Genomic DNA, 57,671 nt, shown 5'->3' with positions numbered 1-57,671 from the left:
TGGCCGCCACCGGCCACCAGCCGGTGGCGGCGGTCTCCACCGGCGCGGCCGGGTCGTCGCCCTCGGCGGGCGGCGGGTCCGGGGACGCCCCGCCGCCGGACGGCGGCGGGGGAGCGGGACTCGGCGCCGGGGCCGCGGGCTGCTGCTGTGCGGGCTCGCCGCCCTGCTGCTCGCGGGCCTGCTGCACGTAGCCGGGCTCGATCGTCCGGCCGTCGGCCAGCGGCGTCGGGTCGAAGGTCTGCCAGCCGTAGCCCGGGAACCAGGCCTCGACCCAGGCGTGCGCGTCCTCGGTGCTGACCAGCCGGCCGTCCGGACCGGGGTCGCCCGCGGTGAACCCGACCGCGACCCGGGCCGGGACGTCGACCGACCGCAGCATCGCCGCCATCGCCGACGCGTACTGCTCGCAGTAGCCGGTCCGGCCCCGGGTCAGGAAGTCCACCAGCGCGTCGCCGCCCCCGCCCGGGGCGGTGGACAGGCTGTAGGTGAACGGCGAGCCCGGCCCGCTGAAGTGGTTCTCCAGTGCCATCGCCCGGTCGAACGGGGTCGACGCGCCCGCCGTCACGTCCCGGGCGATCGCGGCGACCCGCGGGTCCACCCCCGAGGTGTCCAGGTAGCCGCGGTCCACCGTGACCGGTCCGGTGGCCGCCCGCAGCTGCTCGGCCGAGGGCTCGGGCAGCCGCATCGCCTGCGTCCAGCCGTCCTCCTCGTGCGGCCGCTCGCTGTAGGCGATGCCGCCCGCGGCGTCGTAGGACCAGTCGGTTTCCGACGGCCCGGTGATCGAGGTCGGGTCGCCGAACACCGGCAGCCAGTAGTCCCGGAACCCGAGGTTCTCCACCTGCACGGTCTGCTCACCGGCCGGCCCGGACGTCGACGCCGGCAGCGGGCCCGCCAGCGGCACCCCGGGCAGCGGCCGGCCCGCCTGCCAGCCCTCCTGCGGGACGTAGGACTGCAGGGTGAGCGCCCGCAGGTAGGTCGGGGTCTGCAGGCCCTGCACCCGGAACAGGTCCCGGGGCTCGTCGCGGGTCAGCTGCCCGCGCAACGACGTGAACGGGTTCAGCCCGATCGAGCCGTCCGCGCCCCCGCCGGACCCGGCGGCGCCGGCGTCGAACCGGCCGGCGGTACCGACCGCGGTCGCCGCCGATCCCAGCAGCAACGCCCCCACCACCGCGACGCCGACGACCGCGACCCCGCCCGGCGCCTGCCGGAGCCGGTCCGGGCGCAGGAGCAGCAGCAGGCCGTACCCGGCGCCCGCGGCGACCAGCGACCACCACGGCAGCAGCTCGGGCGCCACCGCCGTCGGGACCGCGAACACCACGAGCAGCGGCACCCCGGCCGCGGCCGGTGCCGCGACGGTGACCGCGAGGCCGAACACCGCGATCGCCAGCGTCCCGAACCCGAGGGTGACCAGCAGCAGGATCTCCGGCGTCGGGTCGACCGGCGGCAGGCCGGTGTCGATCTGCTGCCCGGCGGCGCGGAGCAGCGTGCCGAGCTCGCCGAGCGCCGCCGGGCCGGGCAGCACACCGAGGACGCCCTCGTCGGTGAACCAGCCGGTGACCAGAGCGGCCAGCGCGACCAGCTGCCCGGGTGCGGCCAGCCAGGCCCGCACCGCAACCAGCAGCGCGCCGACCAGGACGACCATGGCGACGGCCACCGCGGCGTGCGCGAACCAGGCACCGCCGCCGACCACCGCCCCGGTCGCGGAGCCGGCCAGCAGCACCGCCAGACCGGACGCCAGCGGTGCCGCCGCCGCGGACCAGCGCGGCGGCCGGGGCCCCCCGGACGGGGCGGCCGGCGGCGTCGTCGCGGGTGGGGCGGTGGTGGTCACCGGGCACCTCCGTCGTCGTGGCCGGCCGGACGGGCGAGGCGGGACGCCGGCGTGCGGGGTGCGGGCGTCACCATGCGCCCCCGGCCGGGGACGGGTCACCGCACGCGTCGGCCCAGGCCTGCTGCACGGCCGTCCCGGCGGGGACGACGGTGGCCTGCCACCCGGCCCGGCGCAGCGCGGCCGCGGCGGTCGTCGCTGCGCGTCCCGGGGCGGTGCCGCCCGGCCCGGTCCCGGACCCGGCCCAGCCCTCCACGTCGAGCAGCACCGCGTGTCCGCCCCGCGGCCACGCCGCGACCAGCGCCGTCACGTCCTGTGGGCCGGCCGCCCCGAGCACCGCGAGCACCCCGTCCGACGGCGCCGTCCCCGGCTCGGGCGCGCCGCCCTCGCCCAGTCCGGCGGTCGCGGACGGCCGCAGCACGGCCAGCGACTCCAGCCGGCGCGGCACGTCGTCCTCGCCGCCGGCGCCGAGGTGCAGGTCGCCGAGCTGCTCGCCGGACTCGTCCACCAGCGTCACCGCCTCCCCGCGGCGGAGCAGGTGCACGGCGACGCTGGCGGTGAAGGCGACCGCCCACTCCAGGCTCGACGACGCGCCGTGCCCGCGGTGTGCGGCGTCCCGCCGGTCGAGCAGGAGCGTCACAGCGGTCGGGTCCGGGCGGTCGTCGAGGCGGACCATCAGCTCGTCGCGCCGCGCGCTGGAACGCCAGTGCACCCGGCGCAGCTCGTCGCCCTCCCGGTAGGGGCGGATCAGCACGTCCGGGGCACCGGGTCCGGGCCGGCTGCCGCCCTCGGCGCCGCGACCGGCGACGGTCGAGGCCAGCGACGGGCGTCCGATGAGCGGGGTGACCCGGGGCAGCACCAGCCAGCGGTCGGCGGGCAGCAGGTCGTGCCGGAACTCGGCCAGGCCCAGCGGGTCGGTGCCGCGCCCGCGCAGCGGCCCGATCCGGTACGCGCCGCGGGTCGCCGGCCGCAGCGGGTACCCGACCCGGGCCCCGCGCCGGCCCAGCCGGTGCACGGTGAACCGTGGCGGGTAGCGGTCCGACGGGCCGGCCGAGTCCGGGACGACGTCGGCGATCCGCAACGCCCCGAGCAGCGACCCGCCCGCGATCCGCAGGAACGCGGTGCCGGCGGAGCCGGCCTCGATCCGCGCCGGGTCGAGGGTGCGCGTCACCTGCAGGGTCCGCCGGGAGCGCAGCGCGACGAGGAGGGCCAGCAGCGGCAGCAGCATCGCGAAGATCCCGATCCGGACCAGGTCCCGCTCGTCCAGCGCGATCGCCGACACGACCATCGCGGCACCGCCGGCGAGCAGGCAGCGGCCCCGCACGGTCAGCGCGGCGCGGCGTCCCCGGCGCGGGGCTGCGGTCGGCGCCGAGCCGCCCGGGCCGGGATCGCCCGGATCGGGACCGGTCGACGAGCCCGCCGCCGAGCCGGTCGTGGCGGGCCCGGTCGCGGAGCCGGTTGCCGGCACGTCAGCCCCGGGGCGGGGACGGCACCGCGACCCGGCCGACGACGCCCCGGACCAGGTCCGCGGCCGAGCGGCGGGCGGCGACGCCCTCCGGGCCCAGCACCAGGCGGTGCGCGAGGACGGGGACGGCGACGGCCTGCACGTCGTCCGGGACGACGTAGCCGCGGCCGGAGGTGACGGCCCAGGCGCGCGCCGCGCGCAGCAGGTGCAGCGTCGCCCGGGGCGAGGCGCCGAGCCGCACCTCGGACAGCCGCCGGGTGCCGGAGACGATGTCCACGCAGTACCGGCGCACCTCGGCTGCGGTGTGCAGCCCGCGGGTGGTCGCGATCATCGAGCGCAGCGTCCGCAGGTCGGTGACGGGGCGGAGCCGGTCCAGCGGCTCGGCGGTGCCGTGCTCGTCGAGCATCGCCAGCTCGGCGGTCGGGTCCGGGTAGCCGACACTGATCCGGACCGTGAACCGGTCCCGCTGCGCCTCGGGCAGCGGGTAGGTGCCGTCCATCTCCACCGGGTTCTGGGTGGCCACGACCATGAACGGGTCGCCGAGCGGGTAGGTGCCGCCGTCCACCGTGACCTGGTACTCGGCCATGCACTCGAGCAGCGCGGACTGGGTCTTCGGCGACGCCCGGTTGATCTCGTCGGCGATCACCACGTTGGCGAACACCGGCCCCGGCCGGAACTCGAACTCCGCGTTCTGCCGGTGGTAGACCGAGGTCCCGGTGATGTCGCCGGGCATCAGGTCCGGGGTGAACTGGATCCGGCTCACGGCCCCGTCCACCGCCCGGGCCATCGCCTTGGCCAGCGAGGTCTTGCCGACCCCGGGGACGTCCTCGACCAGCAGGTGCCCCTCGGCGAGCATCGCGACCAGGGCCAGTCGCACGGCGTCCGGCTTGCCGACGATCACCCGCTGCACCGCGCCGGCGATCCGCCCCACGACGTCGGCGACGCCGGCCGCGTCCAGCGGTTCGGCCCCGTAGGCGGCGGCCCCGGTCGACTCCGGGCGGCGGCCGGACTCGCGGGGACCGGGGGACGGCACGGACGGCGCAGAGGGTGCGCTCGACGACAACGGGCCTCCTCGGATGGATACGCGGGCGGACCCAGTCTGCCAAACCTCCCCCGATCGAGATCGGGTGCCGCCATCCGGTCGTACCGCTGCGGCCGGCCGGTGCAGCGACCGCATGCCCGGCGGGTGCGGCACCCGCCTTCCCGGAGCCACCCCACATCCACCCACCGCGGTCTCCCACGACGCCCCACCGGTGTCCCCACCACCGTCCATCCGGCGCCCCACCGGTTCCCCGGCACGGCCGGCCGGAGCCCGGATAACCGCTCCTGAACTGCGACGACGCTGGGTTCGGTGGGACGGGGGAGCCCGGTGTGGGCGTGGCTCCGCCCTGGGGCGGACGGTCGCGCTACCGGGTGGCGCGGACCGCCCCCCACTGCTCCCCACCGCCTCCGACCTGCGGGAACCTGTTGTGGGTGGGTGCGACCCCGGCCGGGTCGGGTTGACGGTGGGGCGTTGTGGGGTAGTGTGGTGATCGCTGGGGCGAACAGGTGCCCCAGGTGGAGGTGGGGTCGGTGTTCCTCGGCACCTACACCCCGAGGCTGGACGACAAGGGGCGGCTCACGCTGCCTGCGAAATTCCGCGACGAGTTGCGAGGCGGCTGCATGATCACGAAAGGGCAGGACCACTGCCTCTACGTGTTCACCCGTGACGCCTTCACCGAGATGGCGAGCAAGGTCGCCGCGGCCCCGCTGACGAACGAGTCGGCGCGGGTGTTCCAGCGAAACCTCTTCTCGGGCACCGACGAGCAGAACCCCGACGGACAGGGTCGGATCGCGATCACCTCCGAGCTGCGCCGGTACGCCGGACTGTCCAAGGACTGCGTAGTGATCGGCGCGTTCACCCGCGCCGAGATCTGGGACGCGCAGGCCTGGGCGGAGTACCAGGAACAGCACGAGGACGAGTTCGCGAAGGCCCAGGACGAGGTCCTGCCCGGAATGTTCTAGGTCCCGCTGGCGGGCGGGACCGCGAACGGCGGCATGACAGACAGGACGACCACCTCACCGTCGTCGTCCCGACCCGGGTGCCGTGATCGCCCGGCCCTGGCACACCTTCCCCGGTGCCAGGTCCGGCCGGCACGGCCCCCGGGTGGGGACGACGCCGGGTCACCACCCCGACTGGGGAGTTCGGGTGGGGGGTGGACCTGCACGCCCACGGACGTGTGGCGGAGCCGGCTGTGGGAGCCGGTCCGGTGCTCGTCCAGGGGCCGGTCTGCCCGGTCCCGGCCCGCACCGGCCGGGAACCGGGACCGGACGGGGACCGACACGGCCTCCCGGCCGGAGCAGCACGACGGCACCACCGGAGTACGACCGCAGGGCACGACAGCAGCACCGACCAGAGCACGACCGCAGGACACGACCGGGGACGGACGGGGCACCAGTGAGGCCCGCCGAGCGGGTATCGGCACCGGGGGGTGGACGTGGACGGCGAGCACGACGCCCGGGACCCTGCGGCCCCGGCCCCCGAGGCGGCCCCGGACCCCGACGCCGTGCCCGGCGACCGGCACATCCCGGTATTCCTCGACCGGGTCTCGGAACTCCTCGCCCCGGCCCTCGAGAGCCGGCCCGACGAGCCGGGCCGCGTGTACGTCGATGCCACCCTCGGGATGGGCGGCCACGCCGCCGCGCTGCTCGCCGCGCACCCGCGGCTCACCGCCGTCGGACTCGACCGCGATCCGCAGGCCCTGGAGCTGGCCGGGCGCCGGCTGGCGGCGTACGGCGACCGGCTGCACCGGGTGCACGCCGTCTACGACCGGATCGCCGAGGCCCTCGACGAGACCGGGGTCGGCCCGGCCGACGGCATCCTGTTCGACCTCGGCGTCTCCTCGCTGCAGCTCGACGAGACCGCCCGCGGCTTCTCCTACTCCCGCGACGCCGACCTGGACATGCGGATGGACCCGACGACCGGGCCGACCGCCGCCGACGTGCTCAACACCTACCCGGTCGGCGACCTGCGCCGGATCCTGCGCGAGTACGGCGAGGAGCGGTTCGCCGGGCCGATCGCCAAGGCGATCGGGCGGGCCCGGGAACGGCGGCCCTTCACCCGCAGCGCCGAGCTGGTCGAGCTGCTCTACGCGACCGTGCCTGCGGCGTCCCGGCGCACCGGCGGGCATCCGGCGAAGCGAACGTTCCAGGCGTTGCGGATCGAGGTCAACGCCGAGCTGGAGGCGCTGCGCGACGCCCTGCCCGCGGCGTTCGACGCGCTGGCCCCCAGCGGCCGGATCGTGGTGCTGGCCTACCACTCGCTGGAGGACCGGATCGTGAAGCGGGCGCTGGCCGAGCGGACCCGCTCGCGCACCCCGGTGGACCTCCCGGTCGAGCTGCCCGGGCACGAGCCGGAGTTCCGGCTGCTGACCCGGGGTTCCGAGACCGCCTCCGACGAGGAGTCCGCACGCAACCCGCGGGCCGCCCCGGTGCGGCTGCGCGCGGCCGAGAGAAGCGCCGGCGGAACGAGCATCAGCGCCGAGAGGAGCCCGGCGGAATGAGCACGAGCGACACCGGGAGCGACACCCGCAGGACAGGTACGGCGGAGAGGCAGGAACGGCGATGAGCACACCCGTCATCGAGCGCCCCGGGACCCCGGGCACCCGGCCCCGACCGCAGACCCGGCGGACCGGGCCGGTCACGCCCCGGATCCCCGCCCAGCGGGGGCCGGGCGAGACCCGCCGCGGGCACGACACCCGGCGCGCCCGGATCGCCCGGGAGAACACCGGCCGGGCGAAGTTCGTGCTGGTCGTCATGGTGCTGCTGGCCGTCGGACTGATCGCGACGCTGTGGCTGTCGACCGCGGCCGCGGTCGACAGCTACGCCCTGCAGGAGGCCCGCCAGCGGTCCGGTGTGCTCACCGAGCAGTCCGAGGCGTTGCGCAAGCAGGTCGCCGTGCTGGAGAGCCCGGCGTCGCTGTCCCAGCGGGCCACCGAGCAGGGACTGGTCCCGATCAGCGACCCGGCCCGCCTGGTCGTCGGCCCGGACGGGCAGGTGGACCTGGTCGGGGAGCCGACGGCCGCCACCGGGTCCGCCCCGGTCGTCCCGGTGCCGGAGACCCCGGTGCCGCCCGCGCCGCCCACCGCGGCGAACGGCGGCCCGAGCGTGTCCGCCGATGCCCCGGGCCGGTCCGCGCCCGGAGAGTCCGACCCGCAACAGGCCGCGCTCGCGCAGACCGAGCCCGGCCGGACCGCGCCCGAGCAGCCCGGATCCGGGCAGCCCGACCCGCAGCAGGCCGGGCCCGGGCAGGCCGGCGCCGGGCCGGAAGCGCAGGAAGGCGCCGAGCGCGAGGTCCCGGCGGAGAGCCGGGCCGCCGGCGGGCAGGGCTGATGCCGACGGCCGCCCCGCCTCGTTCCGGCGGCCGGCGGCCCGGGACCGGCGGGGGGCCGCCCGGGAAGGGACCCCGCCGCCCGGGCGGACGCCGTTCCCCGGCCGACGAGCCGCGCTTCCGGCTGCGGCTGGCCTGGGTGCTGCTGGCCGGCCTGCTGCTCGTCTCCGGCGCGAAGCTCGTCGTCGTGCAGACCGTGCAGGCCGGCTCGCTCACCGCGGACGCCGAGAAGCAGCGCGCCAGCCGGATCGCGATCCCCGCCGAACGGGGCGCGATCACCGACAAGGACGGCGCGATGCTGGCGTTCAGCACGGCGTCGAAGGCGCTGGTCACCAACCCGCGACTGATCAACTCCACCAAGGGCGCCGAGGCGGGCGCCTACAAGGACGCGATGGCCCGGGCCGTCGCGGAGGTCACCGGTAGCGACCTCGGCGAGCTGCAGCGCGGCCTGGCCACCGACCGCGGCTACGTCGTGCTGGCCACGGCCGTCGACCCGGCCCCGGCCCGGGCGCTGCGCGAGCAGTTCCCGGAGATCGCCGAGGAGCCCCGGGAGGCCCGCCAGTACCCGGGCGGCACGCTGGCGTCGAACATCATCGGCGCCGCCACCTGGAGCGCCGACGCGCAGAAGCTGGTCGGCCGGATCGGCATGGAGTCCTCCGACGACGAGCTGCTGGCCGGCCGGGACGGGTTCCAGATCGCCGACACCGCCGAGGGCAGCAAGACCGTGATCCCGGGCAGCGTGCGCTCCGAGAAGCCCGCCGTCCCGGGGTCCGACGTGCAGCTGACCATCGACTCCGACCTGCAGTTCCAGGTGCAGCGGATGCTCGCCGACTACACGGCGAAGACCGGGGCGCGCGGCGGCTCGGCGGTCGTGCTGGACCGGGAGACCGGTGAGGTCCGGGCGCTGGCCGACGACTCGTCGTTCGACCCGGCGAGCCTGCTCTCGGCGGACCCGAAGTCGCTCGGCAACAAGGCGGTCACCACGCCGTTCGAACCCGGGTCGGTGAACAAGGTGGTCACCATGGCCGCCGCGCTGGACGCCGGGGTCATCCGGCCCGAGGACGTCCTGGAGGTCCCGGGGTCGATCAAGGTCGCGGACCGGACGATCAAGGATGCCTGGGACCACGGCCTCGATCGCTACACGATGACCGGGGTGCTGGCGAAGTCGTCGAACGTCGGCACCCTGATGACCGCGCAGAAGGTCGGCCCGGACGCGTTCTCCGCCATGCTCGAGAAGATGGGGATCGGGAAGAAGACCGGGATCGGGCTGCCCGGCGAGAGCGCCGGGTCCGTCCCCGCCCGGGCGACCTGGTCCGGCTCGACCTTCGGGAACCTGCCGATCGGGCAGGGGCTGTCGATGACCGTGCTGCAGATGGCCGGGATGTACCAGGCCGTGGCCAACGACGGTGTCCGGGTCCCGCCACGGATCGTCTCGGCCACCACCGGCCCGGACGGCGTCCGGGTGCCGGCCGAGGCGGCCGAGCCGGTGCGGACGATGTCTCCGGAGGCCGCGCAGACCCTGCGCACCATGCTCACCGCGGTCACCCAGGACGAGCGCGGCCAGTCCGGCACCGGCCCGGAGGCCGCCGTGCCGGGTTTCGAGGTGGCCGGTAAGACCGGCACCGCGCAGCAGGTGGACCCGGAGACCGGGGCCTACTCCCGGTCGTCGTACTGGATCACCTTCGCCGGGATGCTCCCGGCCCAGGACCCGCGGTTCGTGGTCGGGCTCATGCTCGACGCCCCGCGCGGCGGGAGCAGCGCGGCACCGCTGTTCCACGACATCGCCAGCTACCTGGCCCAGCGCGACGGCCTGCCGGTGCAGACCACCCCGCCGCCGGTGCAGACCCTGCAGCTCGATTGAGCCCGCGGACCCGGACCGGCGACCGGGCGACGGGACGCCCGTTCCGTGCGTCGGCCGGTCCCGGTGCCCGCTCACCCGTCCGGGACCCCGCGCCGGTCGGGGCCGGACGCGGTCGGCGGGCCGCTCACCGGCCTCCGACCTGCGCCGGATGGCCGTATCCCGGCAGACGGAAGGACACACGGTGACACCCGTCCCACCCCGTTGCGACGACCGGCGAGCGTCCCGCCGCGCGGGCCGGTGCCGGGCCCGGGGCGGGCACCATCGGTCGGTAATCTCCCGCATCGTGACGGCCCGAGCCTCGACCCCGAAGCGTGGAGCTCCGGCGGAACGCGCATCTACGCAGCGTGGAGCTCCGGCGGAACGCGCATCTACGCAGCGTGGAGCTCCGGCGGAACGCGCATCTACGCAGCGTGGAGCTCCGGCGGAACGCGCATCTACGCAGCGTGGAGCTCCGGCGGAACGCGCGTCCACGCAGCGTGGAGCTCCGGCGGAACGCGCGTCCGGCGCATCGCCGGTGACCGGGCGGTATCGGACCCGGCCGGGCGACACCGGTCGCCCGGCTCCGGAACCGCTGCCCGACCGGCCGACCGCGGTACGCCCGGTCGACGTGGCGCTGCTCGGCAGGCTGGCCGGCGCGGAGCTGAACCCGAGGACCGCGGGCGCCGGACCCGGCCCGCTGCTCGACGACGCGCTGGCCCCGGCGAGCCCGAGCGACCCGTACACGGTCACCGGGGCCACCCTGCGGGCCGGCGCGGTGCGCCCCGGCGACCTGTTCGCCGCGCTGCCCGGTGCCCACACGCACGGCGCCGACTACGCGGGCCAGGCGATCGCCGCCGGCGCGGCGGCGATCCTCACCGACCCGGACGGCGCCGACCGTGCCGAGATCCGGGACTCCCGGCTCCCGGTGCTGGTGCACCCGTCGCCGCGCGAGGTGCTGGGCCCGGTCTCGGCCGCGATCTACGGCGAGCCGACCGCCCGGCTGCGGATCCTCGGTGTCACCGGGACCAGCGGCAAGACCACGGTCGGGCACCTGCTGGAGGCCGGGCTGGCGGCCGCCGGGCGGGCCACCGGGCTGCTCGGCACGGTCCGCACCCGGGTCCAGGTACCCGGCGCCGAACCGCGGGCGCTGCCCAGCGCGTTCACCACCCCGGAGGCGCCGGACCTGCAGGCGCTGTTCGCGGTGATGGTCGAGGCGGGCGTCACCGACGTGGCGATGGAGGTCTCCAGCCACGCGCTCGCGCTGGGCCGGGTCGGTGGGTCCCGGTTCGCGGTCGGGGCGTTCACCAACCTGTCCCAGGACCACCTGGACTTCCATCCGACGATGGACGACTACTTCGAGGCCAAGGCCCGGCTGATCGACAGCGCCGACCCCGGGGCCGGCCCGACTTCGCGCTATGCCGATGCGCGTTCCGCTGGCGCTGCACGCTATGCCGATGCGCGTTCCGCTGGCGCTGCACGCTATGCCGATGCGCGTTCCGCTGGCGCTGCACGCTATGCCGATGCGCGTTCCGCTGGCGCTGCACGCTATGGCGTCGAGGCCGCCCGGCACGGCGTCATCTGCGTGGACGACGAGTGGGGCCGCCGGATGGCGCAGCGCCGGCCCGACGCCGTGACCGTCTGCTCCGACCCGGCCGGTCCGGCCGCGACCTGGACGGTGCGCGACCTGCAGGCGCACCCGGATGGCACCCAGACCTTCACCGCTCTCGGCCCCGGCGGGCTGGCCCAGCCGGTGACCCTGTCCCTGCCCGGCCGCTACAACGTGGCGAACGCGCTGGTCGCGCTGGCCTGCCTGGACGCCGACGGAATCTCCCCGGACGTCGCCGCGGAGGGGTTCGCGCGGGCGTCGGTGCCGGGGCGGATGCAGCGGGTGGAGGCCGGGCAGCCCTGGCTGGGGGTGGTCGACTACGCGCACAAGCCGGCCGCCGTCGTCGCGCTGCTGGACGCGCTGCGCGCGCAGATCGACCCGGCCGCCCGGGTGATCACCGTGCTGGGCTGCGGCGGGGACCGGGACACCGGCAAGCGGCCGCTGATGGGCGCCGCCGCGGCGGTCCGCTCGGACCTGCTCGTGGTCACCGACGACAACCCGCGCGGCGAGGACCCGGCCGCGATCCGGACCGCGATGCTGGACGGCGCGTGGGGCGAACCGGCCCGCGGCGACGTGCTCGAGGTCGGGGACCGGCGGGCGGCGATCGCGTACGCGGTCGCCCAGGCCCGGCCCGGGGACGCCGTCGTCGTCGCGGGGAAGGGGCACGAGACCGGCCAGGAGGTGCACGGCGTCAAGCACCCGTTCGACGACGCGGACGAGCTGGTCGCCGCGATCGGCGCCGGGGCATGACCGGCCGGGCAGGGAACGACGGCGCGACGAGCTGGGGAGGGCGAACCGAGCAGGTGGACAGGTGCACGGGGACGGCGGAGGGGTCATCATGATCGAGATGACGCTCTCCGAGGTCGCGACGGTGACCGGTGGCCGGCTGCACCGGGTCGGTGACGACGACGCCGCACGGCCGGTGACGACGGTGGAGTTCGACTCCCGCACGGTGGGCCCGGGCGGGCTGTTCCTGGCACTGCCCGGCGAGCGCGCCGACGGGCACGACTTCGCGTCCCGCGCCGTCACCCGTGGCGCCGTCGGGGTGCTGGCCGGCCGCGAGGTCGACGCCCCCGCGGTGATCGCGCCGCCGCCCCGGCACCGGGACGGCCACACCTACCTGGGCGCGACCGACCCGGACGGGCACGGCGCCGCCGTCCTGGAGGCGCTGGCCCGGCTGGCCCGGCACGTGCTGGGCGCGCTGCCCGGCCTCGCCGTCGTCGGGGTGACCGGCAGTGCCGGCAAGACCTCGACCAAGGACCTGCTGGCCGCCGTGCTCGCCCCGCTGGGCCGCACGGTCGCGCCGCCGGAGTCGTTCAACAACGAGCTCGGCACCCCCTACACCGCGCTGCGCGCCGACGCCGCGACCCGGCACCTGGTGCTGGAGTTCTCCGCCCGCGGGCCGGGCCACATCGCGTCGCTGTGCGCGGTGGCGCCGCCCCGGATCGGGGTCGTGCTCAACGTCGGCTCGGCGCACCTGGGCGAGTTCGGATCGCGGGCCGGGATCGCCGCCGCGAAGGGCGAGCTGGTCGAGGCGCTGCCGCCGGGCGACCTGCCGGGCGGCCGGGGCGGGGTCGCGGTGCTCAACGCCGACGACGACGCCGTCGCCGCCATGGCGTTCCGCACCCCGGCCCGGGTGGTGACCTTCGGCACCGCCGCGGGCGCCGACGTCCGCGCCGAGGACGTCGTGCTGCACGCGGGCCGGCCATCGTTCCGGCTGGTCACCCCCTCCGGCGCGGCAGACGTGACGCTGCGCCTGGTCGGCGGGCACCAGGTGTCGAACGCGCTGGCCGCGGCCGCGGTCGCGCTCGAGCTGGGCGGTACCCTCGAGCAGGTCGCGGCGGCGCTGTCCGCGGCGACCCCGGCGTCGCGTTGGCGGATGGAGGTCACCGACCGCGCGGACGGGGTGACCGTCGTCAACGACGCCTACAACGCCAATCCGGAGGCGATGCAGGCCGCGCTGTCCGCGGTGTCCTCGCTGGCCGGAGGCACCCGCCGGGCCTGGGCGGTGCTGGGCCCGATGGCCGAGATCGGAGACGGCGCCGCCGCCGCGCACGCCGCGAGCACCGCACGGGCCCGGACCGCCGGGATCGAGCGGGTGCTGGCCGTCGGCACCCCGGACTACGGGCCGGATGCCGAGCACGTCGCCGACGTCGACGCCGCGCTGGCGCTGCTGCGCGCCGAGGTCGCACCGGACGACGTGGTGCTGGTGAAGGCGTCCCGCAGCGCGGGGCTGGAACGGGTGGCCGCCGGGCTGCTCGAGGCCGGTGGCCGATCGACCGCCCCGGCGGCGGAGCGACCGGAGGGGCGGGTCGGCCGGTGAGGGGCCTGTTCCTGGCGTCGGGCCTCGCGCTCGCGGTCTCGATCCTGCTCACGCCGTACCTGATCCGGTTCTTCGCCCGGCAGGGCTTCGGGCAGGAGATCCGCGAGGAGGGCCCGCAGAGCCACCAGTCCAAGCGCGGCACGCCGACGATGGGCGGCGTCGCGATCCTGATCGCCGTCTGGGTCGGCTACCTGGGCTCGCACGCCTTCACCCGGGAGCCGGTCACCGCCTCGGCGCTGCTGGTGCTGTTCCTGACCACCGCCCTGGGCCTGGTCGGGTTCCTGGACGACTTCCTCAAGATCCGCCGCCAGCGCAACCTGGGCCTGAACAAGACTTCCAAGATCGTCGGCCAGGTGCTGACCGCGACGACCTTCGGCGTGCTCGCGGTCCGGTTCGCCAACGACCGGAACCTGACCCCGGCCTCGGACAGCCTGTCGTTCGTCCGGGACATCACCGTGCTGAGCTTCGGCGTGATCGGGTTCGTGCTGCTCTGCAACCTGATCGTCGCGGCCTGGTCGAACGCGGTGAACCTCACCGACGGCCTGGACGGGCTGGCCGCCGGCACCGCGGCGATGGTGCTCGGCACCTACGTGATCATCGGGTTCTGGCAGTTCCGCAACAGCTGCGCGGCCGTCGCGAGCGCGGGCTGCTACGAGGTCCGCGACCCGCTCGACGTCGGCCTGGTCGCGGCGGCCGCGATGGGCGGCTGCATCGGCTTCCTCTGGTGGAACGCCGCCCCGGCCCGGATCTTCATGGGGGACACCGGCTCGCTGGCGCTGGGCGGGTTGCTCGCCGGGCTGTCCATGGTCACCCGCACCGAGCTGCTGCTGGTCATCGTCGGTGGCGTGTTCGTGGTCGAGGCGCTGTCGGTGTCGCTGCAGATCGTGGTGTTCCGCACCGCCCGGCGGCGGCTGTTCCGGATGGCGCCGTTCCACCACCACTTCGAGCTGGCGGGCTGGGCCGAGACCACGGTCATCATCCGGTTCTGGCTGCTCGCGGCGATCTGTGCGGCGATGGGGCTGGGCATCTTCTACAGCGAGTGGCTCGCGGCCTCTGGTTCGGCGTGACGGGATCCGGCATGACGGGATCCGGGCCGGCGGGGGCGTTCGCCGGCCGGCGGGTGCTGGTGGCCGGGGCCGGGGTCTCCGGCCTGGCCGCCGCCGCGGTGCTGCGCGACGAGGGCGCGGTCGTCCTGGTGTCCGACGACTCGCCGGCCGCGCTGGCCGCGCTGCCGGACGGGACCGAGGCGTGGACCGGCGGCGGGATCCCGGACGGCGTCGGCACCGTCGTCACCTCGCCGGGCCGGCGCCCGGATCACGCGCTGGTCGCGGCTGCGACCGCCGCCGGGGCCGAGGTGATCGGCGAGCCGGAGCTGGCCTGGCGGCTCGGGGTGGCCCGCGAGCGGGCCGGTGGCGCGCCGGCGCCGGCCTGGCTGGTCGTCACCGGCACCAACGGCAAGACCACCACCACCGAGATGCTCGCCGCGATCCTGCAGGGCGCCGGCGCGTCCGCGGTGGCGTGCGGCAACATCGGATACCCGGTCGTCAGCGCGGTGGCCGAGGGCTTCTCGGTGCTCGCGGTGGAGCTGTCCAGCTTCCAGCTGCACTGGTCGCCGTCGGTGCGCCCGGCCGCCGGCGTGGTGCTCAACGTCGCCGAGGACCACCTGGACTGGCACGGCGGGATGGACGGCTACGCGGCCGCGAAGGCCCGCGCACTGGTCGGCGACGTCGCCCTCGGCGGGATCGACGACCCGGTCGCCGCCCGGCTGCTGGCCGCGGCCCCCGCGCCGCGCCGGGTCGGGGTGACCCTCGGCGAGCCGGGGCCGGACCAGCTCGGCGTCTCCGGCGGGGTGCTGACCGACCGCGCGTTCGGCGGCGGCGAGCTGCTGGCGGCGGCCGCGGTCGTCCCGCCGGGGCCGCCCGGGATCACCGACGCGCTGGCCGCGTCCGCGCTGGCCCGGGCGCACGGGGTGCCGGCCGCGGAGATCGGGAAGGCGCTGTCGTCGTTCACCCCGGGCCCGCACCGCAGCGCCCCCGTGGGCGAGCACGGTGGCGTCCGGTACCTGGACGACTCGAAGGCCACCAACCCGCACGCCGCGGACGCCGCGCTGGCCGCCGTGGCCGCCCGCAGCCCGGGCGCGCGGGCGGTCTGGGTGGTCGGCGGGCTGCTGAAGGGGGTCTCGCCGGACGTGCTCGGCGGCCTGGCCGCCCGGCACGCGGACCGGATCGCCGGCGTCGTCGTGATCGGGGTGGACCGTGCGCCGATCGCCGAGGCGCTCGCGCGACACGCCCCCGGCCTCCCGGTGGAGGAGGTCGGTGGGGGTCACGATAGGGGGATGGTGCCCTCCCACCAGCAGGATCCCGGGTCCGACCCGATGCCCGACGCGGTCCGCCGGGCGGCCGTGCTGGCCCGCCCCGGCGACGTCGTGCTGCTCGCGCCAGCGGCCGCGTCGATGGACCAGTTCCGCGACTACGCGCACCGCGGTGACGCCTTCGCCGCCGCCGTCGCGGGTCTCGGCACCGAGTGCAGCGGCAGCGGAACGAGCATCGGCACCGAGTGCAGCGGCAGCGGAACGAGCATCGATACCGGGGCCGGACGATGAGCCCGGACGAGCGGACCGCGCGGCGCAGCCCGGCGCGGATCGCCGCGGTGGCCGCCGGAACCGGTGCCCGGTCCGGGGCGCGGCGGCTGCGGCGCTGGCTGCGCCGCCCGCTCACCTCGCTGCACCTGACCCTCGGCGTGTTCGGCCTGCTCACGCTGTTCGGCCTGGTCATGGTGCTGTCGGCGTCGTCGGTGCAGTCGCTGTCCACCGGCGGGGCGTACTCGGTGTTCACCCGGCAGCTGATGTTCTGCGGCGTCGGGCTGGTGCTGTTCTACATCGGGTTGCGGATCCCACCCCGCACGCTGCGCGCGGCCGCCCCGTTCCTGCTGATCGTCGGGGTGCTCGCGTTGGTCGCGGTGCTGATCCCGGGGATCGGTGCGGAGCGCGGCGGCTCCCGCTCCTGGTTCGTCCTCGGGCCGCTGTCGTTGCAGCCCTCGGAGGCCGTCAAGATCGCGCTGACGCTGTGGGGCGCGCACGTGCTGGCCGCCCGGCGCGCGGTGATGCACCGCTGGAAGCACGCACTGAACCCGGTCGTCCCGGTCACCCTGGTGATCTTCACGCTGCTGGTGCTGGAGCCGGACCTCGGCATGACGGTCTCGTTCGGGATCGTGATGCTCGCGCTGCTGTACTTCGGCGGCGCCTCGATACGCCTGCTCGCCCTGATCGCCGGTGGCGGGCTGGCCGGGGCGGTGATCCTGGGCCTGACCGCCGGGTACCGGGCCAGCCGGATCTCGGCGTTCCTGTCCCCGGACACGGCCGACCCGCTCGGTCCGTCCTACCAGGCCACCCAGGCGCTCTACTCGCTCGCCGACGGCGGGCTGTTCGGCGTCGGGCTGGGCCAGGGCCGGGCGAAGTGGGACTACCTGCCCAACGCGCACAACGACTTCATCTTCGCGATCATCGGCGAGGAGCTCGGCCTGGTCGGGGCGTTCGCGGTGCTGGCGCTGTTCGCGACGCTGGCCTACACCGGCATGCGGATCGCGGCCCGCAACACCGACCCGTGGCTGCGGATCGTGGTGGCGACGTTGACGACCGGCCTGGTCGTCCAGGCCTCGATCAACATCGGCTACGTGGTGGGGCTGCTCCCGGTGACCGGGCTGCAGCTGCCGCTGATCTCCTCCGGCGGCACGTCGCTGGTGGTGACCATGTTCGTGTTCGGTGTGCTGACCAACGCGGCGCGGCACGAGCCGGAGGCGGTCGCGGCGCTGCGCAAGGACGGCCAGGGCCGGGTGGCGCGGCTGCTGCGGCTGCCGTTGCCGCAGCCCTACCGGGCTTCCGGGCCGCCGTCGAGGTGGGCGGCGCGGTGAGCCGGCCGGAGCGGATCGGCTGACCGGCTCGACGGCGGAGGACGCGGCGATCAGGGCGACGAGGACCAGGCTAGAACGATCACGGCGGCAGCGCCGGATCTCCGACGACGCGAGGGGCACGAGAGCGTGACGGGCACGGAGCAGGACGGCAACGCGGACCGGGACGGCGGCGGGGCCGGCGGCACCGGCGGCCAGGCCTCCCGGCGGCCCACGATGGGTGGCGGGCAGCCGAAGGACGGCGCCGCCGACCGGTCGGACGGCACGCGTCCGGCCGGCGGCGTGGTGCCGGACGGGGTGGTGTTCGGGGCCGCGGCGCCCGGGCCCCGTTTCCCGGCGACCGGCTGGAACCCCGGCCTGCACGACCTCACCCGGCAGATCGGCACCGGGCGCAACGGGATCTCCCGCGACCCGGGTGCCGACGGGCCGGAGGGCGCCGACCGTCCGGCCGCCCCGGAGGCTCCACCGGCGCGCCCGGACGCGTCCGGGGATCTGTTCACCCCGGGCGCCCCGCCGAACGGGGCGGGTACCTCCGGCGCGCCGGACGGATCGCCCGCACCGCACGCCGGGCCCCCGACGGGACCGCAGAACGCGCAGGGCACGACGCCGGAGTCGACCGGCGGGAACGGTGCTCGCGGCACCGCGACCGGCCCGCAGCCCCCCGCCGGTGCCGCCGGTGCCACCGGGCCTGCTGCCGGTCCGGGCGCCGCGGCGCAGTCCGACACCGGTCCGCAGCGGCAGGTCCCGGGGGCCCGGCCCGGAGCCGCCCCGGGTGGCGCGCCGGCCGCCGGACCCGGTGGTCCGGGGGGTCCGGGGGCGCCGGGGAACGTGCCCGGTCCGGGGCACCCGGCCGGGTGGGCTCCACAGGGGACGCCACCTGCGCGGCCCGGCGGGCCCGTGCCCGGTGTCGCCGGTCGGCAGCCGGGCGCGCCCGGGCACCCCGGACCCGGACCCTGGCCGCGGGGACCCGCAGGCGGGTACCCCGGCCCGTGGCAGCCGGCGCCGTGGCAGCCCGGCCCGGGGCAGCCTGGACCGATCCAGCCCGGCCCGGGGCAGCCCGGCCAGACGCAGCCCGGCGCGCAGGGCCCCGCTTCACCGGGCCCCGGCCGTCCCGGGCCCGGGCCGACCGGCCCGGGCCGGCCGGGTCCCGGTGGACCGGGACTGCCCGGACCCCGGGGCTTCCACCCCGGCGGCCCCGGTGGACCGGCAAACCTCGCAGGCCCCGGTGGCCCCGCAGGCCCCGGTGTACCCCCAGGTCCGGACGGACCCGGAGGTCCGGCTGGCCCCGCAGGCCCCGGCGCGCGGGGAGCGCCGGGCCCGTACGGCGCACCGGCCCCCGGCCGTCCCGAGCACGGCGGCCAGGTCCCGGGCGGCCCGCCCGCCGGACCCGGCGCACCCGGATTCCCGCCCGCGGCCACCCGGCCGGCCGGTGAGCAGGTCCCGGCGCCCGCGCCGGGGGCGCTGTCGGTCGTCGTCGCCGGGGGCGGATCGGCGGGACACATCGAGCCCGCCCTCGCCCTCGCCGACGCGATCCGCAGGCTCGTCCCGGGCGCCCGGGTCACCGCGCTCGGTACCGAGAAGGGCCTGGACACCCAGCTGATCCCGGCCCGCGGCTACCCGCTCGAGCTGATCCCGCCGGTGCCGCTGCCCCGCAAGCCCTCCGCCGACCTGCTCAAGCTGCCCGGCAACGTCCGCGGCGCCGTCAAGCGGGTCCGCGAGGTGCTCGAGTCGGTGCAGGCCGACGTCGTCATCGGGTTCGGCGGGTTCGTGTCGCTGCCCGCCTACCTCGGCGCCCGCGGCCGGGTGCCGATCGTGGTGCACGAGGCGAACGCCCGGGCCGGGCTGGCGAACAAGGTCGGTGCGCGGTTCGCCGCGGCCGTGGCCGCCGCCGTCCCCGGCACCGGGCTGGCCAACGAGGAGGTGGTCGGGATGCCGCTGCGCCGCTCGATCACCACCCTGGACCGGGCCGCGCTGCGCCCGGAGGCGCGCACCCACTTCGGGCTGCCCTCACACGGCCCGGTGCTGCTGGTGTTCGGCGGTTCGCAGGGCTCGCGGACGTTGAACACCGCGGTCGCCGAGTCGGTGCAGGCGTTCACCGAGCGCGGCATCGCGGTGCTGCACGCGCACGGCCGTACCGGTGAGCCAGCCCCGCCGCGGCCCGGGTACTTCCCGATGCCCTACATCGAGCGGATGGACCTGGCCTACGCCGCGTCCGACGTCGTCCTCGCCCGGTCCGGGATGACCACCGTCGCCGAGCTCACCGCCGTCGGCCTTCCCGCGGTGTACGTGCCGCTGCCGCACGGCAACGGCGAGCAGGCGCTGAACGCCCGCCCGGTCGTCCAGGCCGGTGGCGGCAAGCTCGTCGCCGACGAGGACATGAACGGCGAGCGCGCGATCGACGACCTGATGCCGATGCTCACCGACCCGGACCTGGCCCTGGCGATGGGCCGTCGCGCCCGGGCCGCCGGGCACGGCGAGGCCGACGAGAAGCTCGCCCGGATCGTCATGGAGGTCGCCCGCCGTGAGTGACGAGCCCAGCGTGCCCGGCCTGGGCCGGCACGTGCACCTGATCGGGATCGGCGGGGCCGGGATGAGCGGTATCGCCCGGATCCTGCTGGCCCGTGGCGTGAGGGTGTCCGGCTCGGACGCCCGCGAGTCGCGTACCGCCACCGCGCTGCGCGCGCTCGGCGCCCGGGTCGAGCTCGGCCACGACGCCGCGCACCTGCAGCACCCGGGGGAGGACCCGCCGACCGTGGTGGTGTCCACCGCGATCCGGGAGACCAACCCGGAGCTGGCGCGGGCCCGCGCGGACGGGCTCCACGTCGTCCACCGGGCGACCGCACTGGCCGCCCTGACCGAGGGCCGCCGGCTCGTCGCCGTCGCCGGGACGCACGGCAAGACCTCGACGACGTCGATGGTCACCGTCGCCCTGCAGCACGCCGGTGCGGACCCGTCGTTCGCGATCGGTGGCGACCTGTCGGTGTCGGGTAGCGGCGCCCACCACGGCACCGGCGACGTGTTCGTCGTCGAGGCCGACGAGAGCGACGGCTCCTTCACCGCGTTCACGCCGTCGGTCGCGGTCGTCACCAACGTCGAGCCCGACCACCTCGACCACCACGGCGACGCCGACACCTACCACGCCGTCTTCCGCCGGTTCCTGGACCGGCTGGCCCTCGGTGCCACGCTGATCACCTGCGCCGACGACCAGGGGGCCGAGGACGTCGCGGTCGTCGCCGAGCGGGCCGGGGTCACCGTGCTCCGCTACGGCCATTCGGCCGTCGGCGCCGCCGACGCCCGGTTGCTCGACTTCGTCCCGGACGGCACCGGCTCGCGCAGCACGTTCCGGCACGACGGCGTCGAGCACGAGTTGGAGCTGGCCGTCCCGGGCGAGCACATGGCGCTGAACGCGCTGGGGGCGTTCCTGGCCGGCATCGTCGTCGGCCAGGACACCGAGGCGCTGCTGACCGGCCTGGCCGGGTTCGGCGGGGTGCAGCGGCGGTTCGAGTTCAAGGGCCGGGTGCGCGGCGTCGCGGTCTACGACGACTACGCCCACCACCCCACAGAGGTCGCCGCCACCCTGCGCGCCGCCCGGGAGGCCACCGTGACCGGGCACGGTCACCGCGGACGGGTGCTGGTCGCCTTCCAGCCGCACCTCTACTCCCGGACCCGGCTCTTCGCGGCCGAGTTCGGCGAGGCGCTGTCGCTGGCCGACGAGGTCATGGTGCTGGAGGTCTACGGCGCGCGGGAGGACCCGGAGCCCGGCGTCGGTCCCACGCTGATCACCGACTCGGTGCGGCTGCCGGCCGAGCGGGTGCACCGGGCGCCGTCCTGGGAGGCGGTGCCGGCCGCGCTCGCCGCGCTCGCCGCCGAGGGCGACACGGTGATCACCATGGGGGCCGGGGACGTCACCGTCCTCGGGCCGGAGATCCTGCGCGAGCTCGCGGACGGAGCCTGACCCGATGGCCACCGACGGCGACCCGGACCGAGCCGACCGGCACGACCGCGGTGCGAGCGGTGCCGGGCGCACCCCGGAGCAGCAGCGCCGCGCGGCCGAGCGGGCCCGGCGGATCCGGGAGCGCCGGGCCGCGGAGCGGGCCGGTGACACCGCGACCGCCGATCGGACCGGGCACTCCGGGCCGGGCCGGACCCGGTCCGGCCCGGACCGCTCCACCGGTGGCCGCGGCGGACCCGACCGGCCGGGCGACCCGCGGCGCCGCCGGCGGCGCACCCTGGCCGTCCTGGCGACCGTGCTGGTTCTGCTGATCGGGCTGTCCGCCGGTGCCTGGTGGGCGCTGGGCCGGTTCGGGCCCGCGGTGCACGACGTCGAGGTCACCGGCACCCGGCAGATCCCGGCTCGGGACGTGTCCGACGCCGCCGGTGTCGAGCCCGGGACCCCGCTGGCCGCCGTCGACACCGACGCGGTCACCGCCCGGGTCGCAGCGATCCCCGGTGTCGCGTCCGTCGAGGTCGGCCGGTCCTGGCCGCACACCCTGACCGTCACCGTCGCCGAACGCACCCCGGTCGCCCTCGTCGAGGGCCCCGGGGGGCGCCGGATCGTCGACGTCACCGGCTACCCCTACCGCCCGGCACCCCCGGACGCGGCGTTCCCGGTCCTGGCGCTGCCCCGGGTCGCCCCGGACGACCCCGCGACGGCGGCCGCGGTCGGGATGCTGCAGGCGCTGCCGCAGCCGGTCCGGGACCAGGTCCGGTCGGTCGGGTTCGGGCCGGGCGGCACGACGTTCGAGCTCGTCCTCACCGACGACCGCCGGGTCCTCTGGGGCCCGTGGTCCGACGCGGCCGCGGTGCAACGGCGGGCCGCGGTGCTCGGGCCGCTGCTGACCCGGGAGGGCACCGTCTACGACGTGTCCAGCCCGGAGCTGGCCACCGTCCGCCAGGACTGAGCCGGCCCCGAGCGGCTCGTCCGTCCCGCCGGCAGTCGGCACCGCCGGCAGTCGGCACCTGCCGGCAGTCGGCACCTCCGGAAGTGGCACCGCCGGCGGGCCCCGATCGTGGCCGGGTGCCCGACCCGATCGGCGGTACCCGGCCGGCGCGGCGCCGCGGTCGCGATGACGGCACGGTGGTGGACCAGGGTGCGCTCCGTACCGTGACCGGGCGATGACGGTGTGCGGTTCATGCCGACCGGGAACGGAACCACCCGGGCGGGGTGTTGCCGCCGCGCGGCGCGCCTGCTGGACCCGGGCCCCGCGTGCGACCTAGCGTTCGAGCCTGAAGGCCCGGGGCACCCGGAGCTGGACCGGACCCCCCGAGCGACTGGAAGGTGCCGCATGACGCCCCCGCACAACTACCTGGCCGTGATCAAGGTCGTCGGCATCGGTGGCGGCGGCGTGAACGCCGTCAACCGCATGATCGAGGTCGGCCTCAAGGGTGTCGAGTTCATCGCGGTGAACACCGACGCCCAGGCCCTCCTGATGTCCGACGCCGACGTCAAGCTCGACATCGGCCGCGAGCTCACCCGCGGGCTCGGCGCCGGCGCCGACCCGGACGTCGGGGGGAAGGCCGCCGAGGACCACGCGGAGGAGATCGAGGAGGTCCTCAAGGGGGCCGACATGGTCTTCGTGACCGCCGGCGAGGGCGGCGGGACCGGCACCGGCGGTGCGCCGGTCGTCGCGTCCATCGCCCGCAAGCTCGGCGCGCTCACCATCGGCGTCGTCACCCGGCCGTTCACCTTCGAGGGCCGTCGCCGTGCCGGTCAGGCCGAGGACGGCATCCAGGGCCTGCGCAACGAGTGCGACACCCTGATCGTCATCCCGAACGACCGGTTGCTGCAGCTCGGGGACGTGGGCGTCTCCCTGATGGACGCCTTCCGCTCCGCCGACGAGGTGCTGCTCTCCGGCGTCCAGGGCATCACCAACCTGATCACCACCCCCGGCCTGATCAACCTGGACTTCGCGGACGTCAAGTCGGTGATGTCCGGAGCGGGTTCGGCCCTGATGGGGATCGGGTCCGCCCGCGGCGAGGGACGTGCCGTGCAGGCCGCCGAGAGTGCGATCAACTCGCCGCTGCTCGAGGCCTCGATGGACGGCGCGCAGGGCGTGCTGCTCTCCATCGCGGGCGGTTCGGACCTGGGCCTGTTCGAGATCCACGAGGCGGCCTCGCTGGTCCAGGAGGCCGCGCACCCCGAGGCGAACATCATCTTCGGGACGGTCATCGACGACTCGCTGGGCGACGAGGTCCGGATCACCGTCATAGCAGCCGGTTTCGAGGGCGGCACGCCGACCCACAAGAAGCTCGAGCCCGCGGTGTTCCGCTCCGGCACCCAGCGCGCGTCCGAGCCGGCCACGGCCGACGACGCGTCGACGGCCCCGCAGCAGCAGGCCCCGCAGCAGCAGCCGGCCACCGCAACGCAGGCACCGGCCCAGGAGAACGGCACCGCGCGGTTCACCGCGACCCCGCCGGCCGACCGCGCCACCCCGGACCTGCCGGCCGCGGTGCCGGCGCCGGAGACCACGCACCGTGCCGGCGTGCTGCCGCCCGCCCAGACCACCGCTCCGGCGCCGCGCCAGGGCGGGATCGGCGCCGACGGCGGCGCGGCTCCGGCCGGGCAGGGGAGCGTCGCTCCGTCCGCGCCGGCGGCCCCGGCCCCGGCAGCCCAGGGCGGGGTGTCCGGCCCGCACGGTGCCCCCGCCTCCCGCCCGGCGCCGGAGCCGGACGAGGACGAGGTGGACGTCCCGCCGTTCATGCGGCGGTGAGCCCGGCCCCCGGAGCCGACAGCCCGGTGCGGGTCCGCCGGGTCACCACGACCCGGGCGGGTGGCCGGTCGACCGGCCCGTTCGCCCGGTTCAACCTCTCGCTCGGCGTCGGCGACGACCCGGCCGCGGTCACCGCGAACCGAGCCCGGGTGGTCCGCGAGCTCGGCCTGTCCGGCCTGGTGTTCCTCAGGCAGGTGCACGGCCGTGAGGTGGCCGTGCTGCGCGAGCCGCCCCGGGCCCGGCCCGGCACCGGCGGGGTCGCCCCCGACATCCCGGACGTCGACGCCGTCGTCACCGACGTCCCGCTGCTCGGCATCGCGGTGCTCGCCGCCGACTGCGTGCCGGTGCTGCTCGGCGACCCGCAGGCCGGGGTCGTGGGCGCCGCGCACGCCGGCCGGGCCGGCGCCGCGGCCGGCGTGCTGGACGCCGTCCTCGACGAGATGACCGGCCTCGGCGCCGTGCCGGAGCGGACCGAGGTGCTGCTCGGCCCCGCCGTCTGCGGGGCCTGCTACGAGGTGCCCGCCGCGCTGCGCGACGAGGTGGAGGCGGCCCTGCCGGGCAGCGCCTCCAGGACCCGCACCGGTACCGCCGGGCTGGACCTGCGGACCGGCCTGACCCGCCGGCTGGCCGACCTCGGCGTGCGCCGGGTCGGCACCGACCCGCGCTGCACCATCGAGGATCCGGACCTGTTCAGCCACCGGCGCGACGGCCGCTGCGGCCGCCAGGCCGCGATCACCTGGCTGGACCCCGGCGGCGCCCCGGACGCTCGCGGCAGCACGGCCCGCCCGGCACGATGACCGGCGTGGCCCCGCCGAACGTCCCCGACCCGGACACCACCCCCGAGCCGAGCGCTCCCGAACCGAGCGATCCCGAGCCCGCCCCCGCCGCGGAGCGGGACGGGCGCACCGCGGAGCTGGCGGAGCGGCTGGGAGCCGTCCGCGAGCGCCTCGCGGCGGCCTGCCGGGCCGCCGGCCGGGACCCGGACGAGGTGTCCCTGCTCGCCGTCACCAAGACGATCCCGGCCGCCGACGTCGCCACCCTGCTCGATCTCGGGCTGACCGCGTTCGCCGAGAACCGGGCCCAGGAGGCCGCGGCGAAGGTGGCGGAGGTCGCCCGGCTCCGCCCGGACGCCAAGCCCCGCTGGCACTTCGTCGGCGGCCTGCAACGCAACAAGGTGCGGCTGGTGACCCCGTGGGTGACCCGGATCGAGTCGGTGGACTCGCCGCGGCTGGCCCGGGCGATCGACGCCGAGATCGGCAGGGCCCGCGAGCGCGGCGAGCGCGACCGGCCGCTGCCGGTGCTCGTCCAGTACAGCGTGGACGGTGACCCGGGCCGCGGTGGCGTCCCGGACGACGGCCTGGACACCCTGGTCGATCTGGTCGCGGAGCTGCCCGGGCTGGAACCGGCCGGTCTGATGGCCGTCGCCCCGCTGGACCGGGAACCGGAGCGGGCGTTCGCCGAGATCGCGGCCGCCGCCCGGCGGATCCGTGCGCGGCACCCGGGGGCGTCCGAACTGTCGGCCGGGATGAGCGGCGACCTGGAGACCGCGATCGATCACGGTTCGACGGTGGTGCGTGTCGGTACGGCTCTTGTGGGGGACCGGCGGCTAACCTCCGAGTAATCGCTGGTCGGTGCGGGTACCGGGTCGTCGGGCGAGACCGTCGCCAGAGCGCGGCGTGCCCCATCGGCGACGGGGCACGCGATGTCGAGCAGTACTGCGAGGGGACAGCGGATGAGCGCGATGTACCGGCTGAAGGCGTACTTCGGCATGGTCCCGGCCGATGAGATGGACTACGTGGACGAGCCGGACCAGTACCGCGGCGGCCACGACCACGGCCCGCGTTCCGACCGCTGGTCGGGTGCTGCGGGCCGGTTCGCCGACCCGGACGGCTTCTCCGACGAGCGTTACGACGCGCCGGGGACCTATGACGACGGGTGGGGCCCCCGCCCGGCGCGGGAACCGGTCCGTCCGGCGCGCGCCGTCCGGCAGGATTCGCGCGGTGAGCGGGAGTTCGACCCCGGGCCGGGCGACCGCTCCGGGCTTCCGGCACCCATCGGAGGCGGCTCCGGTCCGGCCGTCCGGGGTGCGCTGGCGATGGATCCGGAGAGCCTGCGCGGGCCCTCCCGGGAGCCGGTGCGCGAGGAGCGCCCGGCCGTCGCGGCGGTGCCACCGGCGCCCGCGCCGGTGCCCGAACAGCGCGACCGCACGGCCGCCGCGCCCGCCTCGATCACCACGCTGCACCCGCGCAGCTACACCGAGGCGCGGACGATCGGGGAGCGCTACCGGGAGGGCGTGCCGGTCATCATGAACCTCACCGACCTGGACGACGCGACGGCGAAACGCCTGGTCGACTTCGCCGCCGGCCTGGTGTTCGCGCTCCACGGCGGATTCGACAAGGTCACCAGCCGGGTGTTCCTTCTCACCCCTGCCGACGTCGACGTGTCCGCGGACGACGCACGCAGGCTCGCCGAGCGCGGAGCTTTCCGACAGGATTGAGCCGTGTCGACCGCGATCGGTTTGTTGATCTACTACGTCCTGTTCTTCTTCTGGCTGCTGCTCGCGGCCCGGATCGTCGTCGAGATGACCCGGACGTTCGCGCGCAAGTGGCAGCCCGCCGGCGGCAGCGCCGTGGCGCTCGAAGTCGTGTTCACCGTCACCGACCCGCCGGTCCGGTTGCTGCGGAGAGTGATCCCGGTCGTCCGTATCGGAGGCGTCGGACTGGACCTGTCGATTATGGTGCTTCTGTTGGTGGTGTTCATCCTGATGAACGTCGCCGACCCTAGACCGGTGTGAGCCCCAGTCACCCGGTTTGCCGCCGAGGACCGCATGAGGTGATCCGATGCCGCTGACGCCCGCCGACGTTCATAACGTCGCGTTCAGCAAACCCCCGATCGGGAAGCGGGGTTACAACGAGGACGAGGTCGACGCCTTCCTCGATCTGGTCGAGGCCGAACTGGCCCGGCTGATCGGGGAGAACGACGACCTGCGTGACCAGGTTGCGCAGCTGGAGCAGCGCGCCGGTGACGCCGAGGCCGACCTGGAGGAGGCGCGGAGCCAGCCGGCGCCGCCCGCCCAGACCCAGGCGCTGCAGACGTCCGCCCCGCTGAGCCGGCCCGGTGGCAGCGCGCCCCCGCCGCAGCTGGCCGGCGCCGCCGACGCCGACGCCGACGGGGGTGACCACCACGTCCAGGCGGCCAAGGTCCTGGGCCTGGCCCAGGAGATGGCCGACCGGCTGACCGCCGAGGCCAAGAACGAGGCCGACACGATGCTGTCGGACGCCCGGACCAAGTCCGAGCAGCTCCTCTCGGACGCCCGGACGAAGGCCGACGGCCTGGTCAACGACGCGCGCTCGCGTGCCGAGACCATGCTCAACGACGCCCGTACCCGGGCCGAGACGCTCGAGCGGCAGTCCCGCGACAAGGCGTCCGGGCTGGTCAGCGAGGCCGAGCGCAAGCAGAACGAGATCATGGGTGCGATCCAGCGGGACAAGTCCGTGCTGGAGAAGAAGATCGACGAACTGCGCACCTTCGAACGCGAGTACCGGACCCGGCTCAAGACCTACCTGGAGTCGCAGCTGCGCGACCTGGAGGGCCGCGGGTCCGCCGCTCCGTCGGACAGCTCCGGCACCAACTCCGGCACCAACTCCGGGACCAGCAACGCCAGCCGGTCGAACTCGAACGGCGGGTACGCCGCCTCCGGGTACGGCCAACGGGCGGACACCGGGAGCTGACGGTTCCCCCGGCGCCCGGCGCCGGAGCAGACCGACGACGACCGGGTAGCGGCCGGGTGCCGCTGCCGACCGACGGAGTTCACCGATGTTGATGCTGGTCCTGGTCCTGGTTGCCATCGCCCTGGCGCTGTGGCTTGCCGGATGGTTCCTGCAGGTGGTGGCCCTGTTCTGGACGTCGGTGGGCGTCTGCGTGATCGCCGGGATCGTGCTGTTCTACGACTGGTGGCAGGCCCGCTCCGCGGAGCGGGCCGGGGACCGATCGGACGCGACGACCGGTACCGAGGCCGGGGCGGTCGCGGGACCGGACGCCCGTGGGCGCGGCACGCAGGTGCGTCACGGGGCCGAGATGGAGCCCGCGACGCAGGTGCTGCCGGTCGTCCGGCCGGACTCGGCGGATGGCTCCGGTGCGTCCGGAGCGGCGCCGGCGGGCGGAGATGGCGGGAACGCCACCGACGCGACGATCCAGATGCCGGTGGTCCGGCCGCCCGGCTCGCCGGAGGGACCGTCCGGCGTTTCTCGTTCAGGTGGTTCTTCGTCACCCTCGGTGACCGAAAGTGGTGACGCGGCTCTCGCCGGAGCCGATGCCGGTCACCCCTCCGGGACGGCTGCGGGTCTGGCGGACGGGCAGGACGACGGGACGGGTCGTGGCGGCGGCCCCGACCGGACCGACTCCCCGCCCGCACGGGCCGCGAGCGGACCGGACGCCGGCGGGTCGCCCGCGGCGGGTTCGCCCGGGGCGGGCACGCCCGAGACCCCGACCGGTGCCGGCCCGGCCGGTGCTGCGACCGCCGCGGGTGCCGTCGCCGCGGGCGCGGCGGCCGGCGCCGGGCGCAGCGGTGACGACCGCCCCGACGACGCCCAGGACTTCGGCGGCGGCTCGGCTGACCGGGCCGACCCGGGCAGCGGCGGTGCGGCCACCGGGCCACCGGACAGCTCCGCCGGACCGCCGGATCCGTCCGCCGGTTCGGCGCCCGCCGGTCGTCCCGACGCCCCGGAGGTCGACGGGCAGCCGGGTGGCGCGACCACCGCAGTCGGCGCGACGACCGCACCCGGCGCGGCCTCGGCGGGCCTCGACCCGGCCGGCGGTGCGGAGCGTGCCGGTGCGGAGCGTGCCGGAGCTGAGCACGCCGGTGCCGGCACCGAGGCGCTGCGGGGCGGCGCTCCCGCAGGCGCGGACGAGGCGGCGACCGGCGTCGGCGGCACGGGCACCGACAGCGCAGGTGCAGGTGCCGGTGCCGACACCCGGCAGCCGGCCGAGGGTGAGGCTCCGGAGGAGCCGCACGACCCGACCCTGGCCGGCCTGGTCGCCCGGCTGCCGGACGAGGTGCTGGTGATCGACGAGCACCCCCGATACCACGTTCCGGCCTGCCGGATGCTCAGTGGCCGGCCGGTCATCCCGCTGCCGGTCAGCGAGGCCGTCGAGCTCGGGTTCACCCCGTGCGCCTGGTGCTCGCCGAACCGGTCCCTGGGCGAGCGGCACCCGGCGCAGGTGCGCTGACCCGACACCGGGGGCCCGCCGCGCCACCTGCGGAATATCCGGGTGCCGGAATATCTCGGTGCGCTGCCGCGCTACCCTGGCACGACAGGCGTCGATCCGGCCATCACCGGGGAGCCTCCGGAAGAAACGGCCGCCCGCGCGGCGGCCGGACTAGAACCGGACGGTCGCGGCCCGTCACAGCCGCCGAACGAGAGGCGCCCGCCCCGCGCACCGCGGGTCGCGGCGCAAGCGGGGTGGTACCGCGGCACGGCCCGAGGTGGGTCGGCGTCGTCCCCGTGCGACGCGAGAGCACCGCACGAGGAGCCGTAGCCGTGAGCGAGACAGCCGTGACCGACGCAGCCGCGAGCGGGACCGGGTACCCCGAGGTCCCGGCGCACCCGACGTTCCCGACGCTCGAGCAGGACGTGCTCGCCTCATGGGACGCCGACGACACCTTCCGTGCCTCGGTCGAGCAGCGGCCCGCCGGCGACAACGGTGCAAACGAGTTCGTCTTCTACGACGGCCCGCCGTTCGCCAACGGGCTGCCGCACTACGGCCACCTGCTCACCGGCTACGTCAAGGACGTGATCCCGCGCTACCGCACGCAGCGCGGCTACCGCGTCGAGCGCCGGTTCGGCTGGGACACCCACGGCCTGCCCGCCGAGGTGGAGACCGAGAGCCAGCTCGGCATCAAGCACAAGTCCGAGATCGACGAGATGGGTGTGGCCGCGTTCAACGAGGCCTGCCGCACCTCGGTGCTGCGCTACACCGGTGAGTGGCGCGACTACGTGACCCGCCAGGCCCGCTGGGTGGACTTCGAGAACGACTACAAGACGCTCGACCTGGACTACATGGAGTCCGTCATGTGGGCGTTCAAGTCGTTGTGGGACAAGGGACTCGTATACTCCGGCTTCCGGGTGCTCTGGTACTGCTGGCGCTGCGAGACGCCGCTGTCGGCCACCGAGACCAAGATGGACGACGTCTACCTCGACCGCCAGGACCCGGCCGTCACCGTCGGCCTGCGGCTCTCCGCGCCCGGCCACGCGGCGCTCGACGGCGCGCTGGCCCTGGTCTGGACGACCACGCCGTGGACGCTGCCCTCGAACCTGGCCACCGCCGTGCACCCGGACGTCGACTACGTCGTCGTCGAGGCACGAGGTGAGCGCTGGCTGCTGGCCGAGGCCCGGGTCGCGGCCTACGCCCGCGAGCTGGGCATGGAGCCGCCGGTGCTGGCCCGGCTGAAGGGCTCCGAGCTGCTCGGGCTGACCTACACCCCGCCGTTCGGCTTCTTCACCGGTCGCGAGAACGCCCACCAGGTGCTCGCCGCCGACTACGTCACCACCGACGACGGCACCGGGCTGGTGCACATCGCGCCGGCGTTCGGTGAGGAGGACAAGGAGGTCACCGACGCGGCCGGCATCGAGGTCGTCAACCCGGTCGACTCCCGCGGCGAGTTCACCGTCGAGGTGCCGCCGTACGCCGGGATGCAGGTGTTCGACGCGAACCCGCAGATCATCCGGGACCTCAAGGAGCGGGCGAGCGAGCATGTCACCGGCGTCCTGCTCCGGCACGAGACCTACGACCACCCGTACCCGCACTGCTGGCGCTGCGGCAACGCGCTGATCCAGCGCGCCGTCGACTCCTGGTTCGTCCGGGTCACGCAGTTCCGGGACCGGATGGTCGAGCTCAACCAGCAGATCAACTGGACGCCGTCGCACGTCCGGGACGGCCAGTTCGGCAAGTGGCTGGAGGGCGCCCGGGATTGGGGCATCTCCCGCAACCGCTACTGGGGCAGCCCGATCCCGGTGTGGGTCTCCGACGACCCGCGCTACCCGCGCACGGACGTCTACGGCTCGCTGGACGAGCTGGAGCGCGACTTCGGCGTGCGCCCGACCGACCTGCACCGGCCCTACGTCGACGAGCTGACCCGGCCGAACCCGGACGACCCCACGGGCGCCTCCACGATGCGCCGGGTGCCGGAGGTGCTGGACTGCTGGTTCGAGTCCGGCTCGATGCCGTTCGCCCAGGTCCACTACCCGTTCGAGAACGAGTCGTGGTTCGAGCACCACTACCCGGGCGACTTCATCGTCGAGTACAACGGGCAGACCCGCGGCTGGTTCTACACGCTCCACGTGCTGGCCACGGCCCTGTTCGACCGGCCGGCGTTCCGCAACTGCTCGGCACACGGCATCGTGCTGGGCGACGACGGCGCCAAGATGTCGAAGTCCCGCAAGAACTACCCGGACGTCAACGAGGTCTTCGACCGCGACGGCTCGGACGCCATGCGGTGGTTCCTCATGGCGAGCCCGATCCTGCGCGGCGGGAACCTCGTCGTCACCGAGCAGGGCATCCGGGAGGGCGTCCGGCAGGCGATCCTGCCGCTGTGGAACACCTGGTACTTCCTGTCGCTCTACGCGGGCGGGAACCGGGGGCGGTTCCGCACCGACAGCACGCACGTGCTGGACCGGTACGTGCTGGCCAAGACCGCCGACCTGGTCGATCGCGTGACCGCGGCGCTGGACGCCTACGACATCGCCGGGGCCTGCGAGCAGGTCCGGGAGCACGCCGAGACGCTGACCAACTGGTACGTCCGGCGCTCCCGGGAGCGCTTCTGGTCCGCCGACGACGCCGTGCGCACCGACGCCGTCGACACCCTGCACACGGTGCTGGAGGTGACCTGCCGGGTCGCGGCGCCGCTGCTGCCGCTGACCACGGAGGTGATCTGGCGCGGGCTGACCGGCGGCCGCTCGGTGCACCTCACCGACTGGCCGGGCGGGACCGACGCGAAGCTTGCGGAGCGGCGCGTCGGCATCGACCCGGCGGTGTCGACGTCCGCCCCGGACGTCGGGTTGCCCCGCGACCCCGCGCTGGTCGCCGGGATGGACCGGATCCGGCAGGTGGCCTCGGCGGCGCTGTCGCTGCGGAAGTCGGCGAAGCTCCGGGTCCGCCAGCCGCTGCCCGGCCTCACCGTGGCCGCGGCGGACGTCGCCGCGCTGGAGCCCTTCACCGGGCTGCTGCGCGACGAGGTCAACGTGCGCTCGGTCGAGCTGACCGACGACGTCGCGACGCGCGGCCGGTTCGAGATCGCGGTGAACGCCCGGGTCGCCGGCCCGCGCCTGGGTTCCGACGTGCAGAAGTGCATCCGCGCGGTGAAGGCCGGTGAGTGGAGTCAGAAGGGCGACGGTTCCGTCGTCGCTGCGGGGATCCCGCTGCTCGAGGGCGAGTTCACCGAGAAGCTCGTCGCCGCCGACCCGGAGCACACCGCGGCGCTGCCCGGTAACGCCGGCCTGGTCGTGCTGGACACCGCGGTGAGCCCGGAGCTGGCCGCCGAGGGCACCGCCCGCGACGTCGTCCGGGTCGTCCAGCAGGCCCGCCGGGACGCCGGCCTCGCCGTGTCCGACCGGATCGCGCTGACCCTGGACGGGCCGGACGCGGTGCTCGGTGCGGTCCGCACGCACGAGGCATTCGTGGCGGGGGAGGTGCTCGCCACCTCGGTGGCCTACGGCGCCGCCAGCGCGGCCTCGTCCGGTCAGGTCGTCGGCCCGGACGGCGAGACCGCCGAGCTGCGGGCCGCGGTCGTGCAGGCCTGACCGCTGGGCCACCGGTGATCACAGGGCCACCGGTGATCACGCATCGGGCTGCCTTCCCGGCCACCGTTGGCCGTGTCGACCGCCCGATCCGTGATCACGCCGTCGTCGCCCACTATCCTCACCCCGGTGGGTGACGCGGCGGCGGTGTGGGCACGGCGCCAGGCCGCGCGCGGGATCCCGGACGCGATCCGTCGCGCCGCCCCCGCCGACCCGTGGACGCACGATCCGGCCGACTTCGCCCCGCCGCAGCACCCGGACGACACCCCGTCCCGGACCGCGGCGCGCGCGCTGGCCGAGCGGGCCGCCGCGTGGGGCTGCTCCGGGGCGAGCGTGCTCGACGTCGGCTGCGGCGGCGGGGACGCGGCGTTCGCGGCCGCCTGGCCCGACCCCTCGCCGGTGTCACGGATCCTCGGCGTCGACCGGCAGGCCGACATGCTCGCGAAGTTCGCCGCCGCGGCCCGGGACCGAGGCCTGCCGCACGGCACCGTGCAGGGCTCCTGGCCGGACGTCGCCGGCGAGGCCGGGCGGCACGACGTCGTCGTCTGCCACCACGTGCTGCACAACGTCGTCGACCTGCCGCCGTTCCTGACCGCGCTGACCGCCGCCGCCCGCCCGGCCGGCGGGGTCGTCGTCGAGATGCTGCCCGAGCACCCGATGGCCTGGCTGGACCCGCTCTGGGCCCGGTTCCACGACCTGCACCGGGAACCGAGCGCCACCGACTCCGACGCCGTCGCGGTGCTGGCCGAGCTCGGGATCACCCCGCGGGTGCACCGCTGGCAGCGGCCGCGTCGGCACCCGCACGACGCCGCCTGGGTCACCCGCAGGCTCTGCCTGCCGGCCGACCGGACCGGTGAGGTCGCCGACGCGCTGCGCGACCTGCCGCCCCGCCGCGCGGACGCGGTGACCCTGGTCTGGACCGCCTGATGCCATGGCGCGGCGGGTCCCCGGCAACGGGGCGGCGGACGTCCGGCCTGCCCGCCCGCCCGGGTCCGGGCGGGGCACCCGCATAATCGAGGGTGTGAGCACCGATCCACCCGCCGAGCCCGCGGGTCCCGGAACAGCCGGAACCGTCGACCCCGTGGCCCGGCGGCGCGGGGTGCTGCTGCTGGCCGCGGTCGCCGTGACGGTGCTCGCCCTGGACCTGGTCACCAAGATCGCCGCGGTGGCGAACCTGGAGGACCGCGCGCCGCTCACCGTGATCGACGGGTTCTTCTACCTCACGCTGCTGCGCAACCCGGGCGCGGCGTGGTCGATGGCCACCGGCTACACCTGGATCCTGACGATCGTCGCGGTGGTCGTCGTCGGTGTGATCATCCGGATCGCCCGGCGGCTGGCCTCTGTCGGCTGGGCCGTCGGCCTGGGCCTGGTCCTCGGCGGCGCGCTCGGCAACCTGGTGGACCGGTTCTTCCGCGCGCCCGGTCCGATGCGCGGGCACGTGGTGGACATGCTGGCCGTGTTCTCCCCGGACGGCAGCGTCTTCCCGGTGTTCAACCTGGCCGACTCCGGGATCGTCTGCGGCGGGATCCTGCTGGTGCTGATCGCGCTGCGCGGCATCGAGATCGACGGCTCCCGGGTGGCCGATCAGCGTGGGTGAGCTGCGGAGCATGCCGGTCCCCGACGGGCTGGACGGCATGCGGATCGACTCCGGCCTGTCCCGGTTGCTCGGGCTGTCCCGCACCGTCGTCGCCGGGCTGGCCGAGCAGGGCCGGATCCAGCTCGACGGCGCCGCGGCCGGCAAGTCCGACCGGCTGCCCGGCGGCTCCTGGCTGGAGGTGGAGCTGCCGGACCCGGCCGTGTCGACCGAGATCGCCGCACCGGCCGAGCTGGTCGCCGGGATGGGGGTGCTGTACGCCGACGACGACCTGGTCGTCGTCGACAAGCCGGTCGGGGTCGCCGCGCACCCGTCGCCGGGGTGGAGCGGGCCGACCGTGACCAGCGGGCTCGCCGCGCTCGGGTACCGGCTGTCCACCTCGGGCGCCGCCGAGCGGCAGGGCATCGTGCACCGCCTGGACGCCGGCACCACCGGCGCGATGGTCGTCGCCACCTCCGAGCGCGCCTACACGGCGCTCAAGCGGGCGTTCAAGGAACGGACCGTGGACAAGCGCTACCACGCCGTCGTGCAGGGCCACCCGGACCCGTCGTCCGGCACGATCGACGCCCCGATCGACCGGCACCCGCGACACGACTACCGGTTCGCCGTGGTCCAGGACGGCAAGCCCAGCGTCACCCACTACGACACGGTCGAGGCGTTCCGCGCGGCGAGCCTGCTCGACGTGCACCTGGAGACCGGGCGCACCCACCAGATCCGGGTGCACTTCTCCGCCCTGCGCCACCCCTGCGTCGGGGACCTCACCTACGGCGCCGACCCGACGCTGGCGCAGCGCGTGCGGCTGTCCCGGCAGTGGCTGCACGCCCGGGCGCTGGGCTTCGCGCACCCCGCCGACGGCCGGTACGTCGAGTTCACCAGCCCCTACCCGGACGACCTGGCCGCGGCGCTGGACGCGCTGCGGGACCCGTGAGGGGACTGACCGGGCTCACGGCGCGGGGCTGGCTGGTGGCCTCGGCCGGGCTGTTGCTGGTCGTGCTGGTGACGGCGTGGGTCGCCGGGTCCGGCAGCGGCCCGCCCGCGCCCACGACGGGCTCGGTGCGGCTCGGGCCCGAGCCCGGCCAGGACGTCGCCGGCTACCTGGCAACGCTGCCCGCGACGCTGCCCCCGCCGGGGGCCACCGCGCCGGCCCTGGTGCAGCTCGACGTCCCGCGGGACACCGCGGGCGCCGCCGCGCTCGCGGGACAGGCGACCGTCGGGACCGTGGTGTTCCGGGTGCCGATCGACCGGGTGCAGACGGCACTGCGGTTCGAACCCGTCACCGGCACCGGCGAGGTGCGGGCAGCGCTGGACGTGGCCCGGGAGCGGGCCGCGTTCGCCGCCGAGGCCGACGCCGCCCGGGCCGCGGACTCGGCCGCCACGGCCCCGCCGCAGGCGCGTGAGGCGCTGGAACGCCGGGCCGCGGTGACCGCCGCCGAACGGCGCAGGCTGGCCGACCCGGGGTGCGCCTGCGTGGTCGCGCTGGTGGTGACCGCCGACCGGGCCGGGCTGGACGGGCTCGCCTCCCGCGACGGCGTCCGCGCGGTCCAGGCCGCCGCACCCGGCACCCGGCCGCGCGACCTGGCCCTCTCCCCGCTGCTGCCGGAGCAGACCGGCACGGTGACCCCGCCCCCCGACGACGGCCCCGTCCCCGGCTGACGGGGCCCGCCGGCGCCGAGCGGTACCTCAGGGTTGTTCGAGCGCGGGCGGCGGTTCCACGGGACGGCCGCAGCCGTGGCGTACTCCTCACCGGGATCAGGCCAGGAGTGTGCGCTCCCGCAGGAGGCGCCGGGCCGCCGCGGCGCCCGACCAGACATGGGCCTCCCAGCCGTGCGCGACGGCGGCCCGCACGTTCTCCGGCCGGTCGTCGAAGAACAGCACCTGCTCCGGGGTGGTTCGGAACTCGGTGTCCGCACGGCGGTAGATGTCCGCGGACGGCTTGGCCACACCGACGTCGGCGGAGAACAGCAACCGCGCGAACGGGCTGCTCCAGGCCGCGGCCCGGACGGCGGCCGCCAGCCCGCGCGGTGCGTTGGACAGCACCGCCAGCCGGGCCCCGGACCGGGCCAGGTCGGCGATCAGGATCGACGACGCCGGCGCCGGGGTCGACCAGAAGGTCACGTCCAGCCGCTCGGCCGCGTCCAGCCGGTCCGGATCGGGGTCCAGGCCGAGCGTGCCGAACACCTCGGCCCAGTACTCCCGCGGCGGTCCGCCCAGGTCGTGCCGGGGCCGGTGGGCCCAGTAGGCGGCCCGCAGATCGGCCTCGGTGACGCCGAGCGACCCGGCCAGCCGCCGCTCCAGACCGGCCGACGGGACCAGCACCTCACCCAGGTCGAACACGACCGTGCGCGGCGGTCCGGGCGGGTGCTCCTCGGCCATCGCCGGCGACCCTATCCCGCGCGGCGGCCGGGGTGCGGAGCTCCCCGCGCGCGCCACCGATCCGGGCCCGACACACCCGGCCCCGGCCGACCTGCACAGACGCCGTCACCCGGGCCGCCTCGTCGGAACTGTCGGTCCCCGCGGCTAGTCTGAGACACCTCACCGACCCCGACGGCACGGCCCGAGGCAGGACTCCCACCGGCACCCGGCTCCGGCAGCACAGCTCCGGCAGCACCCGTGCCGCCCGCCCCGCGCCCCGCCACCGCCGGGAGCCGGTGCGAGCACCACCAGCAGTACCTGAGCAGCACCAGCAGTACCGGGGAACACCGCGCCGGCCCAGGGCGCGGGGAGGGAGCGCGGAACACGCATGGCTTCGGCATCGGGAACGAGCACCGACTCCTTCGTCCACCTGCACACCCACACCGAGTTCTCGATGCTCGACGGGGCGGCCCGCCTCGACGATCTGTTCGCCGAGGCGAACAAGCACGAGATGTCGGCGATCGCGATGACCGACCACGGCAACGTCTACGGCGCCTTCGAGTTCTGGCGCAAGGCGAAGGCCGCGGGCATCAAGCCGATCATCGGCATGGAGGGCTACCTCGCGCCGGGCTCCCGGCACGAGCGCAAGCGAACGGCGCTGGCCGGGAGCTCGGGCGCGGGCGGCGACAACCCCGACCTCATGTACACCCACATGACGTTGCTGGCCGAGAACACCGAGGGGATGCACAACCTGTTCCGGTTGTCCTCGCTGGCCAGCCTCGAGGGCTACTACTACAAGCCCCGGATGGACCGCGAGCTGCTCGAGCAGTACGGCTCCGGGCTGATCGCGACCACCGGCTGCCCCTCCGGCGAGGTCGCCCGGCTGCTCCAGCAGGACGACTTCGAGGGCGCGTGTGCGGCCGCCTCGGACTACCGGGACATCTTCGGCAAGGACAACTTCTTCTGCGAGTTGATGGACCACGGGATCGAGATCGAGAAGCGGGTCCAGGAGGACCTGTTCGCGCTGAAGAAGCGCCTCGACCTGCCCGGGCTCGCGACGAACGACCTGCACTACACCTACCCGGACGACACCAAGGCGCACGAGGTGCTGCTCTGCGTCCAGACCGGGAAGACCCTGGCCGACCCGAACCGGTTCAAGTTCGACGCGCAGGACTTCTACCTCAAGTCGGCGAAGGAGATGCGCGACCTCTGGGACCCGATCCACCCGGAGGCCTGCGACAACACGCTGCTGGTCGCCGAGCGGGTGGACGTCGACTTCACCACCGGCCAGGACCTGCAGCCCAAGGCCCCCGTCCCGGAGGGCGAGACCGAGGAGTCCTGGCTGATCAAGGAGGTCGAGCGGGGGCTGCACCGGCGGTTCCCGGACGGCGTCACCGAGCGGTACCGGACGCAGGCGAACTACGAGGTCGGCGTCATCATCAAGATGGGCTACCCGGGCTACTTCCTGGTGACCGCGGACCTCATCCGGCACGCCAAGTCGGTCGGCATCCGCTGCGGTCCCGGTCGCGGCTCGGCGGCCGGCTCGCTGGTCGCCTACGTCCTGGGCATCACCGACCTGGACCCGATCCGGCACAAGCTGATCTTCGAGCGGTTCCTGAACCCGGACCGCGTGTCCATGCCCGACATCGACATGGACTTCGACGAGCGCCGGCGCGGCGAGATGATCCGCTACGTCACCGAGAAGTACGGCGAGGACCGGATCGCGCAGATCATCACCTACTCCACGATCAAGGCGAAGGCCGCGATCAAGGACTCGGCGCGGGTGCTCTACGGCCAGCCCGGCTACTCGGTGGCCGACCGGATCTCCAAGGCGATGCCGGCCCCGGTCATGGGCAAGGACATCCCGCTGACCGGGATCTTCGAGCCCTCGCACAAGCGGTACTCCGAGGCCACCGAGGTCCGCGCGCTCTACGAGGCGGACCCGCAGGTCAAGGAGATCGTCGACACCGCACGCGGCCTGGAGGGCCTCAAGCGCCAGTGGGGCGTGCACGCGGCCGGCGTGATCATGTCGTCGACGCCGCTGATCGACGTCATCCCGATCCAGCGCCGGGAGTCCGACGGCGCGATCATCACGCAGTTCGACATGGGCGTCTGCGAGACCATCGGCCTGCTCAAGATGGACTTCCTGGGGCTGCGCAACCTCACCATCCTGGACGACGCGCTCGAGAACATCACGCTCAACGACAAGCCCGAGGTCGATCTCGACCACGTCGAGCTGGACGACGCGCCGACCTACGAGCTGCTCTCCCGCGGGGACACCCTCGGGGTGTTCCAGCTCGACGGCGGCCCGATGCGGGACCTGCTGCGCCGGATGGTGCCGAGCGAGTTCGAGCACATCTCCGCGGTCGGCGCGCTGTACCGGCCCGGCCCGATGGGCGCGAACGCGCACAACGACTACGCCGACCGCAAGAACGGCCGCCAGGAGATCACGCCGATCCATCCGGAGCTGGCCGAGCCGCTCCGCGACGTCCTGGGTGAGACCTTCGGCCTGATCGTCTACCAGGAACAGGTCATGGCGATCGCCCAGACCCTCGCGGGGTACTCGCTCGGCCAGGCGGACCTGCTCCGCCGGGCGATGGGCAAGAAGAAGAAGGAGATCCTGGACAAGGAGTACGTCACCTTCGCCCAGGGGATGAAGGACAACGGCTACTCCGAGGATGCGGTCAAGACCCTGTGGGACATCCTCCTCCCGTTCTCCGACTACGCGTTCAACCGCGCGCACTCGGCGGCGTACGGCGTCGTGTCGTACTGGACGGCCTATCTCAAGGCGAACTACCCGGCCGAGTACATGGCCGCGGTGCTCACCTCCGTCCGCGACGACAAGGACAAGGCCGCGGTCTACCTGGCCGAGTGCCGCCGGATGGGCATCACCGTGCTCCCGCCGGACGTCAACGACTCGGTCCGCAACTTCGCCCCGGTCGGCTCCGACATCCGGTTCGGCCTGGGCGGCATCCGCAACGTCGGGCACAACGTGGTCGACGCGATCGTCGCCGCCCGCCGGGAGAAGGGTGCCTTCGTCGACTTCTCCGACTTCCTGCGCAAGGTCGACGCGGTGGTCTGCAACAAGAAGGTCGTCGAGTCGCTGATCAAGGCCGGTGCGTTCGACTCGCTCGGGCACTCCCGCAAGGGCCTGCTGCTGGTGCACGCGGACGCGATCGACGCGGTGATGAGCACCAAGAAGGCCGCGTCGATGGGTCAGTTCGACCTGTTCGGGTCGATGGACGGCAGCGGCGGCGGCGGGGACGAGCCCGGTGCCGAACTGGGGGGCATCTTCGACGTGAAGGTCCCCGAGGAGGAGTGGGACGGCAAGTACAAGCTCGCCGTCGAGCGGGAGATGCTCGGGCTCTACGTCTCCGGCCATCCGCTGCACGGGGTGGAGCAGGCACTCGCGGCGAAGGCCGACACCTCGATCGCCGACATCGTCGAGGGCACGGTGGCCGAGGGCGCGCAGGTGACCGTCGGCGGCATCCTGGCCGGGGTGAACCGGCGGGTGAACAAGAACGGCGAGCCGTGGGCGTCCGCGCAGATCGAGGACCTCGCAGGCGGGATCGAGGTGCTGTTCTTCCCGCGGGCCTACCAGGTCGTCGGCATGGACGTCGCCGAGGACGCGATCGTGCTGGTCAAGGCCCGGGTGAACAAGCGCGACGACCGGGTCTCGCTGATCGCGAACGACCTGGCGGTGCCGGAGCTCGCCGCAGGGGAGGCCGGGCTGCCGATCCGGGTCAACCTGCGCACCGACCAGTGCACCCCGGAGCGCGTCGCGAAGCTCAAGGAGGTGCTGACCCACCACCCGGGCCGCTCCGAGGTGCACCTGTCGCTGGTCTACGGCACCAAGATCACCGCGCTCAGGCTGGACGACTCGCTCAAGGTCACCCACACCTCGGCGCTGATGGGCGACCTGAAGGCCCTGCTCGGCCCGGGCTGCCTCGGCGCCTGACCCACCGGCCTGCCGTACCCCGGGCCGCGGGGTGGGCGGGCGTCAGCCCTGGGCGGCGAGCTCGGCCCACCGGGCCCGGGCGGCCGGGTCCCACCGTGCGTGCAGGGTGGCGAACAGCTGCGCGGCGCGGGTGCCGGCCCACTGCTCGGGCAGCAGCTCGGCGGGCAGCTCCGGGTCCAGGAACGGGAACCGCCGCCAGGCATGCACCAGCTGCACCTGCCGGGCGAGCACGCCGCCCGCCGGCTCGGCGTCGCCGGCGGCGTCCGGGCCGAACTCGTCCAGGAACTCGGAGTAGGCCTGCTCCACCCGGTTTAGGTCCCAGGCCTGGGCGACGACGTCGCCGGCCCGGCCGATCGCCCCGTAGCGCCCGACGAACGAGCTGCTCATCCCGCCGAGGTCCAGCTCGTCGAGGACGGCGGCGACCTCCGGCTCCTTCCCCGGGTCGGGGGAGACCCACACGCCGGGGGCGGGGGAGCCGAGCCCGGCCCAGGCGAGCCGGGTGCGCAGCCGGTGCCGCAGCTGCCGGCGCGACTCGGGGACGCTGGCCAGCAGCACCAGCCAGCGGCCGTCCCATGCCTTCGCCGGGGCGCCGAAGCCGTAGATCCGTTCCGCGCCCTCGGACAGCAACCGGTCCCCGGCCGCGGTGAGCGACCAGCGGACCCGGCGGCCGTCCCGGTCCGAGCGCAGCAGCCCCTCGGCCGCCGTCCGGGCCAGCGCCTGGCGGGCGGACTTCGGCTCGACGTCCAGCGAGCCCAGCACCTCGAGCAGGGCGCGGGTCCACACCGGCTCGCCGGCCGGGCGGACGAACTCACCCAGCACGGTCAGCAGCAGCGAGCGGGCCGATGCCTGTCCGAGCTCGCGCCGGCGCAGCACCGGTCCGTCACCGATGCCGGGGACGTCCGGTTCGGGCACGTGTGCTGGGGTGGCCATGGTCCGGCCAGCGTAGATGTTCGCTCCGGCGGGTCGCGCCCGGTGCGGGAGCGTGCGACTGCGGTGGATCAAGTTGAGGCCCCCGCGGTGACCCGGACCACCGGCCGGGTGGATCTTCGTGTGTTCCGGGTCACGTTACACAGCGGTGAACGACGCTGACCGGGCGTTTCGTCGTGGACGTCCGGATCCATGAGAACGGCTCTCATCGTGATCGGTTTCGGTGAGGACGTCCCGGAACGTGGCGCGAGCGAGCGCCCTCCGGTGTGACCGCACCGCTGCGGTCCGACGCCCCCGACGGACCGACATGGAGGACCTGGTGCAGCAGTCCGATCACTCCAGCAACATCAGTCACACCCGCCCCATGGGTGACGACGATCAGGAACACGCGCCGGCTGCGTCCGGGCGTGGCGAGCACTCACCGCCCGGCGGAGCGCAGCGCGCATCGACACCGCCCGGCGGAGCGCAGGCGGAGCGCGCATCGACACCGCCCGGCGGCTGGTTCGGCCGGACGTTCCCGCACGCGCGGGCCGACCTCCCGGCCTCGATCGTCGTCTTCCTCGTCGCGGTGCCGCTCTCGCTCGGCATCGCCGTCGCCTCCGGCGCCCCGATCCTGGCCGGCCTGGTCGCCGCCGTCGTCGGTGCCGTCGTCGCCGGCCTGCTCGGCGGCTCGAAGCTGCAGGTGTCCGGCCCCGCCGCGGGCCTCACCGTGATCGTCGCCGAGCTGGTCGCCACCTACGGCTGGCAGGTCACCACGCTGATCACCGCAGGCGCCGGCGTGCTGCAGATCGTCTTCGGCCTGACCAGGCTGTCCCGGTTCGCCCAGGCGATCCCGCCGGCCGTCGTGCACGGGATGCTCGCCGGCATCGGCGCGACGATCGCGCTCGGCCAGCTCAACGTCGTGCTCGGCGGGCAGGCGCAGACCGGTGGCGTCGCGTCGATCACCGCCCTGCCGGCGGCGGTCGCGAACCTCTCGTGGCCCGCGCTGCTGCTCGGCGGCCTGGTCATCGCGATCATGCTCGGCTGGGGCCGGATGCCCCCGAAGGTGACCGTGGTGCCGGCGGCGCTGGTCGCCATCGTCGCGGCGACCGCGGTCTCGCTGGGCTTCGGCGACGTCGACAGGGTCGAGCTGGGGGGCTCGCTCCTGGAGGCGCTGTCGCTGCCGGCGCTGCCGGAGTCGAACTGGGGCGGTGTCCTGTTCGGCATGCTCACCGTCGCGGTGATCGCGAGCGTGGAGTCGCTGCTCTCGGCGGTCGCCATCGAGCGGATGAAGCCGGGTACCCGCACCGACACCGACCGCGAGCTGATCGGACAGGGTGCCGCCAACACCGTCTCCGGCATGATCGGCGGCCTGCCGATCACCGGTGTGATCGTGCGGTCCGGCGCGAACGTCCGGGCCGGCGCCGAGACCCGCGCCTCGGCGGTGCTGCACGGCGTGTGGATCGCGCTGTTCGCGATCGTGCTGATCGGCGTCATCGAGCTCATCCCGATGGCCGCGCTGGCCGGGCTGCTGGTCATGATGGGGGTCGGCCTGATCAAACCGGCCGACGTCCGCACCGCGCGTGCCCACGGCGAGCTGCCGATCTACGCCGTCACCCTGGCCGGTGTCGTCTTCCTGAACCTGCTCGAGGGCGTGGTCATCGGGCTGGTGCTGGCCGGGCTGATGCTGCTGTGGCGCGCCGTGCGGTCGCGCCCGCACCTGACCCGGTCCGCCGACGGCAGCTGCGAGCTCGTCGTCGAGGGTTCGCTCAGCTTCCTGGCCGTCCCGCGGCTGGCCCGCGAGCTGAACGCGGTGCCGCGCGGCACCGACGTCACCGTCCGGCTGGTCACCGACTACCTCGACCATGCCGCCTACGACCACCTGCTGGCCTGGCGGGCACGGCACGAGGGCACCGGCGGCACCGTCGTCGTGATCGAGCCGGACGCGGCGGCGCCCGCCCCGAACGCCCGGTACCTGACCTGGGGCGAGTGGCAGTCGCGCAACGCCGAGCAGAGCGCGTCCGAGCCGCTGATGGCCGGCGTCGCCGCCTATCACGAGAACACCTGCGACGCGATCCGTCCGACGATGTCGGAGCTGGCCAACGGCCAGACCCCGTCCGCGATGATGATCACCTGCGCGGACTCCCGGGTGCTGCCGCACCTCATCACGCACAGCGGCCCGGGTGACGTGTTCACCGTGCAGAACGTCGGCAACCTCGTCTGCGGGCCCGGCACCGCCGCCGCGGTCGAGTTCGCCACGTCGGCGCTGAACGTCCCGCTGGTCGCCGTCTGCGGGCACTCGTCCTGCGGCGCGATGAAGGGGCTGCAGGCCGGAGCCGCGGGCTCCGACGGCGCGCTCGGGAAGTGGCTGCTGGAGGCCCGGCCGGTGCTGCGGGCCTTCGAGTCCGGCCACCCGGTGGCGGCGGCCGCCGCCGCGGACGGGTTCGACGAGACCGACCGGCTGGCCATGGTCAACGTGGCGCTGCAGCTGGAGATGCTGCGGGCCCAGGAGTCCGGCGCCGAGGTGCTGGGGCTGTTCTACGACATCGGCACCGCCCGCGTGCTGGTGCTCGACGAGGACGCGCAACGGTTCGTCCCGGTGCACCCGGACAGCACGGCCGCGGGCTCCCAGCTGGACCGGATCGCGGCCGGTCACGGGCACGGGGCCGCCGGTCCGGCCCGGCAGATCCTGCAGGTCTGAGATCGCCCGGGAACAACTGAGATCGCCGGGAACAACAGCGCCGGAAGGGGTGTTGGGCGGGGAATGGCTACCGTGGAACTGACCACCGACAACTTCAACGACGTCGTCGGCGCGCCCGGGTCGACGGTCCTCATCGACTTCTGGGCATCCTGGTGCGGACCGTGCACGCAGTTCGCACCCGTGTACGACGACGCGTCCGACAAGCACCCGGACGTGACCTTCGGAAAGGTCGACACCGAGTCGCAGCAGGAGCTGGCCGGGGCGTTCGGGATCTCCTCGATCCCCACCCTGATGGCGGTGCGGGACGGGGTGGTCCTCTACTCCGAGCCCGGTGCGCTGCCGGCCGAGGCGCTCGAGGACCTGATCGGCCAGGTCAAGTCCGTCGACATGGACGAGGTCAAGGCGGCCGTCGCCGAGCAGGAGAAGCAGGAGGGCGAGACCCCGCAGGCCTGACGCCCCGCGCGTCGTAGCACCACCGCCGCAGCCCCGTACGCGATCCGCGTGCGGGGTTGCGGTGCGTCCGAGTCCGCCGCTCAGGGCTTGATCAGGACCTTCAGCGCCTCGCGGTCGTTCATGGCGCGGTAGCCCTCCGGCACCTCGTCCAGGCCGATCGTCCGGTCGAAGACCCGGCCCGGCTCGATCCGGCCCTCCAGCACGTCCGGCAACAGCTCCTCGATGTAGGCGCGGGCCGGGGCGACACCGCCCCGGATGCCGACGTTGCGCATGAAGGACCCGACGCCCAGCGGTACGTCGGTGTACTGGGAGACGCCGACCCGGCCGACCAGCCCGCCGTCCCGGGTGATCTCGATGCCGGTCCGCACCGCCTCGACGAAGCCGACGCACTCCAGTGCCGCGTGCACGCCGTCGCCCCCGGTGAGCTCGCGGACCCGCTCGATGCCCTCGTCGCCGCGTTCCGCGACGACGTCGGTGGCGCCGAACTCCCGGCCCAGGTCGGTGCGGTCGGTGTGCCGGCCGAGCAGGATGATCCGCTCCGCGCCGAGCCGGTTCGCGGCCAGCACCGCGGACAGCCCCACGGCGCCGTCGCCGATCACCGCGACGGTGTCGCCGCGCTGCATCTGTGCCGAGACGGCGGCGTGGTGGCCGGTGGCGAACACGTCGGAGAGGGTCAGCATCGAGGCGAGCAGGGCGTCGTCCGGCTCGCCCGGCATCGGGACCAGGGTGCCGTCGGCGAACGGGACCCGGACGGCCTCGCCCTGGCCGCCGTCCGTGCCGTCGGAGCCCCAGCCGCCGCCGTGCCGGCAGGAGGTCTGCAGGCCCCGGGCACAGAAGTCGCAGGTGTTGTCCGCCCACATGAACGGGGCGACGACGAGCTGTCCCTTCCGGGTGTCCCGGACACCGGACCCGACCTCCTCGACGACGCCCAGGAACTCGTGCCCGATCCGTTCGCCCTCGGCGGAGTCCGCGGCCGAGTTGTACGGCCACAGGTCGCTGCCGCAGATGCAGGAACGGACGACCCGCACGATCGCGTCGGTGTCGTCGCGCAGCCGCGGATCGGGGACGTCGGCGGAGACGCGGATGTCGTGTGTGCCGTGGATCAGCGTGGCTCGCATGGGATCCGACTTCCCGCACGCGCCGCCCGGCATCCGTGTTTCCGCCCACGGAGTGCGCCACGACACGGTGACACCGTCACATGGTGACGGTGCCCGGTCGCGGGGTGCCGCGAGCCGGTGCGGCAGGCTGGCCGGCATGGCGATCAACTGGGGCTCGGTCCTGCGCAAGGCCGCCGACGTGGTGACGCAGCTGCTGAAGGACTCGCAGAAGCAGGGGCGGCAGCGCGGCGGCGCCCGCCCGGGCCCGCCCGCCGGCGGTACGGGCACGGCCGCCCCGGTGCGCACCGCGCCCACCGGTGACCGTGCCCGGCAGATCGCCTACGCGCCCGAGCCGGACGGCGCCGCGGATCCGGGCGAGATCGTCTGGACCTGGGTGCCGTTCGAGGAGGACGCGACCCAGGGCAAGGACCGGCCGCTGCTGGTCGTCGGGCGCTCCGGTACCGACCTGCTCGGACTGATGCTCTCCAGCCAGGACCGGCGGGCGCACGACCCGGAGTGGGTGGGGATCGGGTCCGGCGCCTGGGACCGGGAGGGCCGGGACTCCTACATCCGGCTGGACCGGGTGCTGGAGGTCGCGGAGCACGGCATCCGCCGGGAGGGCGCGATCCTCGACCGCGACCGGTTCGACCGGGTCGCCGAACAGCTGCGGTCGCGCTACGGCTGGCGCTGACCGCTCAGGTTGTTACTACGAAGCCGGGCGCTGCCGGTCGCCGGAGGGCACGCGGCGGCGCTCGACCACCGTCCCGCCGGCGCGTGATCCGCGCGAGATGGCGGATGTCCCGCCCGGCCGGGCGCGGCACGGTCGGGACATGTCACCGAAGCAGAACCGTCCCGGCAGCAGCACCCACCGACGCAGCTGGGTCATCGCCTCCCGCGCCGCATCGGGCAGCTCACCGGCGAGCCGCCGGTCGAGCTCGGTCGGCGCCGCCGGCATGCCGCCGGTGCTGACGCTGTGGTGCAGCCCGAGGCGGACGAGCTCGGAGCGCACGAGCGGGTCGGCGGTGCGCTCCAGCCCCTCGCCGGCCATCCGGACGGCCTCGGCTCCTGCCGCGGGCGGTCCGGCGCGTCCGCGGCGCACCGGCGACACGAAAGCGGTGGCGCCGGTCCGGGCGGCCGGGCTAGCCTCCTGATCATCATGGAGGTGTAGACGACGTCACCGACCGCGGACGCGGCATCAGCCCGCGCGGTCTCCCTCCGTTTCCGGAGACGTCGTCGTGTCACCTGCCACCCGTCTGCAGGCCCTCACCGCACAGGGCCTGGTCCGTTCCTTCCCCACCCGCGCCGGACGGCCACCGGTGCTGGACGGGATCGACCTCACCGCCGCTCCCGGCACCCGGATCGGGCTGATCGGGGAGAACGGCGCCGGCAAGTCGACGCTGCTGCGCCTGCTCGCCGGCGTCGACACCCCGGACGCCGGGACCGTCACCGCCCCGGCCGACCTGGTGTACCTGCCGCAGGAGCCGGACGTGGGCGAGCACGGCACGGTCGGCGCGCTGCTCGACGGCGCACTGCGGCCGCTGCACGAGGCCGTCGCCGCGCTCGAACGGCTGGCTGGCCGGATTGCGGACGGTCCCGACGGTGCCGATGTCGCCGGCGAGTACGACCGGGTCCTCGCCTGGGCGGTCGCGCACGACGCCTGGGACGCCGACCGGCGCGCCGAGGTCACCGCGGGCACGCTCGGCGTCGCGGAGCTGGACCGGGACCGCCCGGTGTCGACGCTGTCCGGCGGCGAACGGGCCCGGCTCGCGCTGGCCGCCGCGCTGGTCCGCCGCCCGGCCGCGCTGCTGCTCGACGAGCCCACCAACCACCTCGACGGTGCCGCGCTCGACCTGCTGGAACGCTCGCTGACCGAGGTCTCCGGCCTCGTCGTGGCGGCGAGTCACGACCGGACGTTCCTGGACCGGGCCTGCACCGAGCTGCTCGACCTCGACGCCGGCGCGCTCGGCACCGACGGGCACGGCGGGCGCCGGTTCGGCGGATCGTTCACCGAGTACCTGGACGCGCAGGCCGCGAGCCGCCGCCGCTGGGAGGAGGAGTTCGCCGCCCAGCAGGAGGAGATCGGCCGGCTGCGCGAACGCACCCGCACCGGCCTGTCTGCGATCGCTCCCGGCCGCGGTCCGCGGGACAACGACAAGTTCATCGTCAAGTTCAAGGGCGGAGGCGTCGAGCGGACCCGGGCACGGCGGGTGCACGACGCGTCCCGGCGGCTGGCGGTCGCCGAGCGCGACGCCCTGCCGAAGCCGCCGCGGCCGCTGCGGTTCGCCGGCCGGCTCACCGGCATCGGGATCGAGGCCGGCGCCGGCCTCGCGGTGCAGATCCGGGACCTGCGGGTGGCCGGGCGGCTGCGGCTCGATCTCCTGGACCTGCCGGTGGGGGAGAAGCTGCTGGTCACCGGACCGAACGGGTCCGGGAAGTCGACACTGCTCGCGGTCCTGCACGCCGACCTCGCCGCCGACTCGGGCACCGTCGACGTCCGGGCCCGGCGGGTCGGGCTGCTCGCCCAGGACCCGGACGTCGGCCCGCCCGACCGCACCGCCCGGGACGCCTACGCGGCGTCGCTGGGTGCCGATCTCGCCGAGCGGGTCCCGCTGGGCGAGCTCGGCCTGCTGCACCCGCGCGAGCACGCCACGGCCGTCGGCGACCTGTCGCTGGGCCAGCGGCGGCGGCTCGCGCTGGCCGTCGCCGTCGCCGACGCCCCGGACCTGCTGCTGCTCGACGAGCCGACCAACCACGTGTCGCTGCGGCTGACCGGCGAGCTGGAGGAGGCCCTCGGCACGGCGCCGGGCACGGTCGTCGTCACCACGCACGACCGGTGGCTGCGGGCGCGGTGGACCGGCCCGGAGCTGGCCCTGTAGCCGCCCGGATCAGTTGACACCGTGCCATCAGTTGACACCGTGCCATCAGTTGACACCGTGCGATCAGTTGACGCTGTGCTCGTCCGGGAACGTGCCGAGCGGGGCCGGGACCGCGCGCAGCCGGTGCAGCAGCCCGGTCTCGCGGGCCAGCAGCCGGCGGATCTCCCGCAACCGCTGCACCGACGAGGTCTGTTCGAGCAGCTCCTGGCGGTCGTTCAGCGGGAGCAGGCAGTCCCCGGCCAGCAGGTGCGCGAGCTCGGTGGTCGGCGTGTCGGCATCCGGCTCGGACCAGTCGTCGGACCGCCAGGCGATCCGGCAGTACTCGCGGTGCGCCTCCCTGGCGGCCCGCTCCAGCATCGCGATCAGCCGCGGATCGGTGTCCCCGGCGGGCATGGCGTCCGGCAGGAACTCGACCCGCCCGCACAGGTACGGCGCCGCGGAGTCCGCCAGGCCCAGCAGCCGGAACCGGCGGGCGCCGCGGGTCACGATGTCGTAGCGGCCGTCCGGCAGCCGGCGCGCGTCGAGCACCACGGCGGTGCAGCCGACCGCGTGCATGCCGTCTGCGCCGGTGCGGTCGGGAGAGTGCCCCTCCCGCAGCGCGACGACGCCGAACTCCTTGTCCGGGACCGACCCGTCGATCAGGTCGACGGTGAGCCGCCGGTAGCGCGGCTCGAAGATGTGCAGGGGGAGCGCCGCGCCCGGCATCAGCACCGTCCCCAGCGGGAACAGCGGGAGCGTCGCGGTCACCGGATCACGGTAGTACGGCGTCCGGCGCAGTGCCCGGCCACACGGTGGGGTCCGGCCCGGAACGTCCCGGGGGGCGGAGCACCGCGAACGCGTCGGTGACCCGCAGCGCGCGGTCGGTGAACCGGAACACCGCCGCCGGCCGGCCGCCGGACCGGCCGGACGGCGCGACCTCCCCGGTCGGGGCCAGCAGGCCGCGGCGGGTCAGCACCCGCTGCAGGTTGGTCGCCGACACCGGGTGCCCGAGCGCGGCGACGTAGTGCTCGCGCAGCGCGGAGATCGTGAACTCGGACGGGGCCAGCGCGAACCCGAGGTTGGTGTAGGACAGCTTCGCGCGCAGCCGCCCGCGCGCCGACCCGGCGATCGCGGCGTGGTCGAACGCCGTCTCCGGCAGCGCGTCCACCGCCTGCCACGCGGTGTCCGGGGGGAGCTCCGGGTCGGCGTCCGAGGGGACCAGGCCGAGGAACGCGGTCGCGATCGTCCGGGGGCCCGGGGTGCGGCCGGGATCGGAGAACACCGACAGCTGCTCGACGTGCGCGACCCCGCGGACGTCCACCTTCTCCGCGAGCTGGCGGCGCACCGAGGTCTCGACGTCCTCGTCGGCGGCCAGCCGCCCACCCGGCAGCGCCCACCGGCCGGCCTCCGGATCCAGGGCCCGCTGCCACAGCAGCACCCGCAGCCGGCCGTCCCGGATGCCCAGCACGGCGGCGAGCACCTCGTGCAGCACGGGTGGGGAGGTCACGGACGCACAGCCTAGGACCCCGCCGCCGGACCGCGGGCACGTGACGGCGGGGTGTCCTTCGGGTGAGGTCCCGGTCACCGGAGACGTGGCCGTGAACGATCTGACTCAGCGCGTGCTGACGTCGTGCGTGGTGCCGTCGGCGATGGCCTGGAGCTTGTCCGGGTTGGCGATGTTGTGAACGGCGGCGATACGGCCGTTGCCGTCGACGACGACGGTGACCGTGGCGATGACGCGGTCCGGGCCGCTGAACACCACACCCGGGCCACCGTTGATCTCCACGAGTTCGGCGTTCATGTCGGCAGGCGCGACACCCTGGTACGTGACGGTCCCGATGGCCGCGAACCAGGACGCCACCGCGGAGGCGCCCACGACCGGACGCAGCGCCTGCCGGACCTTGCCGCCACCGTCGGTCCACAAGGTGACGTCCGGGGACAACAGCTCCATCAGGGTGTTGATGTCGCCCCCGGTCGAGGCGGCGAAGAACTGCTCGGCCGCCTCGCGCTGCCGCGACCGGTCGGCGGTGAAGCGCGGCCGCCGGGCCTGCACGTGCTCGCGGGCGCGGTGCGCGGCTTGGCGCACCGCGGCCTCGGAGCGCTCCACCGCCGTCGCGATCTCGGCGTGGCTGAAGGCGAAGACCTCCTTCAGCACGAACACCGCGCGCTCGAGCGGACTCAGTGTCTCCAGCACCACCAGCATCGCCATCGACACCGACTCGGCGTTCATGACGTCGTCGGCGGTGTCGCCGCTGGTGAGGATGGGCTCGGGAAGCCACGGCCCCACATAGGTCTCGCGCTGGTGCCGGGTGGAGCGCAGCCGTTCCATGGCCAGGTTCGACACGATCCGCGCCAGGTACGCCTTGGGGTCGGCCACCTGCGAGCGATCGGCGGCCGACCACTTGATCCACGCGTCCTGGACCGCGTCCTCGGCATCGGTCGCGCTGCCGAGGACGCGGTAGGCCACCGAGAACATCAGGTTTCGATGCGTGGTGAAGGCCTGCTGGTCGAGGTCCGGGTCCGGGTGGGTCACAGCGTCTCCCGGACCCGGGTGAAACGGCCGCCGCGGGGCCAGAACGCGCCCGAGGCGGGCATCTTCTTCATGCGGCCGTAGGTCGGCCAGGGTGCGGCGGTCACCGCCTCCTTGTACCTGGCAGCCGTCCGGCCGGTCAGATACATCCGCCGGGGGCTGTCGTCGGGGTGGGTGAACTGCACGACCCCGTCGTCGCGTCCGAGGCTCACCGGCGTGTGGTAGTAGCCGAAACGGAACGGCTTGGGCTGCTTGCCCTTCAGTGCACGGACGATCGAGACCGCGGCGTGCACGCCGGTCGGCATCCCGCCCTGGCAGGTGCCGTGCATGACGCCGTAGCCCTGGCGGACCGCGGCCGCGTCGCCCACGGCGTACACGTCGGGGTGCGACACCGACCGCAGCGCGGTGCCGGTGAGGATACGGCCGCGCCCGTCGACGGCCAGTCCGGCGGCGGCCGCCAGCTGCGACACCCGGGTGCCACTCGTCCAGAGGACGACGTCGGCGGCGATGCTCTCCCCACCGGCCAGCTCGACAGCGTCGGGCAGCACCTTCAGGACCTCGACCCCGCTGCGCACCCGGACCCCCAGGCGCTCGAGCGCGGACCGGAGATAGGCCCTGGGCTTCGGGTTCATGGCGGCGCCGGGCTCCTGCCGGCCCACCAGCACGACGTCCAGCCCCGGGTGGCGCTCGGCGATCTCCGCGGCCGACTCGACTCCGGTCAGCCCGCTGCCGGCGACCACCACCGTGCCGCGGCCGAGCCGAGCCAGCCGGTCGGCCAGCAGCTCGGCGTCCCGGACGCTGTTCAGGGTGTAGGCGGAGTCCTCGACACCGGGCACCGCCGCCGTGTCGGCCACGCTGCCCACCGCGTAGACCAGCGTGTCGTAGTGCAGCACCCGGTCGTCGTCGATCCGGACCGTCCTCGCGTCCGCGTCCACCGCCGTCACCCAACCGCGCTGGAACCGCGCGCCCGTGCCCTCCAGCAGCTCCGGGATGCTCATCTCCGCGGTGGGCTGCCCGGTGGCGGTCATGTGCAGCCGCAGCCGCTCGGTGAACCGCTCCTGCGGGTTGACCAGGGTCACCCGCACGTCCTCGCGGCCCTTGACCCGGGCGGCGAGCTGGATGGCCGCCGCCATGCCCGCGAACCCCGCCCCCAGGACCAGGACGCGATGCGGGTCTTCCGTGCCGATCTGGTGCTGTGTGTTCATCGCCGTGTCCTTCTCGTCGCTGTTGTCGACCTGCTGACGAGCACCAGACGCACGCTGCCCTCCCGTCCGTGACATGGGGTCGGTGTGACGGGCACCACGGCCGCCGAGCGTGTCCTGCCGGCGATGCTGCGTCGCTCCCGGGTTTCCGGCGGGTTGCGGGCAGGTGAGGCCCGGGTCACTCGGGCGGTGTCTCCGGGGTGTCCCGGCTGCTACGATCCGACCAGTTTCCGCTCACTAGGCGAAAACTAGAGGACGCCTTCGGGAGGACGACGATGAGCGTGAGCACCGTGAGCACCGCCCCGGCCGGGGCGCCGGAGGCGGCCGACCCCGGCCCCGCATGGGCCGAGGAGGTGCGTGCCCTTGCCCGCAGGCGCGACGCCGTCGTGCTGGCGCACAACTACCAGCTGCCCGAGATCCAGGACGTGGCCGACCACGTGGGGGACTCGCTGGCGCTGTCCCGGATCGCGGCCGAGTCCGACGCCGAGACGATCGTGTTCTGCGGCGTGCACTTCATGGCCGAGACCGCGAAGATCCTCGCCCCGCAGAAGACGGTGCTGATCCCGGACGCCCGGGCCGGCTGCTCGCTCGCCGACTCGATCACCGCCGAGCAGCTGCGGGAGTGGAAGGCCGAGCACCCCGGTGCCGTGGTCGTGTCGTACGTGAACACCACGGCCGCGGTGAAGGCAGAGACCGACGTCTGCTGCACCTCGTCGAATGCGGTCGAGGTCGTCGCGTCCGTCCCGCGCGAGCGCGAGGTGCTCTTCCTGCCCGACCAGTTCCTCGGCGCGCACGTGCGCCGGGTGCTCGACCGGGCGGACATGCACGTCTGGGCGGGGGAGTGCCACGTGCACGCCGGGATCAACGGCCGGCAGCTCGCCGACCAGGCGACGGCGCACCCGGATGCCGACCTGTTCGTGCACCCGGAGTGCGGCTGCGCGACCTCGGCGCTCTACCTGGCCGGCACCGGCGCGGTGCCGGAGAGCCAGGTCAAGATCCTCTCCACCGGCGGGATGATCGACGCCGCGCGGGCCACCGGCGCGAAGGAGGTGCTGGTCGCGACCGAGGTCGGGATGCTGCACCAGCTCCGCCGGGCCGCTCCGGAGATCGAGTTCCGGGCGGTGAACGACCGCGCGTCGTGCAGCTACATGAAGATGATCACCGCCGACGCGCTGCTCCGATCGGTGCGCGACGGTACCGACGAGGTGCACGTGGCCCCCGAGCTCGCCGCCCGCGGCCGGGCCGCGGTGCAGCGGATGATCGAGATCGGCAACCCGGGGAGCGGCGAGTGACCACCTGGGAAGCCGGTGCCGACCTGGTCGTCGTCGGGTCCGGGGTGGCCGGGCTGACCGCGGCGCTGGACGCCGTCGCGGCCGGGTTGCGCACGGTCGTCGTCACCAAGGACGGGATCGGTGAGGGCTCCACCCGCTGGGCCCAGGGCGGGGTCGCCGTGGTCCTCGGCGACGTCGCAGGCGACTCGCTCGCCGCGCACGTCACCGACACGCTCGACGCCGGCGGCGGGCTGAACGACGACGCCGCGGTCGAGGCGGTCGTCCGGGGCGGCCCGGACGCGGTCCACCGGCTCCGCGAGCGCGGAGCGCTGTTCGACGCCGGGCACGGTCCCCGGCTGGACCGGACCCGGGAGGGCGGCCACTCGGCGCTGCGGGTGGTGCACGCCGGCGGCGACGCCACCGGTGCCGAGATCGAGCGCGCGCTGGTCACCGCGGCCCGCTCGGCGCAGCTCACCGTGCTGGACGGGCACGTGGCGCTGGACGCGCTGCGCGACGTCACCGGCCGGGTGGTCGGGCTCTCGGTACTCGACGCCGACGGCCGCGCCGGGATCCTGCGCGCGCCCGCGGTGCTGCTGGCCACCGGCGGGTACGGGCAGCTCTACGCGTCCACGACCAACCCGTCGACCGCCACCGGGGATGGTGTCGCGCTCGCCCTGCGGGCCGGGGCGACGGCGTCGGACCTGGAGTTCGTGCAGTTCCACCCCACGGTGCTGTACACCGGCCCCGCCGTGGGCAGGCGCCCGCTGGTGACCGAGGCGGTGCGGGGGGAGGGTGCGATCCTGCGCGACCGGGCCGGGCACGCGTTCATGGCCGGGGTGCACCCGCGGGCCGACCTGGCCCCGCGGGACGTCGTCGCGGCCGCGATCACCCGCCGGATGACCGAGACCGGCGCGGACTGCGTGTACCTGGACGCGAGCGCGCTGCCCGGGTTCGCGGCCCGGTTCCCGACCGTGCACGCGTCCTGCCGCGCCGCCGGGATCGACCCGGTGACCGACCCGATCCCGGTGACGCCGGCCGCGCACTACGCCTGCGGCGGCGTCGTCGCCGGCGCCGACGGCCGGACCGGGGTCCCCGGGCTCTACGCCGCGGGTGAGGTCGCCCGGACCGGGCTGCACGGGGCGAACCGGCTGGCGTCGAACTCGCTGCTGGAGGGACTGGTCGTCGGCGAGCGGGCGGTCCGCGCGGTGCTCGACGACCTCGCCCTGACCTCGCTGTCGGCTCCGCTCGAACCGGCGCCGGCGCTGCCGGTCGCGCCCCGGCCGGTCGTGCAGCGGGCGATGACGACGTGTGCCGGGATCGGCCGGGACGTCACCGGCCTGGCGAACGCCTCGGACGCGATCGACGCCGCGACCGCCCCCGCCGTGCCCCTCGACCGGGACGGGGTGGAGGACGCCGCGCTGACCCTGCTCGCGCAGGCGGTGCTGGCCGCGGCCGGGACCCGCCGGGAGACCCGCGGTTGCCACGTGCGTACCGACTTCCCGGAGCGCGACGACGTGCACCAGCGGGCGTCGCTGCCGGTGCGCCTGGACGGGGACGGCCGCCCGGTCGTCGTCGCCGACGCCCTGGTGGGCGCGGCATGACCGGCACCGTCGCCGCCGGTGTCGGCGGGGCCTGCGAGATCGGGGTGCCGGACCCGGACGACCTGGACCGGGTGGTCCGGACGGCGCTGGAGGAGGACCTGCGCTACGGCCCGGACGCGACGACCGCGGCCACCGTGCCCGCCGACGCCGTCGCGGTCGCGGCCTTCACCCCGCGGGCGGGCGGGGTGCTCGCCGGGCTGCCCGCGGCACTCGCCGTGCTCGACGTGGTGGTCGGCGGTCGCGGCGCGGGCTCGCCCGGTCCGGCGGCCGGTTACGAGGTGCTGTCCGCACGCTCCGACGGCGACCGGCTCACCGCGGGCGAGCCCGCCCTGGTGGTGCGCGCGCCCGTCCGCGGGCTGCTGACCGCCGAGCGCACCGCGCTGAACCTGCTGTGCCACCTGTCCGGGACCGCGACCGCGACCCGGGCCTGGGCCGACGCCGTCGACGGTACCGGGGCGCGCATCCGGGACACCCGCAAGACGCTCCCGGGCCTGCGGCTGCTGGAGAAGTACGCCGTCCGCTGCGGCGGTGGCACCAACCACCGGCTCGGCCTCGGTGACGCCGTACTGATCAAGGACAATCACGTCGCCGCGGCCGGTTCCGTGCCGGCGGCCCTCGCCGCGGCCCGAGCCGCCGTCCCGGGGCTGCCGTGCGAGGTGGAGGTCGACTCGCTCGACCAGCTCGACGAGGTCCTCGGCCTGGCCGCGGATCTGGTGCTGCTGGACAACTTCTCCGTCGCCGGGACGGCGGAGGCCGTCCGCCGCCGGGACGCCGCCGCGTCGAGCGGTCACCGGACGCTGCTGGAGTCTTCCGGCGGCCTCGCCCTGGCGAACGCCCGCGACTACGCCGCGACCGGTGTCGACTTCCTCGCCGTCGGTGGTCTGACCCACTCGGTCATCGCCCTGGACCTGGGTCTCGACCTGAGCTGAACGCGCGCCGAAGGAGCGGCCGGAGCCTGGCCGTCCGGTGGGCGGAGCGGGTAGACACCGGGGGCCGATCACCGTCGACGGCGAGCGAGGGGCGAGATGGGCGTGGTGCACACCGCCGGATCCGTCACCGTAGGCGGCACGCACGGGCGACGGGTCAGCCCGCGAGGAGCTCGCGCTGGACGGGGGCGGGATAGCGGACGTTGAACCGGACGTCACCGAGCAGCGCGTGGTGTCGTGCGGCGGCCTCCTCGATCGCCGCGCGGGCCGCCCGCCCGACGTCGGTGAACAGCCGGGTCGCGATCGCACCGTCCTTCCGCTGCACCCACGTGCCGGCGATCCGGCCGTTCACCCAGATCGCCGGGCCGCCGTTGCCGTTGCGGTCGAACAGCCGCGGCGCGTCGTCGGGCGCCAGGTGGTGGCCGCGGGCCTTCCAGCCCATCGTCGTCGGGTCCAGGCCGGGCAGCAGCGCCACCGACGGGCCGGGGTCGGGCACCGGATCGAGGTCGTCGGGCAGCAGGAAGCCGGTGCAGCCACCGTCCAGCGACACCTCGACGGCCTCGACGTCGGCGAGCGCGGCCATCGTCGTCGCGACCGTCCATCCGGCCCACCACTTGAGATCGTCCCGGGTGGCCGGGCCGAACGTCCGCAGGTAGGCGCGGGCCAGCCCGGCCGCGGCCGGGCGCCGCTCGAGCGGGGCACCGATCCCGCCGGGCACCCAGTCGTCGGCGGCGCTCCACCGGTACTGGCCGTTGATCCAGGTTCCGGTCGGCCGGGCCCGCAGTACCCGGCCCTCGAACCCGAGCATCAGCAGCACCCGCGAGTGCGCCGGGAAGCTGCCGCCCTGGATCGGGAGCTCGAGCCCGGCGATCCCGGGCAGGGCCGCCCCGACCTCGCGGGCGGTCCTCGGGCCACCGGCCGACAGCACGTCGAGGACCTGCGCGGCGGCGTCGGCGTACCAGGCCGGCGGGTCGGCGACCCCGGCCGCGGCGAGGTAACCCATCAGGTTGCGGTGCTGCACCGCGGCGACGTCCGCCGTCGCCGCGTGGTGGGCGAGCCGGGCGTGCTCGTGGCCGAACACCCACAGCGTGCGGCGCATCGCGTGGTGCCGCAGCAACCTGCGGGTCTGGTAGAGCGCGTCCGAGACGGGCGCGAGCGCGGGGGCGGCCATCCGGGCCGCGGCTGAGAGGTACACGGTGACCGGGTCGGTGGAGTGCAGCGCGACCAGGTCGTCGGTGATCGTGACGACGTCGTCGGTGCGGGTCTGCGGGGTGAGCCGGTGCCGGGTCACCAGCCGGGCCCGGCGCTCGGCGTCGCTCACGTGGCGGGTCGCCGGGCGGGTCTCGGGGCGTGGGCCGCGCAGCACCCGGCCCCCCCCCACCCCCCCCG

At 75.2% G+C, this 57,671-nt stretch carries 44 protein-coding genes (1 of these 44 running past the window's edge); 32 read left to right on the top strand and 12 right to left on the bottom strand.

What is annotated here, in order from left to right; all coding sequences use genetic code 11:
- From ACLFMI_RS11665 to ACLFMI_RS11655, 3 genes are all read right to left on the bottom strand, one after another.
- Window positions 1–1,825: the 5' portion of a transglutaminase TgpA family protein gene (locus ACLFMI_RS11665; RefSeq protein WP_410947815.1), read on the bottom strand. The gene continues 533 nt to the left of window position 1, outside the view; only the first 1,825 of its 2,358 coding nucleotides appear in the window; the start codon lies at window positions 1,823–1,825; its stop codon lies off the left edge, out of view.
- A gap of 67 nt (window positions 1,826–1,892) precedes the next feature.
- Complete coding sequence (locus ACLFMI_RS11660; protein ID WP_410947814.1) at window positions 1,893–3,290, bottom strand: DUF58 domain-containing protein; 1,398 nt, start codon at window positions 3,288–3,290, stop codon at window positions 1,893–1,895.
- A 1-nt stretch (window position 3,291) separates the two neighbouring features.
- Window positions 3,292–4,320, bottom strand: coding sequence for an AAA family ATPase (locus ACLFMI_RS11655; RefSeq protein WP_410947813.1), 1,029 nt, complete (start codon window positions 4,318–4,320; stop codon window positions 3,292–3,294).
- Between the two features lie 539 nt (window positions 4,321–4,859).
- On the opposite strand from ACLFMI_RS11655, the gene mraZ reads away from it, so the two are divergent.
- The 24 genes from mraZ (at window position 4,860) to ACLFMI_RS11535 (ending at window position 36,083) form a co-directional block, all read left to right on the top strand.
- Window positions 4,860–5,291, top strand: a complete 432-nt coding sequence (gene mraZ, locus ACLFMI_RS11650; RefSeq protein WP_410947968.1) for a division/cell wall cluster transcriptional repressor MraZ — start codon at window positions 4,860–4,862, stop codon at window positions 5,289–5,291.
- 542 nt (window positions 5,292–5,833) lie between these two features.
- Window positions 5,834–6,829: a 16S rRNA (cytosine(1402)-N(4))-methyltransferase RsmH gene (rsmH, locus tag ACLFMI_RS11645; protein WP_410947967.1), complete on the top strand. Its 996-nt coding sequence runs from the start codon at window positions 5,834–5,836 to the stop codon at window positions 6,827–6,829.
- A 61-nt stretch (window positions 6,830–6,890) separates the two neighbouring features.
- Complete coding sequence (locus tag ACLFMI_RS11640; protein ID WP_410947812.1) at window positions 6,891–7,658, top strand: hypothetical protein; 768 nt, start codon at window positions 6,891–6,893, stop codon at window positions 7,656–7,658.
- Window positions 7,658–9,517, top strand: a complete 1,860-nt coding sequence (locus ACLFMI_RS11635; protein WP_410947811.1) for a peptidoglycan D,D-transpeptidase FtsI family protein — start codon at window positions 7,658–7,660, stop codon at window positions 9,515–9,517. Before ACLFMI_RS11640 ends, ACLFMI_RS11635 begins: the two co-directional genes overlap by 1 nt.
- A 514-nt stretch (window positions 9,518–10,031) precedes the next feature.
- Window positions 10,032–11,852 carry a UDP-N-acetylmuramoyl-L-alanyl-D-glutamate--2,6-diaminopimelate ligase gene (locus ACLFMI_RS11630; RefSeq protein ID WP_410947810.1) on the top strand — a complete coding sequence of 607 codons (1,821 nt, stop codon included), beginning with the start codon at window positions 10,032–10,034 and terminating at the stop codon, window positions 11,850–11,852.
- 88 nt (window positions 11,853–11,940) lie between these two features.
- On the top strand, window positions 11,941–13,425 hold the full coding sequence (locus tag ACLFMI_RS11625) for a UDP-N-acetylmuramoyl-tripeptide--D-alanyl-D-alanine ligase (protein ID WP_410947809.1): 1,485 nt from the start codon (window positions 11,941–11,943) through the stop codon (window positions 13,423–13,425).
- On the top strand, window positions 13,422–14,492 hold the full coding sequence (gene mraY, locus ACLFMI_RS11620) for a phospho-N-acetylmuramoyl-pentapeptide-transferase (RefSeq protein WP_410947808.1): 1,071 nt from the start codon (window positions 13,422–13,424) through the stop codon (window positions 14,490–14,492). The genes ACLFMI_RS11625 and mraY overlap by 4 nt, the downstream gene beginning before the upstream one ends.
- Window positions 14,493–14,503: 11 nt before the next feature.
- Window positions 14,504–16,027 carry a UDP-N-acetylmuramoyl-L-alanine--D-glutamate ligase gene (gene murD, locus ACLFMI_RS11615; RefSeq protein ID WP_410947807.1) on the top strand — a complete coding sequence of 508 codons (1,524 nt, stop codon included), beginning with the start codon at window positions 14,504–14,506 and terminating at the stop codon, window positions 16,025–16,027.
- Window positions 16,024–17,334 (top strand): putative lipid II flippase FtsW, encoded by a 1,311-nt coding sequence (gene ftsW / locus ACLFMI_RS11610; RefSeq protein WP_410947806.1) that lies wholly within the window; start codon window positions 16,024–16,026, stop codon window positions 17,332–17,334. Before murD ends, ftsW begins: the two co-directional genes overlap by 4 nt.
- 1,458 nt (window positions 17,335–18,792) lie before the next feature.
- A complete protein-coding gene (locus ACLFMI_RS11605; protein ID WP_410947966.1) occupies window positions 18,793–19,860 on the top strand; it encodes a UDP-N-acetylglucosamine--N-acetylmuramyl-(pentapeptide) pyrophosphoryl-undecaprenol N-acetylglucosamine transferase in 1,068 nt (355 codons plus the stop codon).
- On the top strand, window positions 19,853–21,286 hold the full coding sequence (murC, locus tag ACLFMI_RS11600; RefSeq protein WP_458788581.1) for a UDP-N-acetylmuramate--L-alanine ligase: 1,434 nt from the start codon (window positions 19,853–19,855) through the stop codon (window positions 21,284–21,286). Before ACLFMI_RS11605 ends, murC begins: the two co-directional genes overlap by 8 nt.
- A gap of 4 nt (window positions 21,287–21,290) precedes the next feature.
- The gene (locus ACLFMI_RS11595) at window positions 21,291–22,232 is read left to right on the top strand and encodes a cell division protein FtsQ/DivIB (protein WP_410947805.1); all 942 of its coding nucleotides are present in this window, start codon (window positions 21,291–21,293) and stop codon (window positions 22,230–22,232) included.
- A 384-nt stretch (window positions 22,233–22,616) separates the two neighbouring features.
- Window positions 22,617–24,041: a cell division protein FtsZ gene (gene ftsZ, locus ACLFMI_RS11590; protein WP_410947804.1), complete on the top strand. Its 1,425-nt coding sequence runs from the start codon at window positions 22,617–22,619 to the stop codon at window positions 24,039–24,041.
- A 26-nt stretch (window positions 24,042–24,067) separates the two neighbouring features.
- Entirely contained in the window at window positions 24,068–24,838 is a 771-nt protein-coding gene (gene pgeF, locus ACLFMI_RS11585; protein WP_410947964.1) for a peptidoglycan editing factor PgeF, read from the top strand.
- Window positions 24,839–24,954: 116 nt separating this feature from the next.
- Window positions 24,955–25,662, top strand: coding sequence for a YggS family pyridoxal phosphate-dependent enzyme (locus tag ACLFMI_RS11580; protein ID WP_410947963.1), 708 nt, complete (start codon window positions 24,955–24,957; stop codon window positions 25,660–25,662).
- A 111-nt stretch (window positions 25,663–25,773) separates the two neighbouring features.
- Window positions 25,774–26,538 (top strand): cell division protein SepF, encoded by a 765-nt coding sequence (locus ACLFMI_RS11575; protein WP_410947803.1) that lies wholly within the window; start codon window positions 25,774–25,776, stop codon window positions 26,536–26,538.
- Between the two features lie 3 nt (window positions 26,539–26,541).
- Window positions 26,542–26,835 (top strand): YggT family protein, encoded by a 294-nt coding sequence (locus tag ACLFMI_RS11570; RefSeq protein ID WP_410947802.1) that lies wholly within the window; start codon window positions 26,542–26,544, stop codon window positions 26,833–26,835.
- Between the two features lie 46 nt (window positions 26,836–26,881).
- The gene (gene wag31, locus ACLFMI_RS11565) at window positions 26,882–27,772 is read left to right on the top strand and encodes a DivIVA-like cell division protein Wag31 (RefSeq protein WP_410947801.1); all 891 of its coding nucleotides are present in this window, start codon (window positions 26,882–26,884) and stop codon (window positions 27,770–27,772) included.
- 85 nt (window positions 27,773–27,857) lie between these two features.
- The gene (locus tag ACLFMI_RS11560; RefSeq protein WP_410947800.1) at window positions 27,858–29,270 is read left to right on the top strand and encodes a hypothetical protein; all 1,413 of its coding nucleotides are present in this window, start codon (window positions 27,858–27,860) and stop codon (window positions 29,268–29,270) included.
- Window positions 29,271–29,581: 311 nt separating this feature from the next.
- A complete protein-coding gene (gene ileS / locus ACLFMI_RS11555) occupies window positions 29,582–32,839 on the top strand; it encodes an isoleucine--tRNA ligase (RefSeq protein WP_410947799.1) in 3,258 nt (1,085 codons plus the stop codon).
- Between the two features lie 126 nt (window positions 32,840–32,965).
- The gene (locus tag ACLFMI_RS11550; RefSeq protein ID WP_410947798.1) at window positions 32,966–33,763 is read left to right on the top strand and encodes a class I SAM-dependent methyltransferase; all 798 of its coding nucleotides are present in this window, start codon (window positions 32,966–32,968) and stop codon (window positions 33,761–33,763) included.
- A 94-nt stretch (window positions 33,764–33,857) separates the two neighbouring features.
- Window positions 33,858–34,433, top strand: a complete 576-nt coding sequence (lspA, locus tag ACLFMI_RS11545; protein ID WP_410947797.1) for a signal peptidase II — start codon at window positions 33,858–33,860, stop codon at window positions 34,431–34,433.
- A gap of 10 nt (window positions 34,434–34,443) precedes the next feature.
- On the top strand, window positions 34,444–35,358 hold the full coding sequence (locus ACLFMI_RS11540) for an RluA family pseudouridine synthase (RefSeq protein ID WP_410947796.1): 915 nt from the start codon (window positions 34,444–34,446) through the stop codon (window positions 35,356–35,358).
- A complete protein-coding gene (locus ACLFMI_RS11535) occupies window positions 35,355–36,083 on the top strand; it encodes a hypothetical protein (protein ID WP_410947795.1) in 729 nt (242 codons plus the stop codon). Before ACLFMI_RS11540 ends, ACLFMI_RS11535 begins: the two co-directional genes overlap by 4 nt.
- Window positions 36,084–36,179: 96 nt before the next feature.
- Here ACLFMI_RS11535 and ACLFMI_RS11530 read toward each other — a convergent pair whose 3' ends face one another.
- Entirely contained in the window at window positions 36,180–36,803 is a 624-nt protein-coding gene (locus tag ACLFMI_RS11530) for an HAD-IA family hydrolase (protein WP_410947794.1), read from the bottom strand.
- Window positions 36,804–37,170: 367 nt separating this feature from the next.
- Here ACLFMI_RS11530 and dnaE point away from each other — a divergent pair, with 367 nt between their 5' ends.
- The gene (dnaE, locus tag ACLFMI_RS11525; protein ID WP_410947793.1) at window positions 37,171–40,740 is read left to right on the top strand and encodes a DNA polymerase III subunit alpha; all 3,570 of its coding nucleotides are present in this window, start codon (window positions 37,171–37,173) and stop codon (window positions 40,738–40,740) included.
- A gap of 42 nt (window positions 40,741–40,782) precedes the next feature.
- Here the strand turns inward: dnaE and ACLFMI_RS11520 are convergent, their stop codons facing one another.
- Window positions 40,783–41,670, bottom strand: a complete 888-nt coding sequence (locus tag ACLFMI_RS11520; protein WP_410947792.1) for a PaaX family transcriptional regulator — start codon at window positions 41,668–41,670, stop codon at window positions 40,783–40,785.
- A gap of 361 nt (window positions 41,671–42,031) precedes the next feature.
- Here ACLFMI_RS11520 and ACLFMI_RS11515 point away from each other — a divergent pair, with 361 nt between their 5' ends.
- A complete protein-coding gene (locus tag ACLFMI_RS11515) occupies window positions 42,032–44,347 on the top strand; it encodes a SulP family inorganic anion transporter (protein ID WP_410947791.1) in 2,316 nt (771 codons plus the stop codon).
- Window positions 44,348–44,410: 63 nt separating this feature from the next.
- Window positions 44,411–44,800: a thioredoxin family protein gene (locus ACLFMI_RS11510; RefSeq protein WP_410947790.1), complete on the top strand. Its 390-nt coding sequence runs from the start codon at window positions 44,411–44,413 to the stop codon at window positions 44,798–44,800.
- An 80-nt stretch (window positions 44,801–44,880) separates the two neighbouring features.
- Here ACLFMI_RS11510 and ACLFMI_RS11505 read toward each other — a convergent pair whose 3' ends face one another.
- Window positions 44,881–45,918, bottom strand: a complete 1,038-nt coding sequence (locus tag ACLFMI_RS11505; RefSeq protein WP_410947789.1) for a zinc-dependent alcohol dehydrogenase family protein — start codon at window positions 45,916–45,918, stop codon at window positions 44,881–44,883.
- A 136-nt stretch (window positions 45,919–46,054) separates the two neighbouring features.
- Here ACLFMI_RS11505 and ACLFMI_RS11500 point away from each other — a divergent pair, with 136 nt between their 5' ends.
- Window positions 46,055–46,588 (top strand): type II toxin-antitoxin system PemK/MazF family toxin, encoded by a 534-nt coding sequence (locus ACLFMI_RS11500; protein WP_410947788.1) that lies wholly within the window; start codon window positions 46,055–46,057, stop codon window positions 46,586–46,588.
- Between the two features lie 15 nt (window positions 46,589–46,603).
- On the opposite strand, the gene ACLFMI_RS11495 is transcribed toward ACLFMI_RS11500, so the two are convergent.
- On the bottom strand, window positions 46,604–46,996 hold the full coding sequence (locus ACLFMI_RS11495; RefSeq protein ID WP_410947787.1) for a hypothetical protein: 393 nt from the start codon (window positions 46,994–46,996) through the stop codon (window positions 46,604–46,606).
- A 136-nt stretch (window positions 46,997–47,132) separates the two neighbouring features.
- On the opposite strand from ACLFMI_RS11495, the gene ACLFMI_RS11490 reads away from it, so the two are divergent.
- On the top strand, window positions 47,133–48,773 hold the full coding sequence (locus ACLFMI_RS11490; protein ID WP_410947786.1) for an ATP-binding cassette domain-containing protein: 1,641 nt from the start codon (window positions 47,133–47,135) through the stop codon (window positions 48,771–48,773).
- A 63-nt stretch (window positions 48,774–48,836) separates the two neighbouring features.
- On the opposite strand, the gene ACLFMI_RS11485 is transcribed toward ACLFMI_RS11490, so the two are convergent.
- From ACLFMI_RS11485 to ACLFMI_RS11470, 4 genes are all read right to left on the bottom strand, one after another.
- Complete coding sequence (locus tag ACLFMI_RS11485; RefSeq protein WP_410947785.1) at window positions 48,837–49,520, bottom strand: LON peptidase substrate-binding domain-containing protein; 684 nt, start codon at window positions 49,518–49,520, stop codon at window positions 48,837–48,839.
- A gap of 4 nt (window positions 49,521–49,524) precedes the next feature.
- Window positions 49,525–50,259 (bottom strand): NUDIX hydrolase, encoded by a 735-nt coding sequence (locus ACLFMI_RS11480; RefSeq protein ID WP_410947784.1) that lies wholly within the window; start codon window positions 50,257–50,259, stop codon window positions 49,525–49,527.
- Between the two features lie 105 nt (window positions 50,260–50,364).
- Complete coding sequence (locus ACLFMI_RS11475; RefSeq protein ID WP_410947783.1) at window positions 50,365–51,285, bottom strand: RNA polymerase sigma-70 factor; 921 nt, start codon at window positions 51,283–51,285, stop codon at window positions 50,365–50,367.
- A complete protein-coding gene (locus ACLFMI_RS11470; RefSeq protein WP_410947782.1) occupies window positions 51,282–52,487 on the bottom strand; it encodes an NAD(P)/FAD-dependent oxidoreductase in 1,206 nt (401 codons plus the stop codon). Before ACLFMI_RS11470 ends, ACLFMI_RS11475 begins: the two co-directional genes overlap by 4 nt.
- A 272-nt stretch (window positions 52,488–52,759) precedes the next feature.
- Here ACLFMI_RS11470 and nadA point away from each other — a divergent pair, with 272 nt between their 5' ends.
- The 3 genes from nadA to nadC are packed head-to-tail and all read left to right on the top strand — an operon-like array spanning window position 52,760 to window position 56,285.
- On the top strand, window positions 52,760–53,776 hold the full coding sequence (gene nadA, locus ACLFMI_RS11465) for a quinolinate synthase NadA (protein ID WP_410947781.1): 1,017 nt from the start codon (window positions 52,760–52,762) through the stop codon (window positions 53,774–53,776).
- Window positions 53,773–55,356 (top strand): L-aspartate oxidase, encoded by a 1,584-nt coding sequence (locus tag ACLFMI_RS11460; protein ID WP_410947780.1) that lies wholly within the window; start codon window positions 53,773–53,775, stop codon window positions 55,354–55,356. Before nadA ends, ACLFMI_RS11460 begins: the two co-directional genes overlap by 4 nt.
- Window positions 55,353–56,285 carry a carboxylating nicotinate-nucleotide diphosphorylase gene (nadC, locus tag ACLFMI_RS11455; RefSeq protein WP_410947779.1) on the top strand — a complete coding sequence of 311 codons (933 nt, stop codon included), beginning with the start codon at window positions 55,353–55,355 and terminating at the stop codon, window positions 56,283–56,285. The genes ACLFMI_RS11460 and nadC overlap by 4 nt, the downstream gene beginning before the upstream one ends.
- Before the next feature lie 154 nt (window positions 56,286–56,439).
- Here nadC and ACLFMI_RS11450 read toward each other — a convergent pair.
- A partial coding sequence (locus ACLFMI_RS11450; protein ID WP_410947778.1) for a winged helix DNA-binding domain-containing protein occupies window positions 56,440–57,671 on the bottom strand: 1,232 nt, incomplete at its 5' end.

It is taken from the genome of Pseudonocardia nantongensis (assembly GCF_046546495.1).
In the GTDB taxonomy this organism is placed as follows: Bacteria; Actinomycetota; Actinomycetes; order Mycobacteriales; family Pseudonocardiaceae; genus Pseudonocardia; species Pseudonocardia nantongensis.
Note: the sequence above shows the minus strand (reverse complement) of the source record. Positions and strands in the feature narration are given on the sequence as shown.

Excerpts from the sequence above, each read along its gene's own strand:
- ACLFMI_RS11640 (WP_410947812.1), top strand. The coding sequence starts at position 6,891 with ATGAGCACACCCGTCATCGAGCGCCCCGGGACCCCGGGCACCCGGCCC.
- ACLFMI_RS11635 (WP_410947811.1), top strand. The coding sequence starts at position 7,658 with ATGCCGACGGCCGCCCCGCCTCGTTCCGGCGGCCGGCGGCCCGGGACC.
- ACLFMI_RS11625 (WP_410947809.1), top strand. The coding sequence starts at position 11,941 with ATGATCGAGATGACGCTCTCCGAGGTCGCGACGGTGACCGGTGGCCGG.
- murD (WP_410947807.1), top strand. The coding sequence starts at position 14,504 with ATGACGGGATCCGGGCCGGCGGGGGCGTTCGCCGGCCGGCGGGTGCTG.
- ftsW (WP_410947806.1), top strand. The coding sequence starts at position 16,024 with ATGAGCCCGGACGAGCGGACCGCGCGGCGCAGCCCGGCGCGGATCGCC.
- ACLFMI_RS11595 (WP_410947805.1), top strand. The coding sequence starts at position 21,291 with ATGGCCACCGACGGCGACCCGGACCGAGCCGACCGGCACGACCGCGGT.
- ftsZ (WP_410947804.1), top strand. The coding sequence starts at position 22,617 with ATGACGCCCCCGCACAACTACCTGGCCGTGATCAAGGTCGTCGGCATC.
- ACLFMI_RS11575 (WP_410947803.1), top strand. The coding sequence starts at position 25,774 with ATGAGCGCGATGTACCGGCTGAAGGCGTACTTCGGCATGGTCCCGGCC.
- wag31 (WP_410947801.1), top strand. The coding sequence starts at position 26,882 with ATGCCGCTGACGCCCGCCGACGTTCATAACGTCGCGTTCAGCAAACCC.
- ACLFMI_RS11560 (WP_410947800.1), top strand. The coding sequence starts at position 27,858 with ATGTTGATGCTGGTCCTGGTCCTGGTTGCCATCGCCCTGGCGCTGTGG.
- ACLFMI_RS11540 (WP_410947796.1), top strand. The coding sequence starts at position 34,444 with ATGCCGGTCCCCGACGGGCTGGACGGCATGCGGATCGACTCCGGCCTG.
- ACLFMI_RS11530 (WP_410947794.1), bottom strand. The coding sequence starts at position 36,803 with ATGGCCGAGGAGCACCCGCCCGGACCGCCGCGCACGGTCGTGTTCGAC.
- dnaE (WP_410947793.1), top strand. The coding sequence starts at position 37,171 with ATGGCTTCGGCATCGGGAACGAGCACCGACTCCTTCGTCCACCTGCAC.
- ACLFMI_RS11520 (WP_410947792.1), bottom strand. The coding sequence starts at position 41,670 with ATGGCCACCCCAGCACACGTGCCCGAACCGGACGTCCCCGGCATCGGT.
- ACLFMI_RS11515 (WP_410947791.1), top strand. The coding sequence starts at position 42,032 with ATGGGTGACGACGATCAGGAACACGCGCCGGCTGCGTCCGGGCGTGGC.
- ACLFMI_RS11510 (WP_410947790.1), top strand. The coding sequence starts at position 44,411 with ATGGCTACCGTGGAACTGACCACCGACAACTTCAACGACGTCGTCGGC.
- ACLFMI_RS11505 (WP_410947789.1), bottom strand. The coding sequence starts at position 45,918 with ATGCGAGCCACGCTGATCCACGGCACACACGACATCCGCGTCTCCGCC.
- ACLFMI_RS11500 (WP_410947788.1), top strand. The coding sequence starts at position 46,055 with ATGGCGATCAACTGGGGCTCGGTCCTGCGCAAGGCCGCCGACGTGGTG.
- ACLFMI_RS11470 (WP_410947782.1), bottom strand. The coding sequence starts at position 52,487 with ATGAACACACAGCACCAGATCGGCACGGAAGACCCGCATCGCGTCCTG.
- nadA (WP_410947781.1), top strand. The coding sequence starts at position 52,760 with ATGAGCGTGAGCACCGTGAGCACCGCCCCGGCCGGGGCGCCGGAGGCG.
- nadC (WP_410947779.1), top strand. The coding sequence starts at position 55,353 with ATGACCGGCACCGTCGCCGCCGGTGTCGGCGGGGCCTGCGAGATCGGG.